Here is a 47,462-nt window from a genome sequence, read left to right on the forward strand (position 1 = left end):
CAGGCAGAGCAGGAAGAAGGCCAGCGCCAGCGCGGACCAGCGGTTGCGGGCGAACAGGCCCCGGTAGGAGTCCAGCGAGCCGCCCCCGGCGACCGCGACCACGGCGAAGGCGCCGAGGTTGACGGCCCCGTAGATCAGCGCGTACGCGGCGGTCGCCCCGACCGGCTCCGCCGTCCCGGCGTACCCGGCGGCGGCCAGCGGCACCAGCAGGTACCCGGCCTGGCTGACGGAGGACCAGGCGAGCAGCCGGACGGCGCCGTCCCGGTCCGCGCCGCGCTGGCGCAGCGCGGCGACGTTGCCCGCGGTCATGGTGACGGCGGCCAGCACCGCGAGCACCAGGCCCCAGGTGTGCCCGTACGGGCGGAAGGCCAGCGTGGTGACCAGGGCGAGGCCCGCCAGACCGGCCGCCTTGCCGACCACCGAGAGGTAGCCGGCGACGGGGACCGGGGAGCCGACGTAGGTGTCCGGCACCCAGAAGTGGAAGGGCACGGCGGCGGTCTTGAAGGCGAAGCCGACCAGGGTGAGCACCGCGCCCGCCTCGGCCAGGTGGCGCAGCTGGGCCGGAGCCTGCGTCAGGCCCTCGGCCACGGCGGTGAAGTGCAGGCCGCCGGAGGCCGCGTAGACGAAGCCGACGCCGAGCAGCATCACGGCGGTGGCCGTGACGGAGGAGAGGAAGAACTTCAGCGCGGCCTCGGCGCCCCGTCCGTCCCGGCGCAGCGCGACCAGCGCGAAGGACGGCAGGGTGACGACCTCCAGGGCGACCACCAGGGTGGCCAGGTCCCGGGAGGCGGGCAGCAGGGCGGCGCCGGCGGCGCTGCTCAGCAGCAGGAACCAGTACTCGCCGCCGGGCAGCTGCTCCGAGCTGACGGTGTGCACGGAGAGCAGGGTGACCAGCAGGGCGCCGGCCAGCGCCAGCAGCTGGAAGACCAGCGCGAAGTCGTCGGCCACGTAGGAGCAGCCGGTGCCGGTGATGCAGAAGGTCGAGCGGGTGTCCCCGAGCGCGAGCGGCAGCAGGGCCGCCAGCGCGAGGACGAGCGACCCGCCCGCCAGCCAGGAGAGCAGCCGCTTCTGACTCCCCTTCAGGAAGAGATCCGCCACCAGCACGACCAGGGCCCCGAGCGCGGCGATCAGCGGCGGGGCGATCGCCACCCAGTCGACGGACTGGATCAGCGAGCCCGGGTCGGCGGCGGCGAGAGGAGTCATGGCGGTCCGTCCCAGGGAGGTGGGGAAGGTGAGCACGGGTCAGCCACCCCCGAGCAGGTGCTTGACGGCCGGGTCGGAGAGCCCGAGCAGCAGCGCGGGCCAGAGCCCGGCCAGCAGGGTGAGGGCGGCCAGCGGGGTCCAGCTGACGGCCTCGTAGCCCTTGAGGTCCGCGAGCTCCGGCCCGTCCTGCTCCGGGTCGCCCATGCAGACCCGCTTGACCACGATCAGCAGGTAGGCGGCGGTGAGCAGGGTGCCGAGCCCCGCGAGCACCAGGTAGGTGAGGAAGGCCGGGCGGGAGAGCCCGGCGGCCGGGTCGAAGGCGCCGTACATGGCGAGCAGTTCGCCCCAGAAGCCGGCCAGGCCGGGCAGGCCGAGGCTGGCCACGGCGGCGAAGGCCAGCAGCCCGCCGATCCGGGGCGCGCGGCCGTAGAGCGCGGCGCCGGTGGCCCCGGCGAGGGTGTCCAGGTCGGCGGTGCCGTAGCGGTCCTTGACGGCGCCGACCAGGAAGAACAGCAGGCCGGTGATCAGGCCGTGGGCGATGTTGGCGAACAGCGCGCCGTTCACCCCGGCCGGGGTCATCGAGGCGATGCCGAGCAGCACGAAGCCCATGTGGCCGACCGAGGAGTACGCGATCAGGCGCTTGAGGTCGCCCTTGGCGCCGGGCCGGGCCAGCGCCAGGCAGGCCAGCGAGCCGTAGACGATGCCGACCGCGGCCAGCGCCCCGAGGTACGGGGCCAGCGTGGCGGTGCCGTCCGGTACCACCGGGAGCAGCACCCGGACCAGGCCGTAGGTGCCCATCTTGAGCATCACGCCGGCCAGCAGCACCGAGCCGGCGGTGGGCGCGGCGGTGTGCGCGTCCGGCAGCCAGCTGTGCAGCGGGAAGGCCGGGGCCTTGACCGCGAGGCCCGCCAGGATCGCCAGCGCGGCGATCACCTGGGTGCCGTGGCTCAGGCCGGAGCCGTGCCGCTGCGCCAGCGCCGTCATGTCGAAGGTGCCCGCCTGATGGCCGATCAGCAGGAAGCCGAGCAGCATCACGGCGGAGCCGAGCAGGGTGTAGAGGATGAAGCGGTTGGCCGCCGGGACCCGCTGACCGCTGCCCCAGCGGGCGATCAGGAAGTACATCGGGATCAGCACGATCTCGAAGGCCAGGAAGAACAGCACCAGGTCCAGCACCAGGAAGGTGGCGAGCATGCCGACCTCCAGGAGCAGGACCAGACCGGTGAAGGCCCGGGCGCCCGGGCCGTCCGGCAGGCGCTTGGTGGAGTAGACGGCGCACAGGAAGGTGAGCAGCGCCGTCAGCACCACCAGAGGCAGCGAGATGCCGTCCACGCCGAGGTGGAACCGGACCCCGATCGCCGGGATCCACGCCACGTCGGTGACGCCCTGGATCGCGGCGGGCCGGTCGTGGTCGAAGGCGGCGGCCAGGCCGATGGAGCCGAGCAGCACCGCACCGGTGACGCCGACGCCGAGCCGCAGCGCGGCCCGCTCGCCGAGCGGGGCCAGGGTGGCGGCGGCGCCCAGCAGCGGGACGGCCAGGAGGGCGATGAGGAGCACGTTCACCGACGGCCTCCGACGATCAGGTGAGAGAGGGTCACGTGCCCACCGCCACCAGGACGGTGAGCAGCACCACGGCGGCGAGCAGCGCGCTCAGGTAGGTCTGGGCGTTGCCGGTCTGGGCGCGGCGGACGGCCCAGCCGAGCAGCTTGGCACCCTGGCCGCTGCCCTCGACGTAGGTCTCGACGACCTCGCGGTCCAGGAAGCGGACCAGCTTGGCGGCCCCGGCGGTCGGCCGGACGAACAGCGCCGAGTAGAGCGCGTCCACCCGGAAGCCGTGCAGCGCGGGCCGGTACAGCGGGCCGAGCAGCAGGCGGCCCGGGTCGGTGGCCGGGGCGGGCACGGGGGCGACGGGCGTGAGCGACTCGGCGGCCGGGGCCCCCGGCTGCTCGGGCACCCGGGCGGCCGCGTCGATCGCCCGGGAGGTGACGGTCCGCCAGGCGGCCCAGCCGATCAGCAGGCCGGCGACGGCCAGGCCGGTGCCGATCACCGCCGTCACGGTGGACGGGCGGAGCTCGCCGCCGTCCAGCAGCGCGGGCAGCCAGTCGCTGCGCAGGCCCGCGATGCCGAAGGCCATGGTCGGCACCGCCAGCACCCAGAGCGGCCAGCGCATCGCGGCCGGCTCGGCGTGGGCCGGGTCGGCCTCGTCGACCTCCGGCGAGTACGGGGCGAGCACCGGACGGGCGAGCGGGACGTCCGAGCTGTGGAAGGCCAGCAGCCAGAGCCGGGCCGCGTAGGCGGCGGTGAGCAGCGCGGTGAGCCCGGCCGAGACCAGCACGATCCACCCGGCGGCGGCCGGGACGGCGGAGGCCGGGCCCAGGCCGTTGGTCAGTGCCTCGCCGGTGGCGGCGTGCTCGGCGGCGGTGAGCACCGACTCCTTGGTGAAGAAACCGGTGAACGGCGGCAGCCCGACCAGGGCGACCAAGGCGATGCCCATCGTCCAGTAGGCGTCCGGGACCTTCTTGCGCAGGTCCGGGATGCGGGCCATGGCCGAGAGCGAGTTGGTGTGCGCGGCGTGGATGACCACACCGGCCGCCAGGAAGAGCAGCGCCTTGAAGGCACCGTGGCCGACCAGGTGGAAGACGGCGGCCTGCCGGTCGCCGGCGGCCAGCGCGCCCGCCATGTAGCCGAGCTGACCGACCGTCGAGTACGCCAGCACCCGCTTGAGGTCGTCCTGCGCGAGGGCGCAGAGCGCGGAGCCGACCATGGTGACGGCGGCCATCACGGCCAGCACCACCAGCGCGGCGGTGGAGGCCAGGAAGACCGGCAGCAGCCGGGCCACCAGGTAGATGCCCGCCGCGACCATGGTGGCGGCGTGGATCAGCGCGGAGACCGGCGTCGGGCCGGCCATCGCGTCCGGGAGCCAGGTGTGCAGCGGGAACTGCGCGCTCTTGCCGGCCACGCCGCCGAGCAGCAGCAGGGCGGTGAGCGTCGGGTGCGAGAGCTGGCCCTCGGTGGCGGCCCTGAGCACGCCCTCGATCCGGAAGGTGCCCGCGTCGGCGCCGAGCAGGAAGATGCCGATCAGGAACGGCACGTCGCCGAGCTTGGTGACCAGGAAGGCCTTGAGGCTGGCGGAGCGGGCGTCGGCGGTCTCCCAGTGATGACCGATCAGGAAGTACGAGCAGATGCCCATCACCTCCCAGCCGACCAGCAGCACGACCAGGTCCCCGGAGTAGACGACCAGGAACATCGCGGCGGTGAAGAGCGAGACCAGCGCGGCGTAGGACGGGTAGCGCGGGTCGTCCTTGAGGTAGGCGGTCGAGTACACCTGCACGCAGGTGGCGACCAGGCCGACCAGCACCGAGATCAGGGAGCTGTAGCCGTCCAGGTGGAGGGCGAGGGAGAGGTCCGGCCCGCCGGTCGGGGCCAGCCGGGTGGCGGCGTCCAGGGTGCCGCCGGTGCCCAGCTGGAGCGCGACCACCAGGGCCAGCACCGCCGAGGCGAGCACCGGCAGCACGGCCAGCGGCCGGGTCAGGCCCGGGGCGCGCCTGCCCGTCGCCAGGGTGGCGGCGGCGCCCAGCGCGGGGAGCACCGGGACCAGGATCGGGAGGGCGAGGTTCATGCGGCGGCCTCCGCCGGCTCTGCTTCGTCCGCTGACGCGTCGTCACCCAGGCCGTTGACCCGGTCGATGTCGGCGGTGCCGCGGGTGCGGAAGACCAGCAGCACGATGGCCAGCCCCAGACCGATCTCGGCGGCGGCCAGCGTGATGGTGAACAGGGTGAGCGCCTGACCGGCGTGCAGGGTGTCCCGCAGCCAGACGTCGAAGGCGACCAGGTTGAGGTTGACGGCGTTGAGCATCAGCTCGACGGACATCAGGACCAGGACGGTGTTGCGCCGGGCGAGCACGCCGTAGACGCCGACGCTGAACAGCAGCGCGGCGAGCACGACGGGATAGGCGAGGTGCATCGCGTCAGTGCTCCTTCGGGGTGGTCGCCTTGGCGCTGGTCGCCTTGCCGGCCCGCAGCTTGCCAGGGCGGGGCCTGGGCCTGCCGCCGTCCTTGCTGCGGGAGAGCACGATGGCGCCGACCAGCGCGGCCAGCAACAGCACCGAGAGCGCCTCGAAGGGCAGCACCCAGTGCCGGAACAGGTACTGGCCGGTGGCCCGGGCGCTGCCGCCGCCCGCGCCCAGGTCGATCCAGGTGGTGCGGAACGCGTCCACCACCAGGGTCACCAGCACGGCGGCGGAGCCGAGGCCGACCGCGAGGGCGGCCCAGCGGTTGCCCGAGTCGGCGTCCGGGGAGCGGCCGATCGGGGCCTTGGTCAGCATCAGCCCGAAGAGGACGAGGACCACCACCGAGCCCAGGTAGATCAGCACCTGCACCCAGGCGATGAACTCGGCGGTGAGGAGCAGGAACTCCACGGCCAGGCCGCCGAGCGCGACCACCAGCCAGAGCGCGGCGTGCACCAGCTGACGGGTGGTCACGGTGAGCACCGCCGCACCCAGCACGGCGACGCCGACCAGCAGGAAGACGATCTCCGCCCCGGTCGGGGAGAGGAAGGAACGGGTGGCCGGCTCCAGCGAGCCGACGGCGGTCGAGAGCGGGCTCACTGGTCGTCAGCCTCCTTGGCGAGCGCTGCCGCCGCCTTCTCGGCGGCCTTGCGGGCCATCGCGATCTCCTTGGGCTCCTCGGCCGCCGGGTCGAGCGCGGGCGGTGCGGGCACCGTCCACATCCACTCGCGCAGGCGCTCCTTCTCGTGGGTGAGCTCCAGGATGTCGGTCTCCGCGTACTCGAACTCCGGGGACCAGAACAGCGCGTCGAAGGGGCAGACCTCGATGCAGATCCCGCAGTACATGCAGAGCGAGAAGTCGATCGCGAAGCGGTCCAGCACGTTGCGGGTGCGGGCGCGGGCGTTCGGGTCGGCGGCGGGCAGCGTCTCCTTGTGGGAGTCGATGTAGATGCACCAGTCCGGGCACTCGCGGGCGCAGAGCATGCAGACCGTGCAGTTCTCCTCCAGCAGCGCGATCACGCCGCGGGTGCGGGGGGCAAGCTCGGGCTGGACGTCCGGGTACTGCGCGGTGACGGTCTTCTTCGTCATCGTGCGGAGCGTGACGGCGAGGCCCTTGGCCAGGCCGGAGCCGGGAAGCTTCATTACTGGATCGCCACCTTCACGATGCCGGTCAGCGCGAGCTGGGCCAGGGCCAGCGGGATCAGCGTGGTCCAGGCGAACTTCATCAGCTGGTCCTCGCGCAGGCGGGGCCAGGTGACGCGCAGCCAGATCACCACCAGGGCGAGGGCGAAGGTCTTGACGATCGTCCAGAGCCAGCCGAGCTGGTCCTCGAACGGGCCGTGCCAGCCGCCCAGGAAGAGGACGGCGGTGAGCGCGGAGACGACCAGGATGCCCGCGTACTCCGAGAGCAGGAAGAACGCGAAGCGGATGCCGGTGTACTCGGTGTACGCGCCGAAGATGATCTCGGAGTCGGCCACCGGCATGTCGAACGGCGGCCGCTGGAGCTCGGCGAGGCCCGCGACGAAGAAGACGAAGGCGCCGGTGATCTGCCACGGCACCCACCACCACTGGAACCCCTCCAGGATCCCGGGGAGCGAGAGGGTGCCGGCCGCCATCGCCACGGAGGCGGCGGCGAGCAGCATCGGCAGCTCGTACGCCATCAGCTGGGCGGCGGTGCGGAGCCCCCCGAGCAGGGAGAACTTGTTGGCCGAGGCCCAGCCCGCCATCAGGGAGCCGAGCACGCCGACGCCCATCACCGCGAGCACGAAGAAGATGCCCGCGTCGACGGTCTGGCCGACGAAGCCGTCCGGGCCGACCGGGATGACGAGGAGCACGATCAGGTACGGCAGGAGTGCGACGGCCGGTGCGAGCTGGAAGACGCGGCGGTCGGCGTCGGCCGGGACCACGTCCTCCTTCTGCACGAACTTCACGCCGTCGGCCACCAGCTGGGCCCAGCCGTGGAAGCCACCCGCGTACATCGGGCCGAGGCGGCCCTGCATGTGCGCCATCACCTTGTGCTCGGTCTGACCGATCACCAGCGGGGCGACCAGGAAGACCACCAGCACCGCGACGCAGCGCAGCAGCATCTCGAGGAGGCTCACGCGCCCTCTCCTTCCTGCGGGCCGGACTCGGCGGCGGGCTTGGGCTCTGCAGCGGGCTTGGGCTCTGTAGCGGGCTTCGCCTCCGGCGAGGGGGCGGGCTCCGCCTGCGGCTCGGCCGCTGACGCGGGCTCAGGCTGTGCGGCCGCCTCCGGTGAGGGAGCCGCTCCGGCCTCCGGCTTCGGCACGGCAGCGGGCTCCGGCTTGGGCGTCGGCGTCGCGGGGACGGCCGGGGCGCCCGGGCCGCCGCTGACCGGCGGGGCCGGGGGTGCGGGGCGGGTCGGAGCGGCGGCCGGCTGGTCGGTGGACGGGGCCGGGTTGTGCCACGGGGCGTCCGAGGAACGGGGGGCCGGACGTGACGGTGCCTCGGCCGGCGGGGTGTCGGCGGTCTGGCTCACCGAGCCGTCGCTGATCGACCTGGTCCGGCGCGGACGCGGTGCGGCCTCGGTGGCCGGTGCGCCCTCTCCCGCCTGGCTGACCGAACCGTCGCTGATGGAGCGGGTCCGGCGCGGACGTGCCTCCGCACCCTCGGCGGCGGCACCCGCCGCACCGGCGGCGGCGCGCGGCGTACGGGCAGCGCGGGCCGGGCGCTCGGCGACGGGCGGCAGGGTGCCCTTGAGCGGGCCCCACTCGTTCGGGTCCGGCACGCCGGCCGGCTGCATCTTGCGCCGGGCCGGGCCGTCGCCCTCACTCTCGCCGGGTTCCTTCGCACCGGGCCAGGCCTTGGCGACCCGGGCCGCGAGCACGAACTCCTTGCGCAGCGGGTGGCCCTCGAAGCCATCCGGCAGCAGCAGGGTGATCAGGTGCGGGTGCCCGGTGAAGTCGATGCCGAACATCTCGGCCGTCTCCCGCTCGTGCCAGCCCGCGCCCGCGTACACGCCGATGGCGGTGGGCAGCGCGGCGGCGTCCCGCGGCACGCGGGTGCGCAGCAGCAGGTGGCGGACCGGCCCCGACCCCGCGTCGGCGAGGTGGGCGGCGACGGAGAAGCCGTCGGCCAGTTCGTCCACGGCGCTCAGCCAGTCGAAGAAGGCGAGGCCGAGCACGTCGCGGGCGGCGGTGAGCGCCTCGATCCAGCGCTCGGCGGGCACGTCCACCGTCAGCAGCTGGTACGCCTCGGCGGCGGTGGCCCACTCGCCGAACACCTCGGTGGCGTTCTCGGCGGTGATCTGGGGGTGCGTCACTTCTGCTCAGCCTCCGGGCCGGCCACCAGCGGGCGGCGCAGGGCGGCGTCCGGCGCCGCGTACCGCTGCGGCAGCGACTCGGCCGCGATCTTCTCCTGGAGCTTGAGGATGCCCTGGAGCAGCGCCTCCGGCCGCGGCGGGCAGCCGGGCACGTAGACGTCGACCGGGATGATCTGGTCCACGCCCTTGGTGACGGAGTACGAGTCCCAGTACGGGCCGCCGGAGTTGGCGCAGGCGCCGAAGGAGATGACGTACTTCGGCTCGGGCATCTGCTCGTAGAGCCGCTTGACGGCCGGGGCCATCTTGTCGGTGACGGTGCCGGAGACGATCATCAGGTCGGCCTGACGCGGGCCGGGGGCGAACGGGATCACGCCCATCCGGATGAAGTCGTGCTTGGCCATCGAGGCCGCGATGAACTCGATGGCGCAGCAGGCCAGTCCGAAGTTGAAGCACCAGAGGCTGTACCGGCGGCCCCAGTTGAGCACCACCTTGACCGGGTCCGGCGCCAGCCGGGCCAGCGGGCCGACCTTGCGGACCTCCACCGCACCGGGGTTGGCCGGGTCCGGGATGCCCAGGGGCACCGGACCGCCGTGGTTGTGGCTCAGGTCCATTCCAGAACGCCCTTCTTCCAGGCGTACAGCAGACCGACCGCCAGGAAGCCGATGAAGACGAACATCTCGATCAGGGTGGCCGCGCCGTACCCGGGGTCGGCGAAGACCGTCGCCCACGGGAAGAGGTAGATCGCGTCCACCGCGAAGATGACGTAGAGGAACGCGTAGACGTAGTAGCGGACCTGGGTGTGCGCCCAGCCCTCGCCCACCGGGTCGACGCCGCACTCGTAGGCGAGCAGCTTCTCCGGCGAGTGGACCACCGGCCGGAGCAGGCGGTTCACCGTGAACGAGACCGCGACGAACAGCGCGCCGACCACGGCGAGCAGGCCGACGGCCGCGTAGGCGTCGAAATAGCCGGCTCCCGCAGCAGGGTCGGCAGCGGCCAACTGCCCCTCCATGCGTCCGCCTCTCTTCTTCTACTACTCACGCGTCCCAGCAATGTCAGAGCGTGAGTCTATGTGCACCGCCCCCTACCGCCAGACCGTGCCCGACCTGCAAGACACCGGATGGACAGGAGGGGGTGGGGATATCCCCACCCTGTGGACACCCGCAGCCCTCATGGCCCGCTGCCCTCCCGACCCGGGATGCTCGACCCGGAAGATCTACTGAGAGGCTTGGGCACGTGATGAAGGAGAACCAGAACCTCCGCCCCCCGCTGTACGGCAAGCTGATGTGGCGCCAGGTCCAGCACCTGCTGCTCAACCTGCCGGTGGGGGTCCTCGGGTTCGCCGTCACCGCGGTGCTGCTGGTCGCCGGGCTCGGCCTCTCCATCACCGTCATCGGCCTGCCGCTGCTCGCCTTCGGCCTCGGCGTCAGCCGCTCGCTCGGCGCGCTCGGCCGCCGCCGCTCCGCCCTGGTGCTCGGCACGCCCCCGGTGGTCGCCGCGCCGCCGCAGCTCACCCGCCCCGGGATGGCCGGTCGCGTCACCGCCCAGATCACCGACTCGCTGTCCTGGCGCTCCGCCCTCTACTGCCTGGTGATGGTCCCCTGGGGCGTCCTCTCCTTCGCCCTCACCCTGGTCCTGCTCGTGGTGGGCTGGCCGGTCCTGCCCTGGGCGATGCGCTTCCTCTTCGCCACCGACCGGGTCCTGACGGACAGTCTGCTGATGCCGAGCGCGCTCTCCGAGCGGGTCCGCGAACTGGAGGACGACCGGGGCGTGGTCGTCGACACCGCCGCCGCCGACCTGCGCCGCATCGAGCGCGACCTCCACGACGGCGCCCAGGCCCGCCTGGTCGCCCTCGCCATGGACCTCGGCCTGGCCAAGGAGAAGCTCACCGAAGATCCCGCCGCCGCGGCCGTCATGGTCGACGCCGCCCACGGCGAGGTGAAGCTCGCGCTCCAGGAACTCCGCGACCTCGCCCGCGGCATCCACCCCGCCGTCCTCACCGACCGCGGCCTGGACGCCGCCCTCTCCGCCGTCGCCGCCCGCTGCACCGTCCCCGGCGGCGTCACCGTCCACGTCGACCTCCCCGACCGCCCGGCCTCCGCCGTCGAGGGCATCGCCTACTTCACCGTCAGCGAGCTGCTCACCAACATCTCCAAGCACGCCCACGCCACCACCGCCACCGTCGAGGCCTGGCGCTCCGACGACCGCCTCATCCTCCAGGTCAAGGACGACGGCCACGGCGGCGCCACCCCCCACCCCAACTCCGGCCTGGCCGGCCTCACCGACCGCGTCACCGCCGTCGACGGCCTCCTCCTCATCGACAGCCCCACCGGCGGCCCCACCACCATCACCGTCGAACTCCCCTGGCACACCCGCACCCACCGCGGCTGAGGCTCAGGCAGCGGCGTCCCGCCCACCATCCGGGGGTGCCTCGTCCGGCCCCCGGGTGCCCTGTGCGGTGAACACGAAGGCCGAGGCGTCGCCGTCGAGGGCGATCGTCAGCGAGGCCTCCAGCGCCTTCGCGAGCCGCGTGAGCACCGGCAGGGTCGGCACCGAATCCCCGCCTTCGACGTTCGAGATCTGCGGCTGCGTCATCCCGGCCCGTCGCGCCACCTCGGCCTGGGACAGGCCCAACTCCGTCCGGCGGTCGTACACGGCCTGCCCCAGGGCGAACGCGTAGCCGGCCTCGACGTAGGCCTGGGACTCCTCGACCGTCTCGCCCAGGAGCTTCCTGGTCCTGCGGGTCTTCCACTCCGCGTGGTTCACGGTCTCTCCTCCTCAGTCCGGTCGTAGTCGTGCTCCGCAGCACCGTGCCGGGCCTCACAGAGCCGCTGCGCGGCGCGGGCCCGGTCCACCTCTGCGGTCTCGCGCTGTCGGGTCTTGCGGAAGACCGTCAGCAGAACGATCCGCTGATCGGACGTCAACCAGTACGTGATGCGCACGGCATTGCCGTCCATGACGAAGCGGAGCTCTCTGAGCTTGCCGCCCAAGTGCCGCGCGTAAGGCTCGCCCAAGGTGGTCGGCTGGGCCGCGAGCATGTCCGCAGCGCGCTCCGCCTTGTATAGCCGAGCCATCCCCGACGTGACCGGGCCCGGCAGGCCTGCCCTTGCGCGGGTGTGGGGCTGCCGGGCCCGGGGTCTTGAGGGGGTGTCAGCCCTGGAGGGTGCCGAGGGTGACGTCGGTGGTGGTGGTCTTGCCGTCGCGCTGGTAGGTGACGGGGACCTTGGCGCCGGGTTGGAGGGCGGCGAGGGCGGTGGTGAGGCTGTTCATGGTGGTGATGGGGGTGTCGCCGAGCTTGGTGATGACGTCGCCGGGCTGGAGGCCGGCGTTGGCGGCGGGGCCGCCGGCGGTGACGGAGGCGATGACGACGCCGGCAGGGCGGAAGTCCGCGTCGAAGTAGGTGCGGGCGGTGATGCCGAGGGCGGCGCGGCCGGAGTTGGTGACCTTGCCGTCCTTGATGAGCTGGTCGGCGATGCTGGTGATGGTGGCGGCCGGGATGGCGAAGCCGATGCCGGGGGCGGCGCTGCCGTTCATGTCGGGGTCGGTGGCGGCGAGGGTGTTGATGCCGATCACCTGGCTGGAGAGGTTGACCAGGGCGCCGCCGCTGTTGCCGGGGTTGATGGCGGCCGAGGTCTGCACCATGTTGCCGATGGTGGCGCCCGGGGAGTCGCCGCCCTTGGGTTCGGAGACGGTCCGGCCGGTGGCCGAGACGATGCCCTGGGTCACGGAGGAGGAGAGGCCGAGCGGGCTGCCCATGGCGAGGGTGATCTGGCCGACCTCGACCTTGCCGGAGTCGCCGAAGGTGGCGGGCTTGAGGCCGCTCGGCGGGTTGGTGAGCTTGATGACGGCGAGGTCGGACTCGGGGTAGCTGGCGACCAGGGTGGCGTCGAGCGCCTTGCTGCTGTTGGCCAGGGTGACGGTGAAGGTCTTGGCGGTGCCGACCACGTGGGCGTTGGTGACGACGTGGCCCTTGTCGTCGTAGACGATGCCGGAGCCGAGCCCGGTGCCGGTGGTGATCTGCACCACCGAGGGCAGCACGTTGGCGATCACCTTCTGGTAGTCGTCCTGGAGCGAGTTGGAGCTCGACGGCGCGGCCGCCGTGGAGGAGGCGGAGGACGACGCGGAGGAGGATGCGGAGGACGAGGAGGACGAGGAGGAACTGCTGCTGGTGCAGCCGCTGACCAGGGCGACGGCCGCCAGCAGGGCCATCCCGGGGAGCAGCAGCCGGGGCCCGGTGGGGCGGGGGCCGGCCGGGATCGGGCGGGTGGGTTCCTTCTTGGGGTGCACCTGGGATTCCTCCGGTTCCGTGCGCGGGCGACTGCCGTCGGGCCTGGGCAGCTTTGGCAGGATTGCACCTTTATGTCCCGATATCCCGAACCGACGCGCTGTCAGCCGCCGCTCCCGGAGCGGTGCGTCGGCGGCATAGGCTCTCGGACATGACCTGGTTGATCACCGGCGGAGCCGGTTACATCGGCGGACACGTCGTGCGGGAGCTGGTCGCGACCGGGCGGCGGGTGGTCGTGCTGGACGACCTGAGCAGCGGCTCCCCGTCCCGGCTGCCCGAGGGCGTGCCGCTGGTGGTCGGCTCCACGCTGGACCGGGCGGCGCTGGACGCGGTGATCCGGGAGCACGGGGTCACCGGCGTGGTGCACGTCGCGGCCAAGAAGGCGGTCGGCGAGTCGGTCGAGCAGCCGCTGCGCTACTACCGGGAGAACCTCACGGGCCTGCAGACCGTGCTGGAGGCGGCCGTGGACGGCGGCCTCCAGCACGTGCTGTTCTCCTCCTCGGCCGCCGTCTACGGCATGCCGGACGTGGACCTGGTCACCGAGGCCACCCCCTGCGACCCGATGAACCCGTACGGCGAGAGCAAGCTGGCCGGCGAGTGGATGGTGCGGGCCGTCGGCAATGCCCACGGCCTGTCCACCGTCTCGCTGCGCTACTTCAACGTGGCCGGCACGGCCGCCCCGGAGCTGGCCGACGACGGGGTCTCCAACCTGGTGCCGATGGTGCTCCAGCGGCTGACGTCCGGTCAGGCCCCGCTGGTCTTCGGCGACGACTACGCCACCCCCGACGGCAGCTGCGTGCGCGACTACATCCACGTCGCGGACATCGCCTCCGCCCACCTGGCCGCCGTCGAGCGCCTGGAGGCTGCCGAGGAGCGGCTCGCGCTCACCCTCAACATCGGCCGGGGCGAGGGCGTCTCGGTGCTGGAGATGGTCGCCGCCATCGCCCGGATCACCGGCCTCGCCACCCCGCCGGAGATCGCCCCGCGCCGCGCCGGGGACCCGGCCAGCGTGGTCGCCTCCGCCGAACTGATCCACCGTGAGCTCGGCTGGAAGGCCGCCCACGACCTGGACTCGATGATCACCTCGGCCTGGGAGGCCTGGCGGCGCCGCGGCTGACGCGGGCTCAGCAGTCCGATCCGACGAGGGCCGGGGGCGGGCCCTGGACGCCCAGCACCAGGCGGTAGCAGCGCTTGGCGGTCAGGTGCATCGGTACCGGCGACGAGGTGTAACCCCGCTCCACCCGCAGCCGCACCTCGACCGACCAGCCCGGCCCGGGCCGGACGTCGCTCAGCTTGACCTTTCCGGCGGCCGCCGCGGACGCCAGGCTGTCCTTCGGCACGCCCTGGGTGTAGTCCAGGCCCGCGACCGAGGCGACGAACGCCTCGGCCGCCCGGTCCGCCTCCGCCACCGCCCGGGTCTTCGCGTTCCGTTCCCGCGCGGCGGAGGCCACCACCGCGCCACCGGCCGCCAGCACCGGCAGCAGGGCCACCCCGACGCAGCCCAGTGCCCACCCCTGCCGCCGGCGGTCACGCCGACGCCGCCGCCGGTGCGCCGCCTGTTCCAGCTGCTCGGCCAGGTCCGGGAGCTCCGGTCTCGTCCAGGCCTTCGACTTCGAAGCCTTGGGCTCCGTCGCCTTCGGCTCCGAGACCTTGGGCTCCGAGACCTTCGACGCCGTCTCCATCTCCGTCATCCCCCCGCTCCGCCCCGTCAGTTCGGTACGGCCGTGCCGTAGAACGCGTCCAGAGCGTAGACGCACCGGTCCTTGGAGCCGACGAAGACCCTCCCCCCGACGGCCACCGGGGAGCCGGTGAGCTCGCCCTTGGTGCCGAGCTCCCAGCGGAGCTGACCGGTGCTCAGGTCCAGGGTGTGCAGGGAGTGGTCCCGGCTGCCGAGGTGGACCAGGCCGTCGGCGACGGCCGGGGTGCCCACCAGGTCGCCCCGGGCGCGGTAGCGCCAGCGCTCGTGGCCGGAGGCGGTGTCGAAGGCGTGCAGGGTGTCCCCCGCGCCGACCAGGGCGGTGCCGCCCGCGACCACCACGGGCTCGGCGCCCTGGCGGCTGCCGGTGCGGCCGCGCCAGCGGTCGCGGCCGGTGGCGGCGTCCAGCGAGTAGACGGTGCCGAGGTAGTCGGCGACGTAGACCGCGCCGTTGTCCACCGCGGGCGGGGTGAAGAGCACCACGGCCGCCTCGAACCGCCAGCGCTCGGCACCGGTGGCCGCGTCCAGGGCGAAGACCCGGGTGCCGGAGGTCAGGTAGAGGGTGCCGGCGTGCTCGACCGGGCGGGAGGGCACGCCCTCGCCGACCGGGATGGCCCAGCGGATGCCGCCGCCGCGCGGGTCGACGCAGCGCAGCCGTCCGCCGCCGTGGTAGTACATCGCCCCGGCCACCAGGGCCGGACCGGACTGCGGGTTCTCGTAGTCCTGCTGGGCGTCGTCGGCGCGCCAGAGCTCGGCCCCGCTGGCGGCCGAACGGAGCTGGACGCCACCGCCCCTGACACCGCAGCAGAGCACGCCGTCGGCGGCGTCCAGGGAGTAGATCCAGCCGTCCAGCGAGTTGCGCCAGCGCTCCGTGCCGTCCCGGACGTCCACGGTGTACAGGTGCGGGCCGTCGGCGGCGTGCACCCGGCCGGAGTCCACGGCGAGCGCCCAGGCCACGTCGCGGGTCTTGTAGCGGCGCTGGCCGGAGCCGATGTCGAGGGCGTGCACCTCGAAGCTGGAGACGAACAGGGTGCCCTCGGCGACCACCGGGGTGCCCCAGACGTCGTTGGACATCCGGAACCGCCAGGGACGCCAGCGCGGAGCCGGCGGCTCGGCCTCGGCGGGCTGCCCGGCCCCTGCGGGCGTCGCGCGGCGCACCCAGTCGGTGCCCGGTCCGGCCATGCCGCCGGGCGCCGCCTCGGCCCGGGGGCCGGGCCCTATCGGCACCGCCGCCCCGGCCAGCCGGACGGCCCCCTGGGCCGGCGCGCCGTGATCCGGAGCCCCCTGGCCGGGGACGCCCTGCGGCGGACGTCCCGCGATCTTCTCGGTCGCCCGCTCGTACGGCTGCCCCTGCGGCTGGGGCTGCCCGTGCGGCTGGGGGTGCGGCTGGGGCTGGGGCTGGGGGACGGGCGGCGGCGGGGTGGGCCGCCGGTTGCGCTTCTGCTCGATCAGGTCGATCGCGTTGACGGGCAGCCAGTCCCCCGCCTCCCCGGCCGCGTCGTCCCGCGAGAACAGGTGCGGGGCCAGCTCGGCCTGGATCTGGGCCGGGGTCGGGCGCTGGTCGGCCTCCTGCCGCATGCAGGCCCGGACCAGGTCGTGCAGCTCGGCCGGAAGGCCGGTCAGGTCGGCCTGGTCGCGCAGCAGTTGGAAGACGGTCTCGACCGGGTTGGCGCCCCGGTAGGGGGCGTGGCCGGTGGCGCAGAAGACCAGCAGCGAGCCGAGCGAGTAGACGTCGCTGGCGCCGGTCACGCTGCGGCTGTCCTTGGCCTGCTCCGGCGACATGTAGGCGGGGGTGCCGACCGCGACGTTGGTCATGGTGAGGCGGGAGCTGGAGACCCCGGCGGCGATGCCGAAGTCGATCACCCGCGGGCCGTCCTCGACCACCAGCACGTTGGAGGGCTTGAGGTCGCGGTGGACCAGCCCGGCCGCGTGGATGGACTGCAGGGCCTCGGCGATGCCCGCGATCAGCCAGCGGACGGCGTCCACCGGCAGCGGCCCGCAGTGGGCGACCAGGTCCTCCAGGGAGGGCGCCGGGACGTACGCGGTGGCCAGCCAGGGCACCCGCGCGTCGGCGTCGGCGTCCACCACGGCGGCGGTGTAGAAGCCGCCCACCGTCTTGGCCGCCGCGATCTCCCGGGCGAACCGGACCCGGAACAGGTCGTCCTCGGCCAGTTCCGCCCGCACCGTCTTGATCGCCACCCGGCGGCCCGAGGCGGAGCGTGCCAGGTAGACCAGACCCATCCCGCCCGCGCCGAGCCGCCCGAGCACCTCGAAGGGCCCGATCCGCCTCGGATCGTGCGCCGAAAGCTGGTCCACTCCGCAGCCACCTCCCCGTCCTGCCGCCACCCGGTCGGGGGCGCGACGCCCCCGATTCTCCAATGCCCGCCCCGCCTGATCCAATCTCCCCCGCCGCAGCCCCGTCCGGGGCGGGTTCCGGCCTTCCCGGACGGGATCTGACGGACCGACGGACGGCGGTGGCCGACCGGCCGCCGACGGGCCCTCAATCGGAACAGCAGGCTCCACTACGGTCACTCTGCGCCACCCGACGGAGCCTCAGCCGACGACCCGTCACGCTGGGGTCCCGTCAGCTCACGGGGGGGAACGGTCGCGGGCATCCGGAGCTGAATATCCATCAACCCGGGCGGGCTAATAGTCGCATCACCGAATCGCGCCAAGATCTTGCCACGGTAAGCTGACGGCATGACAGGACAAGTTCGCACCGTCGACGGTCGCGTCGCCGGGCGACGCGGACAGGAGACGCGGCAGAAGCTGCTCGACTGCCTCCGCGAGATGCTCAGCACGTCTCCGTACCGGGACGTCAAGGTCATCGACGTCGCCCGGATGGCAGGCACCTCCCCCGCGACCTTCTACCAGTACTTCCCGGACGTCGAGGGCGCAGTCCTCGAAATCGCCGAGGAAATGGCCGAGGACAGCGTCGAGCTCAAGGAGCTCGTCGATGGAAAGTCCTGGGCGGGAAAGACCGGTGTCACCACGTCGGAAGACCTGGTGGAGGGTTTTCTCGCCTTCTGGCGCAAGAACGATGCCATTCTCCGAGTCGTCACTCTCGGTGCGGCCGAAGGGGACAAGCGGTTCTTCAAGATCCGCATGAAGGTCCTCAACTCGGTGGCCGGGCCCCTCGCCGAGGCCATCTCGGCGAACCAGGGGAAGACCGACAGGTCGGTCGACGCCTCCGGACTCTCCGGGGCCCTGGTCTCGCTGCTCGCCTCGGCGGCCGAGCACGCCAAGGCCTTCACCTCCTGGGGAGTGAAGGCCAAGGACCTCAAGCCCACGCTGGCGCTCCAGGTCTACCTGGGCGTCACCGGTAAGAAGCCGCCGAAGTAAACCACCCCGTCCACGCGTGCTCCGTCCCGGTTTCCTGTCCGGGACGTGCCGGACGCCGGCCGTGTCCTCGGGGGAGGTTGGCCGACCGCCACACCGCGCAGCACGCCCGACCGATGCGAAGGACCCCGGGCCCTCACGGGCCCGGGGTCCTTCGCCGTCCCGGGGGTGCGTCCCGGGAGTCCATGGGGGGTGTGGACGCCGAGGGGGCGTCAGGGGCAGCGGACCACCTGGCCGGCGTAGGCCAGCCCGCCGCCGAAGCCGAACAGCAGCACCGGATCGCCGCTGCGCAGCTCGCCGCGCTCGACCAGCTTGGAGAGCGCCAGCGGGATGGAGGCGGCCGAGGTGTTGCCGGACTCGACCACGTCCCGGGCCACCACCGCGTCCTCGGCGAGGCCGAGCTTGGCGGCGATGGCGTCGATGATCCGCAGGTTGGCCTGGTGGGCCACGAAGCCGCGCAGCTCGGACGGCTCCAGCCCGGCCTTGGCGCAGGCCTGCCGGGCCAGCGGGGCGAGCTGGGTGGTGGCCCAGCGGAAGACGGTCTGGCCCTGCTGACTGATCGTCGGGTCCCAGCCGGTGATGACCACCGCGTCGCCCTTGTCCGGTTCCGATCCCCAGAGCACCGGGCCGACGCCCGCCCGCTCGTCCGGGACGGCCTCCAGCACCGCGGCCCCGGCCCCGTCCGCGAAGATCACGCAGGTGGTGCGGTCGGACCAGTCGATGGTGTCGGACATCCGCTCGGCGCCGATCACCAGCGCCCGGGTGGCGGAGCCGGCCCGGATCGCGTGGTCGGCGGTGGCCAGCGCGTAGGAGAAGCCGGAGCAGACGGTGTTGATGTCGTACGCGGCCGGGCTCTTCACGCCGAGGCGGGCGGCCACCGCGGCGGCGGTGTACGGGCTGCGCTCGGTGGCGGTGCAGGTGGCGACCACCACCAGGTCGATCTGGTCGGCCATCAGACCGCTGTTGGCCAGCGCCTTCTGGGCGGCCTCGGTGGCGAGGTCGACGAGGGTCTCGTCCTCCGCGATGTGGCGGGTGCGGATCCCGACCCGGGAGCGGATCCACTCGTCGTCGGTGTCGACCAGCGTCGCCAGGTCGTCGTTGGAGAGGACCTTGGGCGGCTGGTAGTGGCCGAGCGCCACGATGCGGGAGGCGGTCATACCACCCACTCAACAGCGTTACCGGCGGGTCGCCCGGTCGCGCACCGGTACAACGTACGAGGTCGGAAGCTGTAGGGGCTGGACAACTCCCCCGGGATCAAGCCTCCGTCCGGGGGTGCCCCGGGGTGCCGTCAGGCGGCCATGGTGGCCGCGTCGGCCATCACGATGGCCGGCTTGGCGGCCGGGTCCAGCGCCTTGATGAGTTCGACCATCTGCGCCTCGGGCAGCGAGATGCAGCCGTGGGTCGGGCCGCCGTGGTCCACGTGCAGCCAGATGCCGCCGCCCTTGGCCACGCCCATCGGGTACTTGGTGGAGAGCGGGGAGGTGCCGGGCACCCGGTTGTAGTTGATCGCCACCACGTAGTCGAAGGAGCCGGCCAGCTGCTCGCCGTTGAAGCCGGTGCCGCCGATCACGAAGGCCTTGTCCTGGTCGTAGGGCAGCTTGGAGCCCGGGTCCGCCTTGCGGCCGCCGGCGTCGGTCAGGGCGAAGACGCCGACCGGGCTGCGCAGGTCGCCCTGCTTCTTGTCGGTGGTCCAGCCCTTGGCCGCGTTGTGGCCCTGCCAGCTGGCGCCGGGCTTCCAGCGGTTGTCGGCGGTCCTGGTCCAGAGCACCACGGTGGTCTCGGTGGCGTCGCCCGCCTTGCCGGTGGCCACCACCAGCTGCCGGGTGTCGGCGGAGATCTGGGAGGCGAACTTGGGGCCGATGCCGGGGATCGCGTCGAAGGTGCCGTCGCCCCGGTCGGAGCGGTTGGCGGCGGGCTGCTCGGCCCGCTGGTCGGCCTTGGCCTGCGCCGGGTCGGCGGACGGGGCGGCCGTCGACGCACCGTCAGGGAGCGGCCGGTCCGGCACCCCGGCGGCGGTCACCCGGGGCTCGGCGTTGCCCGGCCCGACGGTGAACCAGCCGGAGACGGCGGCCAGCAGGAAGGCGGTGGAGCCGAACGCGACCTTGCCGCCGTGGCTCTTCTTCTTGGGCTTGCGCCGGTGTCCGCGCGGCCGCGCGCCCTCCTCCAGGGTCGTGGGGGCTGCTGCCCCGCCTCGAGGTTTGGCGCGATGGGAACCGGACATGGGGCGATCCTTCCAAAGCCACGGGCCGGAACGGAACCCTTGGCGTGTGGTGAGCCTGTGAGCATACGCGCTCGGATGCGCGCCGTCCCCCGGCTCGGGCGAGCTCGGGGGACGGTGTGACGCAGGTGTCAGAGGCGCATGGCCTGCGGGGTCTCCCGGCGGTTCAGGTCGGGGCCCTCGTACTCGCGGATGACCTCGTAGCGGGTGTTGCGCTCCACCGGGCGGAAGCCGGCGTCGCGGATCAGGTCGAGCAGGTCGTCGCGGCCCAGCTTGTTCGGGGTGCCGAAGTTGTCCGCGTCATGGGTGATCTTGTACTCGACCACCGAGCCGTCCATGTCGTCGGCGCCGTGGCTGAGCGCCAGCTGCGCGGTGGTGACGCCGTGCATCACCCAGAAGACCTTGACGTGCGGGACGTTGTCGAAGAGCAGCCGGGAGACCGCGAAGGTCTTCAGCGCCTCGGCGCCGGTGGCCATCTCCGTACGGGCCATCAGCTTGTTGCGGACCACGCCGTCCTTGGAGTCGTGGAAGTCGTGCTGGTACCGCAGCGGGATGAAGACCTGGAAGCCGCCGGTCTCGTCCTGGAGCTCACGCAGCCGCAGCACGTGGTCGACCCGGTGCCGGGGCTCCTCGATGTGGCCGTAGAGCATGGTGCACGGGGTCTTGAGGCCCTTCTCGTGCGCCAAGCGGTGGATCCGCGACCAGTCCTCCCAGTGGGTCTCGTGGTCGACGATGTGCTGGCGGACCTCCCAGTCGAAGATCTCCGCGCCACCGCCGGTGAGCGACTCCAGGCCGGCGTCGATCAGCTCGTCCAGGATCTCACTGGCCGTCAGACCGCTGATCCGCTCGAACCAGTGGATCTCGGTGGCGGTGAAGGCCTTCAGCGAGACGTTCGGCAGCGCGGCCTTGAGCTCGCGCAGGCTCCGCGGGTAGTAGCGCCAGGGCAGCGTCGGGTGCAGGCCGTTGACGATGTGGAGCTCGGTCAGCGAGTCGACCTCCATCGCCTTCGCGAGCCGCACCGCCTCCTCGATCCGCATGGTGTACGCGTCCTTCTCGCCCGGCTTGCGCTGGAACGAGCAGTACGCGCAGGAGGCGGAGCAGACGTTGGTCATGTTGAGGTGGCGGTTGACGTTGAAGTGGACGACGTCGCCGTTCTTCACCGTCCGCACGTGGTGCGCCAGACCGCCGAGCCAGGCCAGGTCGTCGCTCTCGTAGAGGGCGATGCCGTCCTCGCGGGTCAGCCGCTCACCCGCGTAGACCTTCGCCTCCAGCTCGCGCTTGAGCCCTGCGTCCATGCGGTGCCCCGCCTCCTCGTGCCTCGGTTATCAAGCCGGGAACGAGCCTACGCCTATGCGCTCAGTAGCTCGGCCAGCAGCCCCGGGTCGACGTTGCCGCCGCTGACCACGGCGGCGAAGACCCGGCCGTCGAGCTCGGCCGCGCGGTGGAAGTAGGCGGCCGGGGCGACCGCTCCGGAGGGCTCGGCGACCAGGCGGCCGCGGCGGGCCAGCAGGGCGACGGTGGAGCGGATCTCCTCCTCGGAGACGGTCACGATGTCGTCCACGTAGGCCTGGATGTGGTCGAAGGGCAGCACTCCGACACTCGGGGTGCGCAGCCCGTCGGCGATGGTCCGGTAGGTGAGGTCGGTGGACCAGCTCAGCCGCTCGCCGGCCCGGAAGGAGGCCTGGGCGTCGGCGGCCAGCTCGGGCTCGACGCCGATCACCCGCACGCCCGGGCAGGCCAGCTTGAGCGCGGCGGCGGTGCCGCTGATCAGGCCGCCGCCGCTGACCGGCACCAGCACGGTGTCCAGCTCGTCGGGGGCGTCCTCGGCGATCTCCAGGCCGACGGTGCCCTGGCCCGCGATGATGTACGGGTCGTCGTACGGCGGCACCCAGACGTACCCGTGACGCTCCGCCAGCTCGGCGGGCAGGGTGTCCCGCTCGCCGGGGGCGACCAGGATCACCTCGGCGCCGAAGGCCCGGGTGTTCTCGACCTTGACGGCGGGTGAGACGTCGGGCATCACGATGACGGCCTTGATGCCGAGCAGTTGGGCGGCGTAGGCCACCGCCTGGGCGTGGTTGCCGCTGGACTGGGCGACCACGCCGCGGGCCTTCTCCGCCTCGCTCAGCGCGGAGAGGCGGTTGTACGCCCCGCGCAGCTTGAACGCTCCGGTCGGCTGGAGGCTCTCCGGCTTGAGCCAGAGCCGGCGCGTGCCGTCCTCCGCCCACGGGGCGGGCAGCAGCGGCGTGCGCACCGCCACTCCCTCGATGCGCTGCTGCGCGGCGCGCAGCTCCTCCAGGCCGACCAGTGCCATCGCTCTACTCCCCCGATTCCAAAGGCAGTTCGCTCACCCGGTTCTCCCACTTGGTGGAGAGCACCACGGTGGTCCTGGTGCGGGCCACCCCCTTGGTGCCGGAGAGCCGCTTGACCACCGACTCCAGGCCCTCCACGTCGGAGACCCGGACCTTCAGCATGTACGAGTCGTCACCCGCGATGAACCAGCAGTCCTCGACCTCGCCGAGGTCCTTCAGCCGGTGCGCCACGTCCTCGTGGTCGGCCGCGTCGGTCAGCTGGAGGCCGATCAGCGCGGTCACCCCGAAGCCCAGCGAGGCCGGGTTGACGGTGGCCCGGTACCCGGTGATCACCCCAGCCTGCTCCAGCCGGTTGATCCGGTCCGTGACGCTCGGCCCGGACAGGCCTACCAGGCGGCCGAGTTCGGCGTACGAGGCCCGGCCGTTCTCCCGAAGGGCCTGGATGAGCTGTCTGTCCACCGTGTCCATGTATCCGCCCGCGTCCTTCCGAACCTCTCCAGACCCACAGATCATTATCCGGTTTCAAAGGCGACATGCTCAGATCGACCCGGATATCTCAGAGAACATACCTTCCCATCGGGCGCCCGCTCACCCGACCTTCCCACCCTCGCCCAACTCTCCCTCCCAACGCCGGTAGAGCGCGTGCGGCACACCGACCGCGTCCAGCACCCGCCCGGCGACGAAATCGACCAGCTCGCGGGCGGTCGACCCGCCCGCGTAGAAGCCCGGCGAGGCCGGCAGCACCACGGCGCCCTGGGCGTCCAGCTCCACAAGGTGCCGGAGCGTCACCCCGCTGAGCGGGGTCTCGCGCAGGCAGACCACCAGCGGGCGGCGCTCCTTGAGGGTGACGCTGGCGGCCCGCTGGAGCAGGTCCTTGCTCAGACCGAGCGCGATCCCGGCCACCGCCCCGGTGGTGGCCGGCACCACCAGCATCCCCTTGGCCGGGTACGAGCCGCTTGACGGGCCGGCCGCGAAGTCGCCCGCCGGCCAGTAGCGGACGCCGTCGAGGTCCCCGCTCCCCAGCCACGCGGCCAGGTCGTCCCGCCAGTGCGCGTCCCGGAAGGCGATGCCGGTCTCGTCCAGGATGGTGAGCCGCGCCGCCCGGCTCACCACCAGGTCCACGGCCTCCCCCGCCCCCAGCAGCGCCCGGATCACGGAGGCGGCGTACGGCGTCCCGGACGCTCCGGACACCCCGACCACCCAGGGCCGGCGGACGTTCTGCTGATCTGTGCTCATACCGGGCACCTTAGAGCCCGGCGCCGGCCGCTCACCGGAGCCGGGTGGCCACCACCGTGCTCAGGTCCGGGGCCAGCCTGAGGTCCACCGCGCGCAGGGCCGGATGGCCCAGCCAGTGCAGCCGGGCGGTGTCCGGCTCGCCCTGGTACCGGGGCGGCCACTCGGTGCTCGGGGTGAAGTCGTCCACCACCAGGACCCCACCGACCGTCAGCAGCCGCTCCGGGTCGGCCGGTCCGGTCTGCTTGCCGTTCCCGCCGCCGTCCAGCACCAGCAGGTCGGACGGGGCGTGTCGGTAGACCTCGGTCCAGTCACCGTGCACCACCCGGACGTTCGGCAGCTCCGCGAACACCTCGGCCGCCGGCGCGGCCCGTCCGGCGTTGTCGGCGCTTCACTCCGCGCGGCTGCGGGGCGAACCGTCCGGGGCCAGCTCGATCAGCTGGACCCTGCCGTCCCCGGTCCGGATCCAGATCCGGTCCGGGCCGTCCCAGGCGGCCTCCAGCAGGGCGCCGTCGTCCGAGTCGCCGTTGAACCGGCCGAGGTGCCAGCGCCGTTCGGCGAGGCCGCTGCCCTGCTCCAGGTAGACCATCCAGAGCGGGTCGATCAGGTCGCGGCCCTCCTCCACCACCAACTGGCGGTCGGCGCGGGCGGGCGCCGCGTGACGCTCCGTCGGCTTCCAGTCGGAGCGGGTGAACTGGTACGCCGGAATGCTGAAGAAGGCCAGCCCGATGACGGCCACCAGCACCGTCGCCCTGGCCCCGTCGTCCCGCAGGCCGACCATCGCCGCGGCCGTCAGCACGACCACCGCCGCGACCACCCAGTCCACCGGCCGGTCCAGCTCCTGGATCAGCACCAGCCCGCCCCGGTGGGTGGCGATGCTCCCGATCACCTGGGCCACCACCATCAGCCCGACCGCCCCCAGCAGGGCCCGCACCGTCCTCCGACGCGCCGTCGCTCCCGGCCCTCCCTCGCCCGTCGGTACCGGCTCGGCCGTCATCCCCACGTCTCCCCCCACCGCACGTCCGTTCGTATGGGGTGAGGGTACGTCAGGAGGGTCACAGCGCGGCGGCCTCGGCGATCACCGTCCGCTCGATGCCGCGCAGCAGGCGCTCCACCTCGGCCGGGGCGAACAGGCGGGAGTCGGCGGTCATCGCGATCTCCAGGCCGCCCGGCTGGTCGGCCATGTGCAGGACGTAGCTGACCCGGCCGCCGTGGTCGGTGGCGGGCTGCCAGGTGAGGGTGGCGGCGGGGGCGGCGGACGGGTCCCAGGAGGGGTCCGGGGCGGGGAGGGGGGAGACGCGCTGGTCGTTGTACCAGCAGGAGCGCTCGAAGACCACGCCCGGATCCTCGGCGTACGGGGCGAGCTCGGCCTCCAGGGCGCTCTTGTCGTAGTAGGCGCTGCGGTAGGTGGCCAGCGAGGCGCGCTTGGTGCGGCCGAGGAGTTCGGCGAAGTCGGCGCCCTCGGTGTCGATGGCGAGGTAGCCCTCCATCGCGAGCGGGCCGGTGGCGCGGGCCAGGCCGTTGTGGAAGCGGTTGTTGACCATCAGTTGGAGGCCGCAGCGGCCGGTGCCGGCCCACTCGGCCACGGTCAGCGCGGTGGCGGCGAGCAGCACGGTGGGCGGGGTGGCCCGGACGGCCGGGCAGAGCCGCGCCAGGGCCTGCGGCAGGGCCGGGGAGAGCAGGTGGGCGCGGCGGTAGGGCGGGTCCTCGGGGGCGGGGGTGAGCGCGACCGGGTCCTTCGGGGCACGGGCTCCGGCGGCGGCGGTGCGCCAGTGCCGGCGGGCGGCCGCGTCGAGCCGCTGCCCGCGGGCGGAGCGCTGCTCGGCGGCCTGTTCCAGCGGCTGGAGTTCGGCGGCGGAGGCCTCCCGGACCTGTTCCCGGCTCGCCCCGGTGGCGAGCGCGACCAGGTCCTCCATCAGCCGGGGCAGGCCCCAGGCGTCGGCGGCGGTGTGCGAGAAGACGGCGGCCAGGTGGTGCACCAGTCCGTCCTCCACGACCACGCCGAACCGGGCCTGCCACTCGCCCGCGTAGTCGAAGGCCCGGCCCCAGAGCTCCTGCCGCAGCTCGGCGCCGATCCCGGCGGCGGTCTCCGCGGTGCCCGGTCTCAGGTGCAGCGGGGCGCCGCCCTCACCGTCCAGCTGCTGGCGCAGCTCGCCACCGGGGGTCTCCACCACCCGGGTGCGGAGGGCGTCGTGGACGTACAGCAGCCCGCCGAGGGCCTGACGGACCGTCTCCAGCGGCAGCGGCGGGGAGACCGGGCCGTCCATCGGGACGTTGTAGGCGTGGTCGCCGGGGCGGATCGCCCGGAGCGCGTGCCAGATCGCGTACTGGCCCCAGGTGACGGGGCCCTCGCCGCTGCGGGCCCCGGTGCAGCTGACCCGCTGGGTGGTGGCTTCGGTCTTCACCGGACGTCCCTCCGGGCGGCGGGAGGCACCGCCCCGTGACTCGACTGGAGTGCGCCGCGTGCCGGGCGGACGACCGGGAGGGATACCTGGAGCCGAACGGCCCTGCACCACAGGGGTGTTGACGAACCATTCGGGGCTCGCACCCCCGTCCGGCTCGCCCGGTAACCTACCGACCGCCCGATCGCCGGGCAAGGGATCCGGGAGGGCGCGGCTCCGCCCCGGGCGGCGCCCATGGGCCAGGATGGTGGGCATGACGGCGACGCTGATCGACCTCACCCATCCGGTCACCACCGGCATGCCGGTCTACCCCGGGGATCCGGAGGTGGTGGTGCGGCCCGCCCTGACCACCGCCGCCGACGGGGTCAACGTGCTGGCGCTGCACCTCGGTTCGCAGTCCGGGACGCACGTGGACGCGCCGTACCACGTGGACGTCACCTGGCCGACCCTGGACGGGCTGCCGCTGACCCTGTTCACCGGCCCGGCGGTGCTGGCCGACCTGCGCGGGCTGGAGCCGCGCAGCGCGGTGACGGCCGCTCAGCTGGCCCCGGCCCTGGCCGGGGCGGCGGAGGGGAGCGTGCTCCTCCTGGCCACCGGCTGGGCCCGGCACTGGGGCACCGACCACTACCTGGCGCACCCCTACCTCACCCCGGAGGCCGCCGGGGCGGTGGTCGCCGCCGGGATCCGCTCGGTCGGGGTGGACGCGCTGAGCATCGACCTCACCCCGGAACCGGCCCCGGCCGACCCGGCGGTGGCGGCCCTGCTGGACTCCCTCTCCGACGAGCACGACCCGGCGCCGGAGCCCGGATCGCTGGCCGCCCACCGCGCGCTGCTCGGAGCCCCCGGCGGGGCGGTGGTCTGCGAGAACCTGACCGACCTCACCCCGCTGCTGGAGGCCCGGGACGCCGGCCTCCCGGTGGCGGTCTCCTTCTTCCCGATCCGCCTCACCGCCGCCGACGGCGCCCCGGTCCGGGCGGTGGCCCGCCTGGGCTGAGCGCGGGCGACCCGACGGTACCCGGCCGGTCGGGCTGTCATGGTCTAGACCAACTTCCGGTGCCGCCGCTACGCTCTCGTCATGGCAGAGATCATCGGCGTGATCGAGCGGCTGTGGCGCTACCCGGTCAAGTCGACCGGGGGCGAGCGGCTCGACTCCGTGGAGGTGGACGAGCGCGGGCTGGCGGGCGACCGGCTGTACGCCGTCCGGGACGGGGCCGGAAAGCTCGGCTCCGGGAAGTCCACCCGGAGGTTCCGCCGGATGGACGGGCTGCTGCGGCTGGGCTCGCGGCTCGGCACCCGGCTGACCGCCCCCGAACTGCTCGACCCGCTGGGCAAGCCCGTCCCCGATCCGGACGCCTTCCTGCGCGCCTACCTCCAGCGCGAGGACGTGGAGCTGGCCCGGGAGGACACCGTCTCGCACTTCGACCAGCTACCGGTCAGCGTGCTGACCACCGCCACCCTGGACTGGCTGCGCGCCGAGCTGCCGGAGACCGCCGTGGACGAGCGCCGGTTCCGGCCGAACGTGCTGCTGCGCACCCCGCCGGGCACCGCCCCGTTCACCGAGGACACCTGGTTCGGCCGCAGCGCGGCCACCCCCACCGGGCTGGTGCTGGCCTTCGTCCGCTCCAGCGAACGGTGCGTCATGTCCGGCACCGCCCAGCCCGGCCTGCCGCACGCGCCGGAGATCCTCAAGACCATCGACCACGCCCACGACGGTCGCCTGGACGCCCTGGCCACCGTCGCCCACCCGGGCCGCCTCCGGATCGGCGACCGGCTCACCCTGGAGGACTGACCGGGGCCCCGTCGGCACCGAACGCCCGGACGATCAGCCGGGCGTCCTCCTCCAGCCGGGCCCGGGTGACGTACCCGCCCAGCGGGTTGGGCCGCAGGCCGTGCGGCCCCGGCACCACGGTGATCACCGGGTGGGGGTGGTCCGGGTGCTCCAGGTCCCAGCGGACGACGGCGTGCACCGCCCGCTCGGCGAACCCGGCCGCCTCCAGGGCCCGGACACAGCGCGGCAGCAGCCGGGCGGCCTCGGCCACCCCCTGCTCGCCACCGTCCGGCATCAGCACCAGCTGGCCCGGCGCGGACGGGGCGACATCCATCACCACCAGCGCTTCCGGGGCGTCCAGCACCACCGTGGCCGGGCCGCGGCCCGCGCGGATCGCGCAGAACACGCAGTCCTCGGCGTACGCCGCCGCAGCGGTCATCGAGCTGCCCCCGCCGGCTCCTCCACCGGCTCCCCGGCCCGCCAGGCCGCGGCCGAGAGCGGGCGGGAGCGGGCGGCGGCCAGGGCCAGCGCGGTGACCAGCAGCCCGGCGCAGATCACCCCGCAGGCGATCCGGTAGTCGGTGACGGTGACCAGCCAGGCGCCGAGCGCCACCCCGATGCCCTGCGGCACCCCGATCACGAACTGCATCGCCCCGTGCACCCGGCCCAACTGCTCGCGCGGAGCCCTGGACTGAACGGTCGTCACCATCGCGACGATGCACATCGGCAGCCCGGCCCCGGCCACCAGCATCGCCGTCACCACCAAGGGCAGCACCCCGGTGCCCTGGAGCAGTGCGGAGAGCGCGAAACAGGCCAGGCCGGCGAGCATCAGCCGTCCGAGCCCGACGCCCTTGCCGAAGCGGGCCAGCAGGGTGCCCGAGACGATGGTCGCGAAGCCCTGGAGGGTGATGAGGAAGGCCAGGTAGGTGGCCGACCGGCCGAGCCCCTGGGTGACCATGGCCAGGCCAACCGACTCGAAGAAGTTCAGGAAGAAGAGCGAACCGGCCGCCGCGTAGACCACCACCCGCAGCAGGCCGTCGCCGTGGATCACGGCCTGTCCGCGCCGGACGTCCCGGCCCAGCGCACGCAGCGAGAACGGCTCCGACTCGGCCGCGGCGGGGGCCAGCGGAAGCAGCAGCACCAGGGCTGCGGCGGCCAGGTGGAGCAGGCAGACCGCCGTCACGGTGAGCCCGATCCCGGAGGCCGCGTACATCCCGACCCCGGCCAGCGGCATGACCACCCGCAGGCCCCGGCTGAGCGTCTGGTGCAGCGCGTTGACCTGTACGAGGGCGTCGTCCTCGAAGAGCTGGGTGATGCCGACCGACTGCGCGGTGTCCGCCATCGCGCCGAGCGCGCCGTACAGGAAGCCGACCGCGTAGAGCAGCGGCAGCACCGGGCGGCCGTCGCCGAGCTGAAGGGTGGTCAGCACCGCTGCGGTGGCGCCCAGCGGCAGCACCAGCGCCCAGCGGGCGGGCAGCCGGTCCACCAGCGCCCCGGTGAGCGGGGAGGTCAGGCCGCCGGCCGTCACGAACAGCATGGTGAGCCCGGCCAGCCCGGCCGAGCCGGTGTCCTGCTGCACCCAGACCGCCAGGGCCAGGGTGAGCAGGTAGCGGGCAGCGGCGCCGAGCAGGTCGGAGCCGAAGAACAGGGCGGCGGAGCGCTGGCGCAGCAGCGCGACCTCGGAGTGACACGTGAAATGTGCCATGTGAAATGACATTAGAGAAGGACGAGGTACCCGTCAACGACTTTCTCCGCCCGCGACCGTTCCCTGGAAGGGGTCCGGCCGAGCCCCCGGTGGGGACTCGGCCGGCGCGGAGCGGTGGGAGTCAGCCGAGTCGGATCAGGCCGGCCTTGGCGGTGGCGGGCTTGAGGGCCGGGGTGCCGGCGAAGGTGGCCTGGTAGCCGCCGGCCAGCACCACGGTGAGCAACGGGACCAGGCCGCTGCAGGTGGCGGTGCCGTGGGCGTTGGTGACGGCGGTGCAGACGGTGGCGCTTCCGACGGTGAACCTGACGGTCTGTCCGGCCGCCGGGAGGTGGGCGGTGGTGTCGGTCAGGGTGGCGGAGAGGGTCAGGCCGACGGTCAGGCCGCCCGCGCCGACCGAGAACAGGGTGGGTGCGGCGCTCAGCGCGGTGGAGTGCGGGGTGCCCGGGTCGGTGACCACGGTGTAGGTGAAGCGGTCGGCCGCCGAGGTGGCGCTGCTGCCGCCCGGGGTGGTGACGGTGACGTCGACCGTCCCGGTGCCCGCCGGGGCGACCGCGGTCAGCCGGTTGTCGGTCGCGACGCTGAACGAACTGGCCTCGGTGGAGCCGAACTTGACCGAACTCGCCCCCGACAGGCCGGTGCCGTCGACGGTGACCACGGTGCCGCCGGCGGCCGGGCCGCTCGACGGGCTGATGCCGGAGACCACGGGGGCGGGCACCGGGGCCTGCGGGCGGACGAAGGCCAGGCCGTACGGGTCGGTGCCGACCGGGACGACGGCGGTCAGGGTGCGGGTGGCGCTGTCGACCACGGAGACCCGGTCGCCCGGGAAGTCGGTGGCGTAGAGGGTGGCGCCGCTCGGGTCCAGCGCGACGCCGCGCACCTTGCCGGCCGCCAGGCTGCCGCTGACGGTCTGGGTGGAGGTGTCCACCACGGTCAGGTTGGCGGCGGCGTTGAAGCTGCCGAGGTAGAGGCTGCCGCCGTCCGGTGAGACCACCGCCGCGTTGGTGCCCGCACCGACCGACAGGGCCGCGACCACGGTGTTGGTGGCGGTGTCGATGGTGTTGAGGGTGGCGCTGCTGTAGCCGCCGACGTAGACCTTGCTGCCGTCGGGGCTGACCGCGACGGCCTCCGGGAACTGGGCCACCGGGATGGTGGCGGTCACCGTGGCGCCGGCGGTGTCGATCACCGAGACGGTGTTGGAGTCGGAGTCCGCCACGTAGACCCGCGAACCGTCCGGCGTGACCGCCAGGTTGAACGGCTGGGAGCCGACCGGGACGGTGACCGCCACGGTGTTGCTGGCGGTGTCGATCACCGAGACGGTGTTGGCGTTGAAGTCGGCCACGTAGACCCGGGAGCCGTCGGGGCTGACGGCCAGTCCGTTGGGCCCGTCACCGACCGGGACGGTGGCGGTCACCGTGTTGCTCGCGGTGGAGATCACCGAGACCGCGTCCGAGCCGCTGTCGGCGACGTAGACCCGGCCGCCGTCGGGGGCGGCCGCCACGCCGCGCGGGGCGTCGCCGACCGGCACGGTGGCGGTCACCGTGCCGGTGGCGGTGTCCACCACGGAGACGTCGTCGGTGCCGGAGTTGGCCACGTACAGGTGGCCGGTGCCGACGGCCGCGTGCGCGGTGCCCGGCGCGGCCAGGGTGGCGGCGGCGGCGAGCGGGGCGGTCAGCAGCAGCGCCGTGAGGGCTGCCGCCGGGCGGCGCAGTACAGCGGATATGGGCATGGGTGGTCTCTCTACTCGGACGCCTGGAAGGCAAGGGTGGCGTCAACGGCGGTGGACCGTCACACAGTTGACGCGCCCCCCGCTGGACGCCATCCGTTGTAGGCGGCCCGCGCCGGGCGCGTCCATCGAACGCCGGACACCGGGCGTCCGTCACACCTCCCCCACCGACCGTCCACACCACCTGCACCCGGTGTGCCGCCGTACCCCTGGGACGTGGGGCACCTCATGAGTCGATCTGCGCCCCATCAGTCACATCTGCCACAGCGCTCGCAGCAGGCGGCGCGCGAGAATTCGACCGGCGCGCGCCGCACGAAACGCGCCGTGCACCGAGCTGCGCGCGGGGAACACCCGAACGATCAGTGCGCCTTCACCAGACAGAAGGGGTGCCCCGCCGGGTCCACGTAGACCCGCCAGCCGGTCTCGACGTCCTTGCGGACCGCGCCGAGTGCCAGCACCCGCGTCTCGGCCTCGTCCAGGTCCGCCACCTCCACGTCCAGGTGGAGCTGCTGGGGGTGGGCCGGGTCCGGCCACATCGGCGGGCGGTAGTCCTCCACCCGCTGGAAGCCCAGCACCATCCCGCCGGGCACGTGCACGGTGGACCACTCCTCGTCCAGGGACCAGCGCGGGTCCGGCCGGTCGAGCTCGCCGCCGAGCAGCTCGGCGTAGAAGTGGGCCAGCCCCGCCGGGTAGTGGCAGTCCAGCACCACGCACTGCAGCTTGCCGATCATCATGTGCTCCCAAGGCTCGGACACCGGTGCCCCCAGCATCCCGCGCGCCCGCCCGCCGGGCCCGTCCCGACACGGCGCCGCGGTGGCAGTACGGCCGGCCGTACCGGAATCGCCGCAGGCCAGGCGGGTGGAGACGGACCGTCAGGTGGCGTAATGCCGCCGCAACGAAAAACCCGCCGGTACGGCCCTAGGGTTCTGGCGAACCGACCCCCTCCCCCTCGGAGCACCGCGATGACCAGCGAGAACGGCACCCGACCGACGGCCCGGCGGCTGCGCGCCGACCGCGCCCGGCAGGTGGCCGACGTGCTGCGCCGCCAGGTGCTGGACGGCCGGGGGGCAGCCCGTTCGCTGCCGCACGAGGACCGGCTGGCCGAGGAGTTCGGCACGTCCCGGAACACCGTCCGGGAGGCGCTGGACCTGCTCCGCGAGGAGGGCCTGATCCGCCGGGTGCCCGGCTCCGGGACCCAGGTGGTGGCGGAGAAGGTACCGCACGGCCTGAACCGGCTGGAGGGCCTGGCCGAGACCCTGCACGAGCACGGCGACGTGGTCAACGAGGTGCGGGCGTTCGGCCCGGTCCGGGCCCCCGGCCCGGTGGCCCGGCGGTTCGGGCTGCCGGACGGCGCCGAGGTGGTCTACGTGGAGCGGCTGCGACGGCTAAACGGGCTGCCGCTCTCGCTCGACCTCACCTACCTGGCCCCGGACATCGGGGCGGAGCTGGACGCCGCCGACCTGGCCGGGCAGGACATCTTCCGGCTGATCGAGGAGGTGGCCGGCCAGCCGCTCGGCCGGGCCGACATCACCCTGGAGGCGGTCAACGCCGACCCGCACTCCGCCACCGTGCTCGAAGTCCCGCGCGGCACCGCCCTGTTGATGCTGGAGCGGCTGACCACCCTGGCCGACGGACGCCCCGTCGACCTGGAGTACGTGCGCTTCCGCGGCGACCGGCTCACCATGCGCGGGCAGCTGCTGCGCGACCTCCCCTGACACACCCTCCCGAGAGGCAACCCCATGGCACTCGCCGACCACCGCTCCGACGTGCCCGTGACCATCGACGCCTCGCTCTGCATCGAGGGCTGCACGCTCTGCGTGGAGATGTGCCCGCTGGACTCGCTGGCCATCGACCAGGAGAACGGCAAGGCCTACATGCACGTGGACGAGTGCTGGTACTGCGGCCCGTGCGCCGCCCGCTGCCCCACCGGGGCGGTCACCGTCAACATGCCCTATCTGCTCCGATAGTTGAGGAAGCCCCCAGACCATGAGAGCACGCACCGGCGCCCTGCTGGCCGCCGCGACGCTGACCGCCGCCACCGCCTGCTCCTCCGCCGACGGGGCGGCCGGGGGCGGCAGCACCGTCCAGGTGGTGGTGGGCTACCAGTCCAAGACCATCAACACCGTCACCGCCGGCACCCTGCTGCGCGCCCAGGGGTACTTCGAGCAGCGCCTGGCCGAGCTCGGGAAGCAGAACGGCAAGACCTACACCGTGAGTTGGCAGGACTACGACTCCGGCGCCCCGATCACCGCACAGATGCTCGCCGACAAGACCGACATCGGCTCGATGGGCGACTACCCGCTGCTGATCAACGGCTCCCGCGCCCAGGAGGCCGGCGGCCCCGGCACCCGGCTGGTCTCGGTGACCGGCTACAACCTGCTGGGTGCGCTCAACTCCGTTGTGGTGCCCAAGGATTCGCCCGCGCACACCCTGGCCGACCTGAAGGGCAGGAAGGTCTCCACCTCGGTCGGCTCGGCCGCCGACGGCACCCTGGTGCAGGCGCTGCGCAAGGCCGGAGTGCCGGACGACGGGATCCAGAAGCAGAACCAGCAGCCGGCCGTCGGCGCCTCGGCCCTCAAGGCGGGCGGCGTGGACGCGCTGGCCCAGTTCGTCGCCTGGCCCGGCGCGGTGGTCTTCGCCGGGGACGGGCGGCTGCTCTACGACGGCGCCGCGCTGGCCAGGCCCACCCTGCACGGGGTGGTGGTCCGGCAGAAGTTCGGCACCGAGCGGCCCGAGGTGGTGAACGCCTTCCTGGCCGCCCAGCAGGATGCCACCGAGTACCTCAACGAGCAGCCGCTGGCCGCCAGTCGGAAGGTCGCCGAGGCCACCGGCCTGCCCGCCGAGGTGGTGCACCTGTACAACGGCCCCAACGGCATCGCCACCTTCGGCACCGAGCTCCGCCCCGAGCTGCTCACCGCGCTGCGCGAGGACGTGCCCTTCCTCAAGTCGGTCGGCGTGCTCAAGGCGCTGGACCTTGACGCCTTCGTCGACCCCTCCTACCTGGCGAAGGCCGCGCTCCCGGCCGTCCCGCCGGCCCGGATCGCCGGCACCGACGAGCTCTGCGGCCTGCCGGTCACCGACCCGGCCCTGGCCGGTGAACTCTGGCTGGAGGGCGAGGAGTCCACCCGGCCGGCCGCCGACCCGGGCTGCCTGCTGAAGGCCGTGAAGGCCGCCGAGGCGGGCGGGAAGAAGCTCCGCGCCGCCTACGTGCCGGACGCGGCCACCGGCACCCGGTGGTTCGCCGACCACGACCTGTGGGTGCGGGACGGGGCGAAGCTGCTGCCGTTCACCACCGAGGACGGCGCGAAGGCGTACCTGGCCGCGCACCCCGACGCCCGGCAGCTCTCCTACCGGGAAGCCCTGGCCGCCTCATGACCCGGCGCCTGGTGCGGCTGGCCGCGCTGCTCGCCGCCGTCGGGCTCTGGCAGCTGCTGACGGCGCGGCACGTCCGGCTCTGGGTGCGCTTCGACCACCTGCCGACGGCCGTCCAAGTCTGGCACGCCTTCGGCCTGCGGCTGGGCACCGAGGAGTACTGGCAGGACCTGACGGAGAGTCTGCGCCGGATCGGCACCGGCTTCCTGCTGGCCGGGCTGCTCGGCGTGGCCGCCGGGGTGCTCACCGCCCGTTCGCGCTGGGCGGCCGACCTGCTCGGCCCGGTGCTGGAGGTGGTCCGGCCGGTCCCGGCGATCGCGCTGGTGCCCGTCGCCATCATGCTCTTCCCCGAGAACGAGCAGGGCATCGTGGCGATCACCTTCGCCGCCGCCTTCTTCCCCGTCACGGTGGCCACCCGGCACGCGGTGCGGGCCGTGCCGCCGCTCTGGGAGGAGGCCGTGCGCACCATGGGCGGCGGCCGCGGGCGGGTGCTGTGGAGCGTGGTGCTGCCGGCCGCCCTGCCCGGGGTGGTCGGCGGGCTCTCGGTCGGCCTCGGGGTCTCCTGGATCTGCGTGATCTCGGCCGAGATGATCTCCGGTCAGTTCGGCGTCGGCTACCGCACCTGGCAGGCGTACACCGTGCTGGACTACCCCGGCGTGTTCGTCGGCATCGTCACCATCGGCCTGCTCGGCTGGCTCACCTCCGGCGCGGTCGAACTGCTCGGCCGCCGGCTGACCGCCTGGCTGCCGCCGCGCCCCGGAGGTGCCGGATGAGCCTGCGACTGACCGCCCGGGGGCTCTCGCTCGGGCACGCCGGGCACCCCGTGGTCGAGGGCCTGGACCTGGACGTCGCCCCCGGCGAACTGCTCACCGTGCTGGGTGCCTCCGGCTGCGGCAAGTCCACCCTGCTGCGCGCCCTGGCCGGCCTGCTGCCGCCCACCGGTGGCGAGCTGCTGGCCGACGGCGCCCCGCTGCGCGGCCCCTCCGCCGAGCGCGCCCTGGTCTTCCAGGAGGACGGCCTGCTGCCCTGGCGCAGCGCCCGCCGCAACGTCGAACTCCCGCTGGCCATCGCCGGGTTGCGCCGGCCGGAACGCCGGGAGCCGGCCCTCGGCTGGCTGCGGCGGGTCGGTCTGGAGGACCACCAGGACCGGCTGCCACGGCAGTTGTCCGGCGGGCAGCGGCAACGCGTCCAGCTGGCGCGGGCACTGGCCGGCTCACCGAGGGCGCTGCTGATGGACGAGCCGTTCGGCGCGCTGGACGCGCAGAACCGGCATGCGATGCAGCAACTCCTGCTCACCGTACGGGAGAAGGAGGGCTGCACGGTGGTCTTCGTCACCCACGACGTGGACGAGGCACTGCTGCTCGGCGACCGGGTCGCGGTGCTCGGCGGCGGCCGCCTGCTGGCCCTGCACGAGGTGCCCCGCCCGTCCGCCGCCCGCCCCGAGCTGCGCGACCACCTGCTCGCCACGCTCTCCTGAACCCCTCCTCCGAAAGGCACGTCGACCCATGCAGATCCCCGAGCTGTCCGAGGCCCGCCGCCTGGAGTGCGACGTGCTGGTGATCGGCGGCGGCACCGCCGGCTCGATGGCCGCGATCAGCGCCGCCGAGGCGGGGGCCACCGTGCTGCTGCTGGAGAAGGCCCACGTCCGCCACTCCGGCGCGCTGGCCATGGGCATGGACGGCGTCAACAACGCCGTCGTCCCCGGCCGGGCCGAGCCGGACGACTACGTCGCCGAGATCACCCGGGCCAACGACGGCATCGTCGACCAGCGGACGGTGCGGCAGACCGCCACCCGGGGCTTCGCCATGGTGCGGCGGCTGGAGGGGTACGGGGTCAAGTTCGAGAAGGACGAGTACGGCGAGTACCAGGTCCGCCAGGTGCACCGCAGCGGCTCGTACGTGCTGCCGATGCCGGAGGGCAAGGACGTCAAGAAGGTGCTCTACCGGGTGCTGAGGCAGCGTCACATGCGCGAGCGGATCACCATCGAGAACCGGGTGATGCCGGTGCGGGTGCTCACCGCCGGCGGCCGGGCGGTCGGCGCGGCCGCCTTCGACACCCGCAGCGGGGAGTTCGTCACCGTCTCGGCCGGGGCGGTGGTGCTGGCCACCGGCCCCTGCGGCCGGCTCGGCCTGCCCAGCAGCGGCTACCTCTACGGGACGTACGAGAACCCGACCAACGCCGGGGACGGCTACGCGATGGCGTACCACGCGGGCGCCGAGCTGAGCGGCATCGAGTGCTTCCAGATCAACCCGCTGATCAAGGACTACAACGGGCCCGCCTGCGCGTACGTGGCCAACCCCTTCGGCGGCTACCAGGTGAACCGGCACGGCGAGCGCTTCGTCGACTCCGACTACTGGTCCGGGCAGATGATGGCCGAGTTCGCCGCCGAGGTGGCCTCCGACCGGGGCCCGGTCTACCTGCGCACCACCCACCTGCCGGAGGAGACCGTGCAGGCGCTGGAAGGCATCCTGCACACCACCGAACGCCCCACCCGGGGCACCTTCCACGCCGGGCGCGGGCACGACTACCGCACCCACGACATCGAGATGCACATCTCCGAGATCGGCCTCTGCGGCGGCCACTCCGCGAGCGGGGTCTGGGTGGACGAGAACGCGGCCACCACGGTGCCCGGGCTGTACGCGGCGGGGGACCTGGCCTGCGTGCCGCACAACTACATGATCGGCGCCTTCGTCTTCGGGGACCTGGCGGGGACCCACGCCGCCGCCCACCTGCCGTCCGCCCGGGCCCCGCTCCCCCTCGACCAGGTGGCCGCCGCCCACGAACTGATCTACCGTCCGCTGCGCAACCCGGACGGGCCGCCGCAGCCGCAGGTGGAGTACAAGCTCCGACGCTTCGTCAACGACTACGTGGCGCCGCCGAAGACCGGGGCCCGGCTGTCGGTGGCGCTGGAGCACTTCGAGCGGATGCGCGGCGAGGTGGCCGGGATCGGCGCCCGCACCCCGCACGAGCTGATGCGGGCCGTCGAGGTCGACTTCATCCGGGACTGCGCCGAGATGGCCGCCCGCTCCTCGCTGGCCCGCACCGAGAGCCGCTGGGGCCTCTACCACTCCCGGGTCGACCACCCCGGGCGGGACGACGAGCGCTGGTTCAGCCACCTCAACCTGCGCCGGACCGCGGCCGGGACGATGGAGTTCCTGACCCGGCCGGTCGCGCCCTACCTGGTGCCGGTGGACGGCCTCGTGCCCCCGGCCCTCCCCGTCACCGTCCTCGGCGAGGTGCACCCGCTGGTGGTCGGCCGGACCGGAGCCACCGTCAGCCCGGCCACCGCCTCCGCCCCCACCGCCGCCTCCTCCCCCGTCCTCCGCTCGCTGCTCCTCCTCGACGAGCCCACCCTCCCCGAGCTCCTCCCCTACCTCCACGACCCGGCCGCCGAGGTCCGCCGCACCGCCGTCGCCCTCACCACCGAGCACCCCTCGGACGGCACCGGGGCCGCCCTCGCCCGCACCCTGGCCGACGCCGACGCCTCCGTGCGCACCGCCGCGGTGGCCGCCCTGCGCGAGCTGCTCCCCGTCCTCACCGCCGCGCTCGGCCCCGCCCTGCTCCCGCACGCGGCCTCCCCCGACCCGGTGGTGCGCGCGGGCGTGCTCGAACTCTCCCGCGCCCTGCGCACGGGCGAACTCCCCCTCTACGCCTCCGCACTCCGCGATCCCGCGGTCCCCGTCCGCCTCCAGGCCGTCCACGGCCTGGTCTCCCTGGACGCCGCCCCGGCCCTGCTCCCCTCCGCCGCCGACCAGGCCCGCGAGGTCCGGGTCGCCACCGCCGAGGGCCTGGGCACCATCGCCTCCCCCGTCGCCGTCCCCACCCTCACCACCCTCGCCACCGACCCCGACCCCCTGGTCCGCGCCGCCGCCTTCCAGGGCGCGGCCGGCCTCAACTGCCCCGACCCCCTCCTGACCCTGGCCACCACCCCCGACCCCGCCTGGCAGGTCCGCAGGACCGCCGCCACCGCCCTCGGCTCCGCCGCCGCCCTGGACGCCCTGCTCCCCTACCTCACCGACCCCGAGGCCGACGTCCGCAAATCCGCCGTCCGCGCCGCGGCCCCGCACGTGCGAACGGGCCCGGAGCTGGCCGAAGCCCTCCGAGCCCGTCTCGCCGACCCCGACGCCGATGTCCGCGCCTACGCGCGCCTGGCGCTCAAGGGGTGACGCACCGTCAGAGCTTCAGGCCGCGCAGGACCAGGTCGAGCAGGGCGAAGACGAAGAGCGAGATGCCGACGAAGCCGTTGGTGGTGAAGAAGGCGCGGTTGAGCTTCGAGAGGTCGTGCGGCTTGACGATGGTGTGCTCGTAGACGAAGGCGCCGGCCACCACCGCCAGGCCGACCCAGAAGGCCGGGCCCGCGTGGGTGAGGAGGGCGTACCAGACCAGCAGGCCGAGGGTGACGGTGTGGCAGACGCGGGCGCCGTAGAGGGCGGCCGGGACGCCGAAGCGGGCCGGGAAGGAGCGGACGCCCTCGGCGCGGTCGGCGGTGACGTCCTGGGTGGCGAAGATCAGGTCGAAGCCGCCGATCCAGATGCCGACGGCGAGGCCGAGGACGACGGCGTCCCAGGACCAGCTGCCGGTGACGGCCAGCCAGGCGCCGATCGGGCCCATGGCCTGGGCCAGGCCGAGGATGGCGTGCGGGAAGTCGGTGAAGCGCTTGCCGTACGGGTAGACCACCATCGGGACGACGGCGACCGGGGCCAGGGCCAGGCAGAGCGGGTTGAGCAGGGCGGCCGAGCCGAGGAAGACCAGCAGGGCGACCGCGGAGCCGATGTACGCGGTGCGCATGGAGACCGCGCCGGTGACCAGTTCGCGGTTGGCGGTGCGCGGGTTCCGGGCGTCGATCTCGCGGTCGATGATCCGGTTGGCGGCCATCGCGAAGGTGCGCAGGCCGACCATGCAGATCGTCACCAGGACCAGGGCGCCCCAGTGCATCCGACCGTCCGTCAGGTACATCGCGGTGAAGGCGGCGATGTAGGCGAACGGCAGGGCGAAGACGGAGTGCTCGATCAGCACCAGGTTGAGGAAGGCCCGGACCTTGCCCGGCTCGGGCGCGGCGGCGACGGAGGTCACAGCCCGTACTCCTTCCAGCGACGGTCGACCAGGGCGGCGGTGGCCGGGTCGGAGCTGACCATCTCGGGCCAGCCGCCGTCCCGGGTGTAGCCCTCCTCGGGGAGCTTGCGGGTCGCGTCGATGCCCGCCTTGCCGCCCCAGAACTGCTGGTAGGAGGCGTGGTCCAGGTGGTCCACCGGGCCCTCGACGACGCTCAGGTCGCGGCTGTAGTCGACGTTCCCGAGCGCCCGCCAGGCGACTTCCTGGTAGTCGTGCACGTCGCAGTCGGCGTCCACCACGACGATCAGCTTGGTCAGCGACATCATGTGGGCGCCCCAGATGGCGTGCATCACCTTCTGAGCGTGCTTGGGGTACTTCTTGTCGATCGAGACGATCACGCAGTTGTGGAAGCCGCCGGCCTCGGGGAGGTCGTAGTCCACGATGTCCGGGATGATGATCTTGAGCAGCGGCAGGAAGAACCGCTCGGTGAACTTGCCCAGCGGCCCGTCCTCGGTCGGCGGCCGGCCGACCACGATGGACTGCAGCAGCGGACGGGACCGCATCGTCACGCAGTCGATGGTGAGCGCCGGGAACGGCTCCTGCGGGGTGTAGAAGCCGGTGTGGTCGCCGAACGGACCCTCGGGCAGCATCTCCCCGGGCTCCAGCCAACCCTCCAGCACCACCTCGGCGTTGGCCGGGACCTGGAGCGGGACGGTCTTGCAGTCCACCATCTCGATCCGCTTGCCCGAGACGAAGCCGGCGAACAGGTACTCGTCGATGTCGCCGGGCAGCGGCGCGGTGGAGGCGTAGGTGACGGCCGGCGGGCAGCCGAAGGCGATCGCGACCGGCAGCCGCTCGCCGCGCTTGGCGGCCTTCGCGTAGTGGTTGCGGCTGTCCTTGTGGATCTGCCAGTGCATGCCGATGGTGCGCTTGTCGTGGCGCTGCAGCCGGTAGAGGCCGAGGTTGCGGACGCCCGTCTCCGGGTCCTTGGTGTGGGTCAGGCCGAGGTTGAAGAAGGAGCCGCCGTCCAGCGGCCAGGTGAAGAGCGCGGGCAGCCGGTCGAGGTCGACCTGATCGCCCGTCAGCACCACCTCCTGGACGGGGGCGTCGCCGGACTTCACGCTCTTCGGCGGCACGTGGGCCATCGAGGCCAGCTTGCCGAAGGCGTCCCGGAAGCCGGTGAAGCCCTGCGGCAGCTCGGGCTTGAGCAGCCCGGCGATCTTCTCGGCGATCTCCTCGGGGCCCTTGAGGCCGAGCGCCTTGGAGAGCCGGCGCTCGGTGCCGAAGACGTTCATCGCCAGCGGCATCGAGGCGCCCTTGACGTTCTCGAACAGCAGCGCGGGGCCCTTGGCCTTCTGCACCCGGTCGACGATCTCACCGACCTCCAGGTGCGGATCGACCTCGGTCTTGATCCGCTTGAGGTCGCCCTCTCGCTCCAGGGCCCGGAGAAACGAACGGAGATCGTCGTATGCCATGTGGGCCAGTATCCGATACTGGCTAGTCTGGCCACGCCAAGAGGGCCCCGTCCGCCGCTTCCGGGGAGAGACGCACCGTGTTGAGGATCCTTCCGCCCCTGCTCGTACTCGCCCTGTGGGTCTGGGCGTTCATCGACTGCCTGACCACTCCGGAGGAGGAGGTCAGGTACCTGCCGAAGGTGATCTGGATCATCATCGTGCTGCTCTTCCCGCTGGTCGGCTCGATCGCCTGGCTGGTGGCCGGCAAGCAGCGCGGCACGCTCCGCCCGGCCCGGACCGCGGCCGCCCCGGTGGCCCCGGACGACAACCCGGAGTTCCTCGCCTCGCTCAAGAAGCAGCAGGCGGACCAGGACGCCGAGCACCTGAAGCAGTGGGAGGCCGACCTGCGCCGCCGCGAGCAGGAGTTGCGGGACCGGAAGGACGACCGGGACCGCCCCGACCAGGGCTGACGGAGCGCTTTGGCGCATCCCTACGAGCCGCGGGGGCCCGCTTCACCCTGCGGCAACCTCCCCGCAACAAGCCCGGAAACCGGCCCTGACCTGCTCTTTCACCTGCCACCCGGCCTGACGCCGGATGAGCTCGAACGGCCCGACCAGCTGCCTGGTCGGGCCGTTTTCTGTGCAGCCCTGACAGCTTCTGGCGCTCGACCTTGTACGGAATCGACGCCGAGACGGACCCGTGGTCCCTCGTAGTGTCGTAGGTGAAGAAGTGTTCGCAGTGATCGGCCCGCCCACAGCGGCCCCGTAGCCGGACAGTTCCCCCAGACTTGGAGTGGTTCGAGATGACGGTTGTGCCCGAGGCGCCCGCCGGTGGCCAGGCCATCGAGACCCCGGCGGACGCCCGGGGCCGGGTGGCGGAGCTGCACGCGCTGCGCAGCCAGGTCCTGAGCGGCCCGAGCGAGAAGGCCACCGAGGCCCAGCACGCCAAGGGCAAGCTGACGGCCCGCGAGCGGATCGACCTCCTGCTGGACGAGGGCTCCTTCCACGAGGTGGAGCCGCTCCGCCGCCACCGCGCCACCGGCTTCGGCCTGGAGCACAAGAAGCCGCACACCGACGGCGTCATCGTCGGCTGGGGCACCGTGCACGGCCGCACCGTCTTCACCTACGCCCACGACTTCCGGATCTTCGGCGGCGCGCTCGGCGAGGCCCACGCGCAGAAGATCCACAAGATCATGGACATGGCCATCGCGGCCGGTGCCCCGCTGGTCTCGCTCAACGACGGCGCCGGCGCCCGGATCCAGGAGGGCGTCACCGCCCTGGCCGGCTACGGCGGCATCTTCCAGCGCAACACCCGGGCCTCCGGCGTGATCCCGCAGATCTCGGTGATGCTCGGCCCGTGCGCCGGCGGCGCCGCGTACTCCCCCGCGCTGACCGACTTCGTCTTCATGGTCCGCGAGACCTCGCAGATGTTCATCACCGGCCCGGACGTGGTCCAGGCCGTCACCGGCGAGAAGATCAGCCAGAACGGGCTGGGCGGCGCCGACGTGCACTCCTCGGTCTCCGGCGTCTCGCACTTCGCCTACGACGACGAGCAGAGCTGCATCGAGGAGGTGCGCTTCCTGCTCTCGCTGCTGCCGCAGAACAACCGCGAGATGCCGCCGGTCGCGCCCAACGACGACCCGGTGGAGCGCCGCAACGAGTCGCTGCTCGACCTCGTCCCGGCCGACGGCAACCGTCCGTACGACATGCGCAAGGTGATCGAGGAGGTCGTCGACCACGGCGAGTTCCTGGAGGTCCACGAGCGCTGGGCGACCAACGTGCTCTGCGTGCTGGCCCGGATCGACGGCCACGTCACCGGCATCATCGCCAACCAGCCGCAGTCGCTGGCCGGCGTGCTCGACATCAACGCCAGCGAGAAGGCCGCGCGCTTCGTCCAGATGTGCGACGCCTTCAACATCCCGCTGGTGACCATGCTGGACGTGCCCGGCTTCCTGCCCGGCGTGGACCAGGAGCACGACGGCATCATCCGGCACGGCGCCAAGCTGCTGTACGCGTACTGCAACGCCACCGTGCCGCGGATCCAGCTGATCCTGCGCAAGGCCTACGGCGGCGCCTACATCGTGATGGACTCCCGCTCGATCGGCGCCGACCTGTCCTACGCCTGGCCGACCAACGAGATCGCCGTGATGGGCGCCGAGGGCGCGGCCAACGTGATCTTCCGCCGCGACATCAACGGGGCCGAGGACCCGGAGGCGATGCGTGCGCACAAGATCAAGGAGTACAAGAGCGAGCTGATGCACCCGTACTACGCGGCCGAGCGCGGCCTCGTGGACGACGTGATCGACCCGGCCGAGACCCGGGCCGTGCTCGCCTCGGCGCTGGCCATGCTCCGCACCAAGCACGCGGACCTGCCCAGCCGCAAGCACGGCAACCCGCCGATGTAACACGGCGTTTCGCCGCTCGGAACCCATCAGACGTCCAGCCGGGGGAGAAAAGAACCCATGAGCACCGAACCGCTTGTCCGCATCGTCCGCGGCTCGCTCTCCGACGAGGAGCTGGCCGCCCTGACCGCCGTCCTGATGGCCCGTGCGGCCGCCGTCCAGGCCGCCGCCGCGGCCGCCCCGGCGGTCGAGCCGATCGCCACCTGGTCGCGCATCGAGCGCCGCCCGGCCTACTTCTCGCCGGTCAGCTGGCAGCAGGCGGCCTGACGCACCCTCACGAGGCCCCGGCACCGTACTAGCACGCCAGTGCTGGCGGGTGCCGGGGCTTCGGCGCGTTCTCACCCGGACCGGTGACCACCCCTTCAGAACGGCCCGCCTCCCCTGCCAGGCTCGGTCCATTCGTGGACGCACCGGGGTGGAGGCGCAGGCGTGGTGGCAGCGAACGGGAACGGGAAGCCGGCGGACCGGGGCGCGGAGGCGGTCCAACTCCTGGCCGGGGTGGTCGACCTGGGGCTGGAGCAGGCCGAGGGGCTGCTGCGGCGGCTGCGCGGCACGCTGGGCCGCTCCGACCTGGACGCCCTGCTGACGGACGGCCAGGAGGACCTGCGGGCCCGCGGCGAGCTGCTGCTCGGCCGGCTCGCCACCGGCTCCGAGCCGCACATGGAGGCGGTGGCCCGCCGCTCGGCCGCGTACCGGAAGGCTGCGGGCGGTGGCTGAGTCCGCCGCTGCCTGGGACGGCGGACTGAAGGCCCGGGTGGACGGGGCACTGCACGCGTTCGTGGCGGAGGAGTGCGCTCTGCTCACCGCGATCGACCCCGAACTCAAGCCGGTCGCCGAGCAGTTGACCGCCGCCGTGGCCGACGGCAAGCGGCTGCGGGCCGCCTTCGCCTACTGGGGCTGGCGGGCGGCCGGGCAGCCGGACAGCGAGGCGATGGTGCGGGCGGCCACCGCGATGGAGCTGGTGCACGCGGCGGCCGTGGTGCACGACGACCTGATCGACGACAGCCCGGTCCGCCGGGGCTCCCCCACCGCCCACCTGGCGCTCCGTCAGGCAGCCCCGGAGGGGCCCGGCCGGGACGCCGCCGGGCGGGCGCTGGCCATGCTGGTCGGTGACCTGCTGACCGCCTGGGCCGGCCAGCTCTTCGCCTCCTGCGGCCTGCCGTCCGGCTACCTGGCCCGGGCCCGCCCGCTCTGGGCCACCCTGGCCCGGGAGCTGGTCGCCGGCGAGTGCCTGGAGGTGCTGCGCACCCGGGGCGCCGCCGCCTCGGAGGCGAGCTCCCTGGAGATCGTCCGCTACAAGACCGCCAAGTACACCGTCGAGCACCCGCTGCACCTCGGCGCCCTGCTGGCCGGGGCGCCGCCCGCCCTGCTGGAGGCCTTCACCGCGTACGGGCTGCCGCTCGGCGAGGCCTTCCAGCTCCGCGACGACCTGCTCGGCGTCTTCGGCGACCCCGGGCGGACCGGCAAGTCCAACCTGGACGACCTCGCCGGGGCCAAGCCCACCGCCCTGCTGGCCCTCGCCCTGGCCAACTCCGGCCCCGCCGACCGGGCCAGGCTGCGCGCCCTGCTCGACCGGCCCGGCCCCGAGGACCTGGCGGAGCTGCGCGCCCTGCTGGTCCGCTCCGGCGCCCGGGCCCGGGTCGAGGAGCTGATCGAGGAGCGCACCACCGCCGCCCGCACCGCCCTGGCCACCGCCCCCGTCGCCGGGCCGGCCGCCGCCGCGCTGGGCGAGCTGGTCGACGCCGCCACCGCGCGCACTTCCTGACCCTCCGTCGAATGAGGACCCATGACGTACACCCCCGAACGGATGGACGCCCTGCGGCTGCTCGGCGACCCGCTCGCCGACTCCGTGGTCGCGGCGCTCTTCGAGCGCGGCGAGGTCGGCAAGTTCAACACCCTGATGCGGTGGTTCGCGCAGAGTGGCCAGCCGCTGCCGGACGACGTCCCCGAGGAGGCGCGGGCCTACCTGGAGACCACGGCGGTGCCGCCCTCCTGGGTGGACTGGGAGCAGATGGAGAAGGCCCGGCTGTTCTTCATCGACAACAACGTGCACATCTCCACGGCGCTCTCCTTCGCCTCGATGCCCGCCTGCTACGTCGTCCCGCACATCGCCAGGCTGCTCAGCGCCACGCACTCGCTGGCGTACCCGTCGAAGCGGATGGCCGAGACCGGGCAGTTCACCCTCTACCTGATGCGGCCCGACGCCTTCGAGGCCGGCGGGCGCTTCCTGCCCGCCGCGCAGAAGGTCCGGCTGCTGCACGCCTCCATCCGGCACCACCTGCGGCGGGAGGGGCGGTGGGACGAGGCGGCGCTCGGGGTGCCGATCTGCCAGGAGGACATGATCGGGGGGCAGATGATGTTCTCCGTGCAGGTGCTGGACGCGCTGCACCGGATGGGCATCCACATGTCCAACGAGGGCGCCGAGGCCTACTTCTACGCGTGGAAGGTGGTCGGGGCGATCCTCGGGATCGAGCTCGACGCGATGCCGGCCGACCTGGAGCAGGCCCGGGAGTTCTCCGACCGGTACATGGCGCGGCACATGGGGCCCTCGGAGGAGGGCGCGCTGCTCACGAAGCAGCTGATCGACCTCTACGAGGAGGTCGTGCCGGGGACCTTCTTCGACCCGGTGGTGGCGGCCCTGATCCGCTTCCTGATCGGCGACACCAGCGCCGACTGGCTCCAGGTCCCCCGCTCCCCCTGGGACCGCCTGGTGACCCTCGCCCCGGCCGCCCTGGGCGTCCTGGAACGCCTGGAGGACGCCTCCCCGCTGGCCGCCTGGGCCCTCGACCACCTCGGTGAGCTCACCACCCGCTTCGAGCTCAGCTCCCTCACCCGCGGCCGCGTCATGCAGTACGCCATCCCCGAGGAGCTCAAGCCCGACTACGGCATCACCTCGACGAAGCCCCGCACCGACCCGTGGGTCCCACCCGGCCTGGCCGTCTGAGTGGCCACCCCGGGGGCGCGGGGAACTGCGCGAATCGGAAGGCGGCTCACCTGCAACTGACCCACTGTCAGCCAGTTGCAGGTGCTGCCGTTCCCCCGCGCGCAGTTCCCCGCGCCCCCGGCATCACCACGTACGTTCCTCGCCCAGCTGGCACGACCACGTACGTTCCTCGTGCCGCCTAGGCGACGACGGCGAGGGCGGCTCCCCGGCCGGCGTGCATGACGCTGAGGTTCGCCTCCAGGTGCTGGGGGTCCTGGGAGAGCCAGAGGCGGACGGTGGGCCCCCAGGATGGCGCTCGCGGAGCCGAGACGGACGCCGGTGAGCTGGGCGACCCGGGCGGCGGCGAGGACCAGGAGGTCGGCCAGTGGGGCCGGTAGCCAGACGGTCTGGGCGCACGGCGCCGGCGGCGCGAGCGCGGCCAGCAGTTTGAACGCGTCCGCGGGCCGGTGCAGCGTCGGCAGGACGTCGAGCAGACCGTCCGCCACGACCTCGGAGACGTCGCTCCGGTGGCTCTGGGCCAGCCGTCGGAGCAGCGCTCTCTCCGCAGCGGTGATTCGGACGGTCAGCATGACCTCGTCGCACTCCGGCATGGGTGCGGCCCTCCTCGCGCTCTTCGTACAGATGGATGGATGTGACCGGGCGTCAGACGCCGGCGTAGGAGTGCTTCCCCGTCACGAAGATGTTGACGCCGTAGTAGTTGAAGAGCCAGCAGGCGAAGGCCAACAACGCCAGGTACGCGGCCTTGCGGCCCTTCCAGCCGGCCGTGGCGCGGGCGTGCAGGTAGCAGGCGTAGAACACCCAGGTGATGAAGGACCAGGTCTCCTTGGGGTCCCACTCCCAGTACTTGCCCCAGGCGGCCTCGGCCCAGATCGCCCCGGCCACGATGGTGAAGGTCCAGAGCGGGAAGACGATCGCGTTGATCCGGTAGGAGAGCTTGTCGAAGGTCGAGGCGGCCGGCAGGCGGCGCCAGATCGAGGCGGAGGTGCCGAGCGGGCCGGTGGCCTTGCCCTCGGCCATCCGGCGGTCGTAGGAGTCCTTGCCGAGGTAGAGGGCGGTGGCGATGAAGGCCGCGTAGAAGGC

General features: G+C 73.2%; 48 protein-coding genes (1 of these 48 cut by a window edge). 17 read left to right on the plus strand and 31 right to left on the minus strand.

The features are described 5' to 3' along the window. The 10 genes in view from ABD946_RS00400 to ABD946_RS00445 are tightly spaced (at most 39 nt apart) and all read right to left on the minus strand, a layout consistent with a single transcriptional unit that may run on beyond the window. Positions 1–1,203, minus strand: the 5' portion of a protein-coding gene (locus ABD946_RS00400; RefSeq protein WP_345278864.1) for an NADH-quinone oxidoreductase subunit N. It extends 288 nt beyond the left edge of the window; only the first 1,203 of its 1,491 coding nucleotides appear in the window; its start codon is at positions 1,201–1,203; the stop codon falls past the left edge of the window. Between the two features lie 39 nt (positions 1,204–1,242). Next, positions 1,243–2,763, minus strand: a complete 1,521-nt coding sequence (locus ABD946_RS00405) for a complex I subunit 4 family protein (RefSeq protein WP_345278866.1) — start codon at positions 2,761–2,763, stop codon at positions 1,243–1,245. A 31-nt stretch (positions 2,764–2,794) separates the two neighbouring features. Next, the gene (locus ABD946_RS00410) at positions 2,795–4,819 is read right to left on the minus strand and encodes an NADH-quinone oxidoreductase subunit 5 family protein (protein WP_345278868.1); all 2,025 of its coding nucleotides are present in this window, start codon (positions 4,817–4,819) and stop codon (positions 2,795–2,797) included. Continuing rightward, positions 4,816–5,163 (minus strand): NADH-quinone oxidoreductase subunit NuoK, encoded by a 348-nt coding sequence (gene nuoK / locus ABD946_RS00415; protein WP_345278870.1) that lies wholly within the window; start codon positions 5,161–5,163, stop codon positions 4,816–4,818. Before nuoK ends, ABD946_RS00410 begins: the two co-directional genes overlap by 4 nt. Positions 5,164–5,167: 4 nt before the next feature. Next, positions 5,168–5,806, minus strand: coding sequence for an NADH-quinone oxidoreductase subunit J family protein (locus ABD946_RS00420; protein WP_345278872.1), 639 nt, complete (start codon positions 5,804–5,806; stop codon positions 5,168–5,170). Next, the gene (locus tag ABD946_RS00425; protein WP_345278874.1) at positions 5,803–6,348 is read right to left on the minus strand and encodes a NuoI/complex I 23 kDa subunit family protein; all 546 of its coding nucleotides are present in this window, start codon (positions 6,346–6,348) and stop codon (positions 5,803–5,805) included. The genes ABD946_RS00420 and ABD946_RS00425 overlap by 4 nt, the downstream gene beginning before the upstream one ends. Then, positions 6,348–7,292 (minus strand): complex I subunit 1/NuoH family protein, encoded by a 945-nt coding sequence (locus ABD946_RS00430; RefSeq protein ID WP_345278954.1) that lies wholly within the window; start codon positions 7,290–7,292, stop codon positions 6,348–6,350. Before ABD946_RS00430 ends, ABD946_RS00425 begins: the two co-directional genes overlap by 1 nt. Positions 7,293–7,303: 11 nt before the next feature. After that, positions 7,304–8,485 (minus strand): NADH-quinone oxidoreductase subunit C, encoded by a 1,182-nt coding sequence (locus ABD946_RS00435; RefSeq protein WP_345278876.1) that lies wholly within the window; start codon positions 8,483–8,485, stop codon positions 7,304–7,306. Then, positions 8,482–9,096, minus strand: coding sequence for an NADH-quinone oxidoreductase subunit B (locus ABD946_RS00440; protein ID WP_345278878.1), 615 nt, complete (start codon positions 9,094–9,096; stop codon positions 8,482–8,484). Before ABD946_RS00440 ends, ABD946_RS00435 begins: the two co-directional genes overlap by 4 nt. Next, the gene (locus tag ABD946_RS00445) at positions 9,087–9,494 is read right to left on the minus strand and encodes an NADH-quinone oxidoreductase subunit A (protein WP_345278880.1); all 408 of its coding nucleotides are present in this window, start codon (positions 9,492–9,494) and stop codon (positions 9,087–9,089) included. Before ABD946_RS00445 ends, ABD946_RS00440 begins: the two co-directional genes overlap by 10 nt. Positions 9,495–9,721: 227 nt before the next feature. Here ABD946_RS00445 and ABD946_RS00450 point away from each other — a divergent pair, with 227 nt between their 5' ends. Then, positions 9,722–10,873 (plus strand): sensor histidine kinase, encoded by a 1,152-nt coding sequence (locus tag ABD946_RS00450; RefSeq protein ID WP_345278882.1) that lies wholly within the window; start codon positions 9,722–9,724, stop codon positions 10,871–10,873. A 3-nt stretch (positions 10,874–10,876) separates the two neighbouring features. Here ABD946_RS00450 and ABD946_RS00455 read toward each other — a convergent pair whose 3' ends face one another. The 3 genes from ABD946_RS00455 to ABD946_RS00465 all read right to left on the minus strand — a co-directional run bounded on the left by ABD946_RS00455 (position 10,877) and on the right by ABD946_RS00465 (position 12,691). Beyond that, complete coding sequence (locus ABD946_RS00455) at positions 10,877–11,248, minus strand: helix-turn-helix domain-containing protein (protein ID WP_345278884.1); 372 nt, start codon at positions 11,246–11,248, stop codon at positions 10,877–10,879. Continuing rightward, on the minus strand, positions 11,245–11,556 hold the full coding sequence (locus ABD946_RS00460; protein WP_345278886.1) for a type II toxin-antitoxin system RelE/ParE family toxin: 312 nt from the start codon (positions 11,554–11,556) through the stop codon (positions 11,245–11,247). Before ABD946_RS00460 ends, ABD946_RS00455 begins: the two co-directional genes overlap by 4 nt. Positions 11,557–11,632: 76 nt before the next feature. Continuing rightward, positions 11,633–12,691 carry a S1C family serine protease gene (locus ABD946_RS00465; protein ID WP_345278956.1) on the minus strand — a complete coding sequence of 353 codons (1,059 nt, stop codon included), beginning with the start codon at positions 12,689–12,691 and terminating at the stop codon, positions 11,633–11,635. 227 nt (positions 12,692–12,918) lie between these two features. On the opposite strand from ABD946_RS00465, the gene galE reads away from it, so the two are divergent. Next, positions 12,919–13,884 carry a UDP-glucose 4-epimerase GalE gene (gene galE / locus ABD946_RS00470; protein ID WP_345278888.1) on the plus strand — a complete coding sequence of 322 codons (966 nt, stop codon included), beginning with the start codon at positions 12,919–12,921 and terminating at the stop codon, positions 13,882–13,884. Positions 13,885–13,891: 7 nt separating this feature from the next. Here the strand turns inward: galE and ABD946_RS00475 are convergent, their stop codons facing one another. Then, on the minus strand, positions 13,892–14,458 hold the full coding sequence (locus ABD946_RS00475; protein ID WP_345278889.1) for a hypothetical protein: 567 nt from the start codon (positions 14,456–14,458) through the stop codon (positions 13,892–13,894). Between the two features lie 17 nt (positions 14,459–14,475). Then, the gene (locus ABD946_RS00480) at positions 14,476–16,779 is read right to left on the minus strand and encodes an outer membrane protein assembly factor BamB family protein (protein WP_345278891.1); all 2,304 of its coding nucleotides are present in this window, start codon (positions 16,777–16,779) and stop codon (positions 14,476–14,478) included. 384 nt (positions 16,780–17,163) lie between these two features. On the opposite strand from ABD946_RS00480, the gene ABD946_RS00485 reads away from it, so the two are divergent. Further along, positions 17,164–17,805 carry a TetR family transcriptional regulator gene (locus ABD946_RS00485; protein ID WP_345278893.1) on the plus strand — a complete coding sequence of 214 codons (642 nt, stop codon included), beginning with the start codon at positions 17,164–17,166 and terminating at the stop codon, positions 17,803–17,805. A gap of 209 nt (positions 17,806–18,014) precedes the next feature. Here ABD946_RS00485 and ABD946_RS00490 read toward each other — a convergent pair whose 3' ends face one another. The 9 genes from ABD946_RS00490 to ABD946_RS00530 all read right to left on the minus strand — a co-directional run bounded on the left by ABD946_RS00490 (position 18,015) and on the right by ABD946_RS00530 (position 25,967). Then, positions 18,015–18,959, minus strand: a complete 945-nt coding sequence (locus tag ABD946_RS00490; RefSeq protein WP_345278894.1) for a beta-ketoacyl-ACP synthase III — start codon at positions 18,957–18,959, stop codon at positions 18,015–18,017. 131 nt (positions 18,960–19,090) lie between these two features. Then, positions 19,091–20,023 (minus strand): L,D-transpeptidase family protein, encoded by a 933-nt coding sequence (locus ABD946_RS00495; RefSeq protein WP_345278896.1) that lies wholly within the window; start codon positions 20,021–20,023, stop codon positions 19,091–19,093. Between the two features lie 128 nt (positions 20,024–20,151). Further along, the gene (gene mqnE / locus ABD946_RS00500) at positions 20,152–21,315 is read right to left on the minus strand and encodes an aminofutalosine synthase MqnE (RefSeq protein WP_345278898.1); all 1,164 of its coding nucleotides are present in this window, start codon (positions 21,313–21,315) and stop codon (positions 20,152–20,154) included. Between the two features lie 53 nt (positions 21,316–21,368). After that, on the minus strand, positions 21,369–22,331 hold the full coding sequence (locus tag ABD946_RS00505; protein ID WP_345278899.1) for a threonine ammonia-lyase: 963 nt from the start codon (positions 22,329–22,331) through the stop codon (positions 21,369–21,371). 4 nt (positions 22,332–22,335) lie between these two features. After that, a complete protein-coding gene (locus ABD946_RS00510) occupies positions 22,336–22,797 on the minus strand; it encodes an Lrp/AsnC family transcriptional regulator (protein ID WP_110672680.1) in 462 nt (153 codons plus the stop codon). Between the two features lie 120 nt (positions 22,798–22,917). Continuing rightward, positions 22,918–23,565: a UbiX family flavin prenyltransferase gene (locus ABD946_RS00515; RefSeq protein WP_345278902.1), complete on the minus strand. Its 648-nt coding sequence runs from the start codon at positions 23,563–23,565 to the stop codon at positions 22,918–22,920. 31 nt (positions 23,566–23,596) lie between these two features. Beyond that, positions 23,597–23,914 carry an O-methyltransferase gene (locus tag ABD946_RS00520; RefSeq protein ID WP_345278903.1) on the minus strand — a complete coding sequence of 106 codons (318 nt, stop codon included), beginning with the start codon at positions 23,912–23,914 and terminating at the stop codon, positions 23,597–23,599. 39 nt (positions 23,915–23,953) lie between these two features. Then, on the minus strand, positions 23,954–24,559 hold the full coding sequence (locus tag ABD946_RS00525; protein ID WP_345278905.1) for a hypothetical protein: 606 nt from the start codon (positions 24,557–24,559) through the stop codon (positions 23,954–23,956). Positions 24,560–24,617: 58 nt separating this feature from the next. Continuing rightward, positions 24,618–25,967, minus strand: coding sequence for a condensation domain-containing protein (locus ABD946_RS00530; RefSeq protein ID WP_345278907.1), 1,350 nt, complete (start codon positions 25,965–25,967; stop codon positions 24,618–24,620). Between the two features lie 250 nt (positions 25,968–26,217). On the opposite strand from ABD946_RS00530, the gene ABD946_RS00535 reads away from it, so the two are divergent. Beyond that, positions 26,218–26,958, plus strand: a complete 741-nt coding sequence (locus tag ABD946_RS00535; protein WP_345278909.1) for a cyclase family protein — start codon at positions 26,218–26,220, stop codon at positions 26,956–26,958. Positions 26,959–27,039: 81 nt separating this feature from the next. Then, positions 27,040–27,753, plus strand: coding sequence for an MOSC domain-containing protein (locus ABD946_RS00540; RefSeq protein WP_345278911.1), 714 nt, complete (start codon positions 27,040–27,042; stop codon positions 27,751–27,753). On the opposite strand, the gene ABD946_RS00545 is transcribed toward ABD946_RS00540, so the two are convergent. From ABD946_RS00545 to ABD946_RS00560, 4 genes are all read right to left on the minus strand, one after another. Beyond that, positions 27,737–28,171: an HIT family protein gene (locus ABD946_RS00545; RefSeq protein ID WP_345278913.1), complete on the minus strand. Its 435-nt coding sequence runs from the start codon at positions 28,169–28,171 to the stop codon at positions 27,737–27,739. The genes ABD946_RS00540 and ABD946_RS00545 overlap by 17 nt on opposite strands. Then, complete coding sequence (locus ABD946_RS00550; RefSeq protein WP_345278915.1) at positions 28,168–29,436, minus strand: MFS transporter; 1,269 nt, start codon at positions 29,434–29,436, stop codon at positions 28,168–28,170. The genes ABD946_RS00545 and ABD946_RS00550 overlap by 4 nt, the downstream gene beginning before the upstream one ends. Before the next feature lie 121 nt (positions 29,437–29,557). Next, positions 29,558–31,162 carry a YVTN family beta-propeller repeat protein gene (locus tag ABD946_RS00555; protein ID WP_345278917.1) on the minus strand — a complete coding sequence of 535 codons (1,605 nt, stop codon included), beginning with the start codon at positions 31,160–31,162 and terminating at the stop codon, positions 29,558–29,560. Positions 31,163–31,518: 356 nt separating this feature from the next. Next, a complete protein-coding gene (locus ABD946_RS00560) occupies positions 31,519–31,890 on the minus strand; it encodes a VOC family protein (protein ID WP_345278957.1) in 372 nt (123 codons plus the stop codon). A 231-nt stretch (positions 31,891–32,121) separates the two neighbouring features. Here ABD946_RS00560 and ABD946_RS00565 point away from each other — a divergent pair, with 231 nt between their 5' ends. Genes ABD946_RS00565 through ABD946_RS00590 form a run of 6 tightly spaced genes read left to right on the plus strand, consistent with a single transcriptional unit; the run spans position 32,122 to position 38,697 of the window. Then, positions 32,122–32,874 carry a GntR family transcriptional regulator gene (locus tag ABD946_RS00565; protein WP_345278919.1) on the plus strand — a complete coding sequence of 251 codons (753 nt, stop codon included), beginning with the start codon at positions 32,122–32,124 and terminating at the stop codon, positions 32,872–32,874. A gap of 24 nt (positions 32,875–32,898) precedes the next feature. Further along, complete coding sequence (locus ABD946_RS00570) at positions 32,899–33,126, plus strand: 4Fe-4S dicluster domain-containing protein (protein WP_345278921.1); 228 nt, start codon at positions 32,899–32,901, stop codon at positions 33,124–33,126. Between the two features lie 19 nt (positions 33,127–33,145). After that, positions 33,146–34,534 carry an ABC transporter substrate-binding protein gene (locus ABD946_RS00575; protein ID WP_345278923.1) on the plus strand — a complete coding sequence of 463 codons (1,389 nt, stop codon included), beginning with the start codon at positions 33,146–33,148 and terminating at the stop codon, positions 34,532–34,534. After that, positions 34,531–35,304, plus strand: a complete 774-nt coding sequence (locus tag ABD946_RS00580) for an ABC transporter permease (protein WP_345278925.1) — start codon at positions 34,531–34,533, stop codon at positions 35,302–35,304. The genes ABD946_RS00575 and ABD946_RS00580 overlap by 4 nt, the downstream gene beginning before the upstream one ends. Beyond that, positions 35,301–36,008 carry an ABC transporter ATP-binding protein gene (locus tag ABD946_RS00585; RefSeq protein WP_345278927.1) on the plus strand — a complete coding sequence of 236 codons (708 nt, stop codon included), beginning with the start codon at positions 35,301–35,303 and terminating at the stop codon, positions 36,006–36,008. The genes ABD946_RS00580 and ABD946_RS00585 overlap by 4 nt, the downstream gene beginning before the upstream one ends. Before the next feature lie 28 nt (positions 36,009–36,036). Beyond that, positions 36,037–38,697, plus strand: coding sequence for a fumarate reductase/succinate dehydrogenase flavoprotein subunit (locus tag ABD946_RS00590; RefSeq protein ID WP_345278929.1), 2,661 nt, complete (start codon positions 36,037–36,039; stop codon positions 38,695–38,697). Positions 38,698–38,704: 7 nt separating this feature from the next. On the opposite strand, the gene mqnP is transcribed toward ABD946_RS00590, so the two are convergent. Next, positions 38,705–39,604 carry a menaquinone biosynthesis prenyltransferase MqnP gene (gene mqnP, locus ABD946_RS00595; protein WP_345278931.1) on the minus strand — a complete coding sequence of 300 codons (900 nt, stop codon included), beginning with the start codon at positions 39,602–39,604 and terminating at the stop codon, positions 38,705–38,707. Then, entirely contained in the window at positions 39,601–41,058 is a 1,458-nt protein-coding gene (locus ABD946_RS00600; protein WP_345278934.1) for a menaquinone biosynthesis decarboxylase, read from the minus strand. Before ABD946_RS00600 ends, mqnP begins: the two co-directional genes overlap by 4 nt. A 77-nt stretch (positions 41,059–41,135) precedes the next feature. On the opposite strand from ABD946_RS00600, the gene ABD946_RS00605 reads away from it, so the two are divergent. From ABD946_RS00605 to ABD946_RS00630, 6 genes are all read left to right on the plus strand, one after another. Further along, entirely contained in the window at positions 41,136–41,507 is a 372-nt protein-coding gene (locus tag ABD946_RS00605) for a PLD nuclease N-terminal domain-containing protein (RefSeq protein ID WP_345278936.1), read from the plus strand. Between the two features lie 332 nt (positions 41,508–41,839). Then, on the plus strand, positions 41,840–43,441 hold the full coding sequence (locus tag ABD946_RS00610) for an acyl-CoA carboxylase subunit beta (protein ID WP_345278938.1): 1,602 nt from the start codon (positions 41,840–41,842) through the stop codon (positions 43,439–43,441). Positions 43,442–43,498: 57 nt separating this feature from the next. After that, the gene (locus ABD946_RS00615) at positions 43,499–43,705 is read left to right on the plus strand and encodes an acyl-CoA carboxylase subunit epsilon (RefSeq protein WP_345278940.1); all 207 of its coding nucleotides are present in this window, start codon (positions 43,499–43,501) and stop codon (positions 43,703–43,705) included. Positions 43,706–43,867: 162 nt separating this feature from the next. Then, positions 43,868–44,155 carry a polyprenyl synthetase gene (locus tag ABD946_RS00620; RefSeq protein ID WP_345278942.1) on the plus strand — a complete coding sequence of 96 codons (288 nt, stop codon included), beginning with the start codon at positions 43,868–43,870 and terminating at the stop codon, positions 44,153–44,155. Beyond that, entirely contained in the window at positions 44,148–45,203 is a 1,056-nt protein-coding gene (locus ABD946_RS00625; protein ID WP_345278944.1) for a polyprenyl synthetase family protein, read from the plus strand. Before ABD946_RS00620 ends, ABD946_RS00625 begins: the two co-directional genes overlap by 8 nt. 21 nt (positions 45,204–45,224) lie before the next feature. Further along, positions 45,225–46,382 carry an oxygenase MpaB family protein gene (locus ABD946_RS00630; protein ID WP_345278946.1) on the plus strand — a complete coding sequence of 386 codons (1,158 nt, stop codon included), beginning with the start codon at positions 45,225–45,227 and terminating at the stop codon, positions 46,380–46,382. Positions 46,383–47,024: 642 nt separating this feature from the next. Here ABD946_RS00630 and ccsA read toward each other — a convergent pair. Next, positions 47,025–47,462, minus strand: a 438-nt coding sequence (gene ccsA / locus ABD946_RS00635; protein WP_345278948.1) for a cytochrome c biogenesis protein CcsA, incomplete at its 5' end; no start/stop codon positions are given.

It is taken from the genome of Kitasatospora albolonga (assembly GCF_039535905.1).
GTDB classification, from domain to species: domain Bacteria; phylum Actinomycetota; class Actinomycetes; order Streptomycetales; family Streptomycetaceae; genus Kitasatospora; species Kitasatospora albolonga.

Excerpts from the sequence above, each read along its gene's own strand:
- ABD946_RS00485 (WP_345278893.1), top strand. The coding sequence starts at position 17,164 with ATGACAGGACAAGTTCGCACCGTCGACGGTCGCGTCGCCGGGCGACGC.
- ABD946_RS00600 (WP_345278934.1), bottom strand. The coding sequence starts at position 41,058 with ATGGCATACGACGATCTCCGTTCGTTTCTCCGGGCCCTGGAGCGAGAG.
- ABD946_RS00410 (WP_345278868.1), bottom strand. The coding sequence starts at position 4,819 with ATGAACCTCGCCCTCCCGATCCTGGTCCCGGTGCTCCCCGCGCTGGGC.
- ABD946_RS00615 (WP_345278940.1), top strand. The coding sequence starts at position 43,499 with ATGAGCACCGAACCGCTTGTCCGCATCGTCCGCGGCTCGCTCTCCGAC.
- ABD946_RS00525 (WP_345278905.1), bottom strand. The coding sequence starts at position 24,559 with ATGACGGCCGAGCCGGTACCGACGGGCGAGGGAGGGCCGGGAGCGACG.
- ABD946_RS00540 (WP_345278911.1), top strand. The coding sequence starts at position 27,040 with ATGGCAGAGATCATCGGCGTGATCGAGCGGCTGTGGCGCTACCCGGTC.
- ABD946_RS00535 (WP_345278909.1), top strand. The coding sequence starts at position 26,218 with ATGACGGCGACGCTGATCGACCTCACCCATCCGGTCACCACCGGCATG.
- ABD946_RS00585 (WP_345278927.1), top strand. The coding sequence starts at position 35,301 with ATGAGCCTGCGACTGACCGCCCGGGGGCTCTCGCTCGGGCACGCCGGG.
- ABD946_RS00440 (WP_345278878.1), bottom strand. The coding sequence starts at position 9,096 with ATGGACCTGAGCCACAACCACGGCGGTCCGGTGCCCCTGGGCATCCCG.
- mqnE (WP_345278898.1), bottom strand. The coding sequence starts at position 21,315 with ATGGACGCAGGGCTCAAGCGCGAGCTGGAGGCGAAGGTCTACGCGGGT.
- ABD946_RS00490 (WP_345278894.1), bottom strand. The coding sequence starts at position 18,959 with ATGACCGCCTCCCGCATCGTGGCGCTCGGCCACTACCAGCCGCCCAAG.
- ABD946_RS00505 (WP_345278899.1), bottom strand. The coding sequence starts at position 22,331 with ATGGCACTGGTCGGCCTGGAGGAGCTGCGCGCCGCGCAGCAGCGCATC.
- ABD946_RS00545 (WP_345278913.1), bottom strand. The coding sequence starts at position 28,171 with ATGACCGCTGCGGCGGCGTACGCCGAGGACTGCGTGTTCTGCGCGATC.
- ABD946_RS00460 (WP_345278886.1), bottom strand. The coding sequence starts at position 11,556 with ATGGCTCGGCTATACAAGGCGGAGCGCGCTGCGGACATGCTCGCGGCC.
- ABD946_RS00450 (WP_345278882.1), top strand. The coding sequence starts at position 9,722 with ATGAAGGAGAACCAGAACCTCCGCCCCCCGCTGTACGGCAAGCTGATG.
- ABD946_RS00425 (WP_345278874.1), bottom strand. The coding sequence starts at position 6,348 with ATGAAGCTTCCCGGCTCCGGCCTGGCCAAGGGCCTCGCCGTCACGCTC.
- ABD946_RS00570 (WP_345278921.1), top strand. The coding sequence starts at position 32,899 with ATGGCACTCGCCGACCACCGCTCCGACGTGCCCGTGACCATCGACGCC.
- nuoK (WP_345278870.1), bottom strand. The coding sequence starts at position 5,163 with ATGCACCTCGCCTATCCCGTCGTGCTCGCCGCGCTGCTGTTCAGCGTC.
- ABD946_RS00475 (WP_345278889.1), bottom strand. The coding sequence starts at position 14,458 with ATGACGGAGATGGAGACGGCGTCGAAGGTCTCGGAGCCCAAGGTCTCG.
- ABD946_RS00555 (WP_345278917.1), bottom strand. The coding sequence starts at position 31,162 with ATGCCCATATCCGCTGTACTGCGCCGCCCGGCGGCAGCCCTCACGGCG.
- ABD946_RS00430 (WP_345278954.1), bottom strand. The coding sequence starts at position 7,292 with ATGCTGCTGCGCTGCGTCGCGGTGCTGGTGGTCTTCCTGGTCGCCCCG.
- ABD946_RS00465 (WP_345278956.1), bottom strand. The coding sequence starts at position 12,691 with ATGGCCCTGCTGGCGGCCGTCGCCCTGGTCAGCGGCTGCACCAGCAGC.
- ABD946_RS00560 (WP_345278957.1), bottom strand. The coding sequence starts at position 31,890 with ATGATCGGCAAGCTGCAGTGCGTGGTGCTGGACTGCCACTACCCGGCG.
- ABD946_RS00510 (WP_110672680.1), bottom strand. The coding sequence starts at position 22,797 with ATGGACACGGTGGACAGACAGCTCATCCAGGCCCTTCGGGAGAACGGC.
- ABD946_RS00575 (WP_345278923.1), top strand. The coding sequence starts at position 33,146 with ATGAGAGCACGCACCGGCGCCCTGCTGGCCGCCGCGACGCTGACCGCC.
- ABD946_RS00515 (WP_345278902.1), bottom strand. The coding sequence starts at position 23,565 with ATGAGCACAGATCAGCAGAACGTCCGCCGGCCCTGGGTGGTCGGGGTG.
- ABD946_RS00445 (WP_345278880.1), bottom strand. The coding sequence starts at position 9,494 with ATGGAGGGGCAGTTGGCCGCTGCCGACCCTGCTGCGGGAGCCGGCTAT.
- ABD946_RS00630 (WP_345278946.1), top strand. The coding sequence starts at position 45,225 with ATGACGTACACCCCCGAACGGATGGACGCCCTGCGGCTGCTCGGCGAC.
- ABD946_RS00565 (WP_345278919.1), top strand. The coding sequence starts at position 32,122 with ATGACCAGCGAGAACGGCACCCGACCGACGGCCCGGCGGCTGCGCGCC.
- ABD946_RS00590 (WP_345278929.1), top strand. The coding sequence starts at position 36,037 with ATGCAGATCCCCGAGCTGTCCGAGGCCCGCCGCCTGGAGTGCGACGTG.
- ABD946_RS00580 (WP_345278925.1), top strand. The coding sequence starts at position 34,531 with ATGACCCGGCGCCTGGTGCGGCTGGCCGCGCTGCTCGCCGCCGTCGGG.
- ABD946_RS00495 (WP_345278896.1), bottom strand. The coding sequence starts at position 20,023 with ATGTCCGGTTCCCATCGCGCCAAACCTCGAGGCGGGGCAGCAGCCCCC.
- ABD946_RS00610 (WP_345278938.1), top strand. The coding sequence starts at position 41,840 with ATGACGGTTGTGCCCGAGGCGCCCGCCGGTGGCCAGGCCATCGAGACC.
- galE (WP_345278888.1), top strand. The coding sequence starts at position 12,919 with ATGACCTGGTTGATCACCGGCGGAGCCGGTTACATCGGCGGACACGTC.
- ABD946_RS00550 (WP_345278915.1), bottom strand. The coding sequence starts at position 29,436 with ATGGCACATTTCACGTGTCACTCCGAGGTCGCGCTGCTGCGCCAGCGC.